The 57,671-nt window shown below is 36.3% G+C and carries 59 protein-coding genes, 1 tRNA gene and 2 pseudogenes (1 of these 62 running past the window's edge); 26 read left to right on the top strand and 36 right to left on the bottom strand.

Going from position 1 to position 57,671, the window contains the following annotated elements; all coding sequences use genetic code 11:
• Positions 1–141: 141 nt before the first annotated feature.
• From RM539_RS15715 to RM539_RS15770, 12 genes and pseudogenes are all read right to left on the bottom strand, one after another.
• Positions 142–570, bottom strand: a complete 429-nt coding sequence (locus tag RM539_RS15715) for a DUF1801 domain-containing protein (RefSeq protein WP_311504371.1) — start codon at positions 568–570, stop codon at positions 142–144.
• Positions 563–931: pseudogene (locus RM539_RS15720) on the bottom strand (GyrI-like domain-containing protein); the annotation flags it as partial. The gene RM539_RS15715 and the pseudogene RM539_RS15720, both read right to left, overlap by 8 nt.
• A gap of 109 nt (positions 932–1,040) precedes the next feature.
• Positions 1,041–1,801 (bottom strand): annotated as a pseudogene (locus RM539_RS15725) (helix-turn-helix transcriptional regulator).
• A 145-nt stretch (positions 1,802–1,946) separates the two neighbouring features.
• Positions 1,947–2,651: a hypothetical protein gene (locus RM539_RS15730; protein ID WP_311504372.1), complete on the bottom strand. Its 705-nt coding sequence runs from the start codon at positions 2,649–2,651 to the stop codon at positions 1,947–1,949.
• Between the two features lie 661 nt (positions 2,652–3,312).
• Positions 3,313–3,681 (bottom strand): helix-turn-helix domain-containing protein, encoded by a 369-nt coding sequence (locus RM539_RS15735; protein WP_311504373.1) that lies wholly within the window; start codon positions 3,679–3,681, stop codon positions 3,313–3,315.
• An 11-nt stretch (positions 3,682–3,692) separates the two neighbouring features.
• The gene (locus RM539_RS15740; protein ID WP_311504374.1) at positions 3,693–3,989 is read right to left on the bottom strand and encodes a type II toxin-antitoxin system HigB family toxin; all 297 of its coding nucleotides are present in this window, start codon (positions 3,987–3,989) and stop codon (positions 3,693–3,695) included.
• 212 nt (positions 3,990–4,201) lie between these two features.
• Positions 4,202–5,029: a hypothetical protein gene (locus RM539_RS15745; RefSeq protein ID WP_311504375.1), complete on the bottom strand. Its 828-nt coding sequence runs from the start codon at positions 5,027–5,029 to the stop codon at positions 4,202–4,204.
• 147 nt (positions 5,030–5,176) lie between these two features.
• Positions 5,177–5,971, bottom strand: coding sequence for a cation efflux transmembrane domain-containing protein (locus RM539_RS15750; RefSeq protein WP_311504376.1), 795 nt, complete (start codon positions 5,969–5,971; stop codon positions 5,177–5,179).
• Between the two features lie 250 nt (positions 5,972–6,221).
• Complete coding sequence (locus tag RM539_RS15755; RefSeq protein WP_311504373.1) at positions 6,222–6,590, bottom strand: helix-turn-helix domain-containing protein; 369 nt, start codon at positions 6,588–6,590, stop codon at positions 6,222–6,224.
• An 11-nt stretch (positions 6,591–6,601) separates the two neighbouring features.
• Positions 6,602–6,898 carry a type II toxin-antitoxin system HigB family toxin gene (locus tag RM539_RS15760; protein ID WP_311504374.1) on the bottom strand — a complete coding sequence of 99 codons (297 nt, stop codon included), beginning with the start codon at positions 6,896–6,898 and terminating at the stop codon, positions 6,602–6,604.
• Between the two features lie 122 nt (positions 6,899–7,020).
• Entirely contained in the window at positions 7,021–8,181 is a 1,161-nt protein-coding gene (gene xerA, locus RM539_RS15765) for a site-specific tyrosine recombinase/integron integrase (protein ID WP_311504377.1), read from the bottom strand.
• A 136-nt stretch (positions 8,182–8,317) separates the two neighbouring features.
• Complete coding sequence (locus tag RM539_RS15770; RefSeq protein ID WP_311504378.1) at positions 8,318–9,754, bottom strand: GFO_1087 family putative carboxy terminal peptidase; 1,437 nt, start codon at positions 9,752–9,754, stop codon at positions 8,318–8,320.
• Between the two features lie 124 nt (positions 9,755–9,878).
• Between RM539_RS15770 and RM539_RS15775 the strand changes: the two genes are divergently transcribed.
• From RM539_RS15775 to RM539_RS15790, 4 genes are read left to right on the top strand one after another with little or no spacing between them, the layout of a single operon-like run.
• Positions 9,879–10,394, top strand: coding sequence for an RNA polymerase sigma factor (locus RM539_RS15775; RefSeq protein ID WP_311504379.1), 516 nt, complete (start codon positions 9,879–9,881; stop codon positions 10,392–10,394).
• A complete protein-coding gene (locus RM539_RS15780; protein ID WP_311504380.1) occupies positions 10,375–10,827 on the top strand; it encodes a PG0215 family putative anti-sigma factor in 453 nt (150 codons plus the stop codon). The genes RM539_RS15775 and RM539_RS15780 overlap by 20 nt, the downstream gene beginning before the upstream one ends.
• A 7-nt stretch (positions 10,828–10,834) precedes the next feature.
• Positions 10,835–11,359: a DUF4252 domain-containing protein gene (locus tag RM539_RS15785; RefSeq protein ID WP_311504381.1), complete on the top strand. Its 525-nt coding sequence runs from the start codon at positions 10,835–10,837 to the stop codon at positions 11,357–11,359.
• A gap of 6 nt (positions 11,360–11,365) precedes the next feature.
• Positions 11,366–11,956, top strand: coding sequence for a GFO_1091 family lipoprotein (locus tag RM539_RS15790; protein WP_311504382.1), 591 nt, complete (start codon positions 11,366–11,368; stop codon positions 11,954–11,956).
• Between the two features lie 53 nt (positions 11,957–12,009).
• On the opposite strand, the gene purB is transcribed toward RM539_RS15790, so the two are convergent.
• Together purB and RM539_RS15800 are read right to left on the bottom strand one after the other, a co-directional pair.
• Entirely contained in the window at positions 12,010–13,347 is a 1,338-nt protein-coding gene (gene purB, locus RM539_RS15795) for an adenylosuccinate lyase (protein WP_311504383.1), read from the bottom strand.
• A 201-nt stretch (positions 13,348–13,548) separates the two neighbouring features.
• Entirely contained in the window at positions 13,549–14,229 is a 681-nt protein-coding gene (locus RM539_RS15800; RefSeq protein ID WP_311504384.1) for an SIR2 family NAD-dependent protein deacylase, read from the bottom strand.
• A 98-nt stretch (positions 14,230–14,327) separates the two neighbouring features.
• On the opposite strand from RM539_RS15800, the gene RM539_RS15805 reads away from it, so the two are divergent.
• Together RM539_RS15805 and RM539_RS15810 are read left to right on the top strand one after the other, a co-directional pair.
• Positions 14,328–15,014, top strand: a complete 687-nt coding sequence (locus RM539_RS15805; protein ID WP_311504385.1) for a TrmH family RNA methyltransferase — start codon at positions 14,328–14,330, stop codon at positions 15,012–15,014.
• A gap of 9 nt (positions 15,015–15,023) precedes the next feature.
• Positions 15,024–15,551: an SRPBCC family protein gene (locus RM539_RS15810; RefSeq protein WP_311504386.1), complete on the top strand. Its 528-nt coding sequence runs from the start codon at positions 15,024–15,026 to the stop codon at positions 15,549–15,551.
• On the opposite strand, the gene RM539_RS15815 is transcribed toward RM539_RS15810, so the two are convergent.
• The 4 genes from RM539_RS15815 to rlmH all read right to left on the bottom strand — a co-directional run bounded on the left by RM539_RS15815 (position 15,552) and on the right by rlmH (position 19,362).
• Positions 15,552–16,307, bottom strand: a complete 756-nt coding sequence (locus RM539_RS15815) for a carboxypeptidase-like regulatory domain-containing protein (protein WP_311504387.1) — start codon at positions 16,305–16,307, stop codon at positions 15,552–15,554.
• A gap of 78 nt (positions 16,308–16,385) precedes the next feature.
• Positions 16,386–18,173 carry a DEAD/DEAH box helicase gene (locus tag RM539_RS15820; protein ID WP_311504388.1) on the bottom strand — a complete coding sequence of 596 codons (1,788 nt, stop codon included), beginning with the start codon at positions 18,171–18,173 and terminating at the stop codon, positions 16,386–16,388.
• A 140-nt stretch (positions 18,174–18,313) separates the two neighbouring features.
• Entirely contained in the window at positions 18,314–18,886 is a 573-nt protein-coding gene (locus RM539_RS15825; RefSeq protein ID WP_311504389.1) for a non-canonical purine NTP diphosphatase, read from the bottom strand.
• 2 nt (positions 18,887–18,888) lie between these two features.
• Positions 18,889–19,362 carry a 23S rRNA (pseudouridine(1915)-N(3))-methyltransferase RlmH gene (gene rlmH, locus RM539_RS15830; protein WP_311504390.1) on the bottom strand — a complete coding sequence of 158 codons (474 nt, stop codon included), beginning with the start codon at positions 19,360–19,362 and terminating at the stop codon, positions 18,889–18,891.
• A 51-nt stretch (positions 19,363–19,413) separates the two neighbouring features.
• On the opposite strand from rlmH, the gene nadC reads away from it, so the two are divergent.
• From nadC to priA, 5 genes are all read left to right on the top strand, one after another.
• A complete protein-coding gene (gene nadC / locus RM539_RS15835; RefSeq protein ID WP_311504391.1) occupies positions 19,414–20,271 on the top strand; it encodes a carboxylating nicotinate-nucleotide diphosphorylase in 858 nt (285 codons plus the stop codon).
• A 1-nt stretch (position 20,272) separates the two neighbouring features.
• The gene (locus tag RM539_RS15840) at positions 20,273–21,196 is read left to right on the top strand and encodes a YihY/virulence factor BrkB family protein (protein ID WP_311504392.1); all 924 of its coding nucleotides are present in this window, start codon (positions 20,273–20,275) and stop codon (positions 21,194–21,196) included.
• Positions 21,197–21,222: 26 nt separating this feature from the next.
• Complete coding sequence (locus RM539_RS15845) at positions 21,223–21,786, top strand: chalcone isomerase family protein (RefSeq protein ID WP_311504393.1); 564 nt, start codon at positions 21,223–21,225, stop codon at positions 21,784–21,786.
• Positions 21,787–21,799: 13 nt separating this feature from the next.
• Positions 21,800–22,231, top strand: a complete 432-nt coding sequence (locus RM539_RS15850) for a DUF2147 domain-containing protein (protein ID WP_311504394.1) — start codon at positions 21,800–21,802, stop codon at positions 22,229–22,231.
• A 92-nt stretch (positions 22,232–22,323) separates the two neighbouring features.
• Positions 22,324–24,777 (top strand): replication restart helicase PriA, encoded by a 2,454-nt coding sequence (gene priA, locus RM539_RS15855; protein WP_311504395.1) that lies wholly within the window; start codon positions 22,324–22,326, stop codon positions 24,775–24,777.
• A 136-nt stretch (positions 24,778–24,913) separates the two neighbouring features.
• Here priA and RM539_RS15860 read toward each other — a convergent pair whose 3' ends face one another.
• Entirely contained in the window at positions 24,914–25,624 is a 711-nt protein-coding gene (locus tag RM539_RS15860) for a LytR/AlgR family response regulator transcription factor (protein ID WP_311504396.1), read from the bottom strand.
• Between the two features lie 182 nt (positions 25,625–25,806).
• Here RM539_RS15860 and rpsF point away from each other — a divergent pair, with 182 nt between their 5' ends.
• From rpsF to RM539_RS15880, 4 genes are all read left to right on the top strand, one after another.
• Positions 25,807–26,145 carry a 30S ribosomal protein S6 gene (gene rpsF, locus RM539_RS15865; RefSeq protein ID WP_311504397.1) on the top strand — a complete coding sequence of 113 codons (339 nt, stop codon included), beginning with the start codon at positions 25,807–25,809 and terminating at the stop codon, positions 26,143–26,145.
• Between the two features lie 2 nt (positions 26,146–26,147).
• Entirely contained in the window at positions 26,148–26,447 is a 300-nt protein-coding gene (gene rpsR, locus RM539_RS15870) for a 30S ribosomal protein S18 (RefSeq protein WP_311484368.1), read from the top strand.
• A gap of 13 nt (positions 26,448–26,460) precedes the next feature.
• A complete protein-coding gene (gene rplI, locus RM539_RS15875; protein ID WP_311504398.1) occupies positions 26,461–26,910 on the top strand; it encodes a 50S ribosomal protein L9 in 450 nt (149 codons plus the stop codon).
• A gap of 69 nt (positions 26,911–26,979) precedes the next feature.
• Positions 26,980–27,453: a DUF6495 family protein gene (locus RM539_RS15880; protein ID WP_311504399.1), complete on the top strand. Its 474-nt coding sequence runs from the start codon at positions 26,980–26,982 to the stop codon at positions 27,451–27,453.
• A gap of 129 nt (positions 27,454–27,582) precedes the next feature.
• Here the strand turns inward: RM539_RS15880 and RM539_RS15885 are convergent, their stop codons facing one another.
• Positions 27,583–28,830 (bottom strand): ABC transporter permease, encoded by a 1,248-nt coding sequence (locus RM539_RS15885; protein ID WP_311504400.1) that lies wholly within the window; start codon positions 28,828–28,830, stop codon positions 27,583–27,585.
• A gap of 162 nt (positions 28,831–28,992) precedes the next feature.
• Between RM539_RS15885 and hisS the strand changes: the two genes are divergently transcribed.
• A complete protein-coding gene (hisS, locus tag RM539_RS15890) occupies positions 28,993–30,363 on the top strand; it encodes a histidine--tRNA ligase (protein WP_311504401.1) in 1,371 nt (456 codons plus the stop codon).
• Positions 30,364–30,379: 16 nt separating this feature from the next.
• Here hisS and RM539_RS15895 read toward each other — a convergent pair whose 3' ends face one another.
• Positions 30,380–31,348 carry an aldo/keto reductase gene (locus RM539_RS15895; protein WP_311504402.1) on the bottom strand — a complete coding sequence of 323 codons (969 nt, stop codon included), beginning with the start codon at positions 31,346–31,348 and terminating at the stop codon, positions 30,380–30,382.
• Between the two features lie 169 nt (positions 31,349–31,517).
• On the opposite strand from RM539_RS15895, the gene RM539_RS15900 reads away from it, so the two are divergent.
• The gene (locus tag RM539_RS15900) at positions 31,518–32,087 is read left to right on the top strand and encodes a hypothetical protein (RefSeq protein ID WP_311504403.1); all 570 of its coding nucleotides are present in this window, start codon (positions 31,518–31,520) and stop codon (positions 32,085–32,087) included.
• Between the two features lie 133 nt (positions 32,088–32,220).
• On the opposite strand, the gene RM539_RS15905 is transcribed toward RM539_RS15900, so the two are convergent.
• The 8 genes from RM539_RS15905 to RM539_RS15940 all read right to left on the bottom strand — a co-directional run bounded on the left by RM539_RS15905 (position 32,221) and on the right by RM539_RS15940 (position 38,568).
• Positions 32,221–32,622 (bottom strand): GlcG/HbpS family heme-binding protein, encoded by a 402-nt coding sequence (locus RM539_RS15905; RefSeq protein WP_311504404.1) that lies wholly within the window; start codon positions 32,620–32,622, stop codon positions 32,221–32,223.
• An 88-nt stretch (positions 32,623–32,710) separates the two neighbouring features.
• On the bottom strand, positions 32,711–33,565 hold the full coding sequence (locus RM539_RS15910) for a pirin family protein (RefSeq protein ID WP_311504405.1): 855 nt from the start codon (positions 33,563–33,565) through the stop codon (positions 32,711–32,713).
• 2 nt (positions 33,566–33,567) lie between these two features.
• Entirely contained in the window at positions 33,568–34,308 is a 741-nt protein-coding gene (locus RM539_RS15915) for an NYN domain-containing protein (protein ID WP_311504406.1), read from the bottom strand.
• Between the two features lie 90 nt (positions 34,309–34,398).
• Positions 34,399–35,553 (bottom strand): baeRF7 domain-containing protein, encoded by a 1,155-nt coding sequence (locus RM539_RS15920; RefSeq protein ID WP_311504407.1) that lies wholly within the window; start codon positions 35,551–35,553, stop codon positions 34,399–34,401.
• A 198-nt stretch (positions 35,554–35,751) separates the two neighbouring features.
• Complete coding sequence (locus RM539_RS15925) at positions 35,752–36,573, bottom strand: DUF1853 family protein (protein WP_311504408.1); 822 nt, start codon at positions 36,571–36,573, stop codon at positions 35,752–35,754.
• Between the two features lie 12 nt (positions 36,574–36,585).
• A complete protein-coding gene (locus RM539_RS15930) occupies positions 36,586–37,398 on the bottom strand; it encodes an SUMF1/EgtB/PvdO family nonheme iron enzyme (RefSeq protein ID WP_311504409.1) in 813 nt (270 codons plus the stop codon).
• 316 nt (positions 37,399–37,714) lie between these two features.
• Positions 37,715–38,176, bottom strand: coding sequence for a DUF6265 family protein (locus tag RM539_RS15935; protein WP_311504410.1), 462 nt, complete (start codon positions 38,174–38,176; stop codon positions 37,715–37,717).
• Positions 38,173–38,568: a hypothetical protein gene (locus tag RM539_RS15940; RefSeq protein ID WP_311504411.1), complete on the bottom strand. Its 396-nt coding sequence runs from the start codon at positions 38,566–38,568 to the stop codon at positions 38,173–38,175. Before RM539_RS15940 ends, RM539_RS15935 begins: the two co-directional genes overlap by 4 nt.
• Before the next feature lie 236 nt (positions 38,569–38,804).
• Between RM539_RS15940 and truA the strand changes: the two genes are divergently transcribed.
• A complete protein-coding gene (truA, locus tag RM539_RS15945; protein ID WP_311504412.1) occupies positions 38,805–39,608 on the top strand; it encodes a tRNA pseudouridine(38-40) synthase TruA in 804 nt (267 codons plus the stop codon).
• A gap of 184 nt (positions 39,609–39,792) precedes the next feature.
• Here the strand turns inward: truA and recQ are convergent, their stop codons facing one another.
• The gene (recQ, locus tag RM539_RS15950; protein ID WP_311504413.1) at positions 39,793–41,895 is read right to left on the bottom strand and encodes a DNA helicase RecQ; all 2,103 of its coding nucleotides are present in this window, start codon (positions 41,893–41,895) and stop codon (positions 39,793–39,795) included.
• Positions 41,896–42,043: 148 nt separating this feature from the next.
• On the opposite strand from recQ, the gene corA reads away from it, so the two are divergent.
• A complete protein-coding gene (gene corA / locus RM539_RS15955) occupies positions 42,044–43,126 on the top strand; it encodes a magnesium/cobalt transporter CorA (RefSeq protein ID WP_311504414.1) in 1,083 nt (360 codons plus the stop codon).
• Between the two features lie 39 nt (positions 43,127–43,165).
• The gene (locus RM539_RS15960) at positions 43,166–44,311 is read left to right on the top strand and encodes a lactonase family protein (protein WP_311504415.1); all 1,146 of its coding nucleotides are present in this window, start codon (positions 43,166–43,168) and stop codon (positions 44,309–44,311) included.
• Positions 44,312–44,382: 71 nt separating this feature from the next.
• On the opposite strand, the gene RM539_RS15965 is transcribed toward RM539_RS15960, so the two are convergent.
• Genes RM539_RS15965 through RM539_RS15975 form a run of 3 tightly spaced genes read right to left on the bottom strand, consistent with a single transcriptional unit; the run spans position 44,383 to position 48,202 of the window.
• Positions 44,383–45,294 carry a succinylglutamate desuccinylase/aspartoacylase domain-containing protein gene (locus RM539_RS15965; RefSeq protein WP_311504416.1) on the bottom strand — a complete coding sequence of 304 codons (912 nt, stop codon included), beginning with the start codon at positions 45,292–45,294 and terminating at the stop codon, positions 44,383–44,385.
• Positions 45,295–45,311: 17 nt separating this feature from the next.
• On the bottom strand, positions 45,312–46,358 hold the full coding sequence (locus RM539_RS15970) for a glutathione synthetase (RefSeq protein WP_311504417.1): 1,047 nt from the start codon (positions 46,356–46,358) through the stop codon (positions 45,312–45,314).
• Positions 46,355–48,202 carry a peptidase MATCAP family protein gene (locus RM539_RS15975; protein WP_311504418.1) on the bottom strand — a complete coding sequence of 616 codons (1,848 nt, stop codon included), beginning with the start codon at positions 48,200–48,202 and terminating at the stop codon, positions 46,355–46,357. The genes RM539_RS15970 and RM539_RS15975 overlap by 4 nt, the downstream gene beginning before the upstream one ends.
• Before the next feature lie 1,039 nt (positions 48,203–49,241).
• Between RM539_RS15975 and RM539_RS15980 the strand changes: the two genes are divergently transcribed.
• The 6 genes from RM539_RS15980 (at position 49,242) to RM539_RS16005 (ending at position 56,231) form a co-directional block, all read left to right on the top strand.
• A complete protein-coding gene (locus RM539_RS15980) occupies positions 49,242–49,970 on the top strand; it encodes a helix-turn-helix domain-containing protein (protein WP_311504445.1) in 729 nt (242 codons plus the stop codon).
• 652 nt (positions 49,971–50,622) lie between these two features.
• On the top strand, positions 50,623–51,834 hold the full coding sequence (locus tag RM539_RS15985) for a molybdopterin molybdotransferase MoeA (protein WP_311504419.1): 1,212 nt from the start codon (positions 50,623–50,625) through the stop codon (positions 51,832–51,834).
• Between the two features lie 263 nt (positions 51,835–52,097).
• Positions 52,098–52,171 (top strand) — tRNA-Arg (locus RM539_RS15990).
• Between the two features lie 446 nt (positions 52,172–52,617).
• Positions 52,618–53,688, top strand: coding sequence for a hypothetical protein (locus RM539_RS15995; protein ID WP_311504420.1), 1,071 nt, complete (start codon positions 52,618–52,620; stop codon positions 53,686–53,688).
• Between the two features lie 50 nt (positions 53,689–53,738).
• Positions 53,739–55,361, top strand: coding sequence for a BCCT family transporter (locus tag RM539_RS16000; RefSeq protein WP_311504421.1), 1,623 nt, complete (start codon positions 53,739–53,741; stop codon positions 55,359–55,361).
• 12 nt (positions 55,362–55,373) lie between these two features.
• On the top strand, positions 55,374–56,231 hold the full coding sequence (locus tag RM539_RS16005) for a universal stress protein (protein ID WP_311504422.1): 858 nt from the start codon (positions 55,374–55,376) through the stop codon (positions 56,229–56,231).
• A gap of 345 nt (positions 56,232–56,576) precedes the next feature.
• Here the strand turns inward: RM539_RS16005 and RM539_RS16010 are convergent, their stop codons facing one another.
• The 3 genes in view from RM539_RS16010 to RM539_RS16020 are tightly spaced (at most 11 nt apart) and all read right to left on the bottom strand, a layout consistent with a single transcriptional unit that may run on beyond the window.
• Positions 56,577–57,209 (bottom strand): Crp/Fnr family transcriptional regulator, encoded by a 633-nt coding sequence (locus RM539_RS16010; RefSeq protein WP_311504423.1) that lies wholly within the window; start codon positions 57,207–57,209, stop codon positions 56,577–56,579.
• Between the two features lie 11 nt (positions 57,210–57,220).
• A complete protein-coding gene (locus tag RM539_RS16015; RefSeq protein ID WP_311504446.1) occupies positions 57,221–57,634 on the bottom strand; it encodes a DUF6691 family protein in 414 nt (137 codons plus the stop codon).
• Positions 57,635–57,637: 3 nt separating this feature from the next.
• Positions 57,638–57,671, bottom strand: the final stretch of a protein-coding gene (locus RM539_RS16020; RefSeq protein ID WP_311504424.1) for a YeeE/YedE family protein. The gene runs 524 nt beyond the window's last position; only the last 34 of its 558 coding nucleotides appear in the window; its start codon lies off the right edge, out of view — the gene reads right to left on this strand; it ends in the stop codon at positions 57,638–57,640.

Below are 57,671 nucleotides of genomic sequence, written 5' to 3' on the forward strand. Positions count from 1 at the left end.
AGTATATGAAAAGTAGGCGATTTTGAAGCACGAAACTTTCGGTCAAGTACAAAGTTTTATTTAAGCCAAAAGCCTTAATTTTACTACTATTTCGCCTATTTTTTATATACATTGTTAGCCACTGGCTTTTTGATTCAATTCTCAAATTCCCAATGTAATCTGTTCCTTTACATTGTGATAAATCAAAGATGCTTTTATGCATTCTTTTAGTTCCAATTCAGGGATTTTTTGAGTTAACTGAAAAACGATTGCTCGTTTTCCCTCGTATTGAAATTTGTGGTCAAAAACGAACCTGAAAGTATCAACCAACCTGCTTGTGCATTGGAAATACATTGCATATTGGTCAGGTGTTTTTTCTTTCCAATCCATTCGTAAAGTGCTTCCGTTTTTGGTAACAAAACTGGGTTCTCCCCATTTCAAAGTTTCTTCCAAAACAGTTACACCTTCGGTTTCTTCTGCTGTTTCTATTACCAATTCCCGAAGTTTTTGCGAATTATCCCGAACAAAGTCGGGATAATTCGCAAAAACTTCACTTACTCTTGGGTCTGTCTTTAAGGTTAGTTTACCCATTCATTTCTTGTTTTATACCTACATAGAAATCTACTTCCGCATCAGAAGGATTTTGTGCTTTTTCCCCGAAAATCTCAAAATCGGCATCATAGGTTCTGTCTAATTCCATTTCAAATATTTTAGACCATTGGTTAACGACCAATCCTTGCATTAAATCTCCTTTTGCAGTTGTCTTGGTGTATGTTCCTCCACTAAATGATTTACCAACCATTCCGTTGGGAATGTTGTCCAAATTTTCAACTTTGCAACCAAGTATTGCCGTATAAGGTTTTGTATGGTCGTCTTCATAGTCCGTATAAAGTGAATAAATTTCATTATCAACTTTGTTAGGGATTTTTGCTAAAATATTCTCGGACATTAAATTTCCCCAAAGTTAGGCTATCTCTTTGCTTGCCTGTCCGTTCTCGTTTGTCGTTCTAATCGAGATTTCAATAATGTTAAATGGTTCAATTTTTACTGTTTGCATTCTTTTAAATTTTATGATTTAATGCAAATTTAGATTGACCTTGTGCCAAAGGTATGTCAGGGGTGTTTTTATATTTTTCACTACATTTTTCGAGGTATTCTTGCAAAGTCATTTTATGAGGTTCAAAATGATTCCCAAGATTTCCATTTTTTGAATGAAATCAAGACGGAACGCTCTAAAATCATTTCTTAATTTGCAAAAGGCGATAAGTACCCAATTGTCCTGTGTAGTGTAAAGTGCAAACGGTTCGATTTCTCTTTGACTTTGCTTATTTTCCAATGACAGGTAATCAATTTTTATCGTTTGATAATTTGATATAGCCGATTGAAGTTGTATCAGATAATTGCTTGTTGTTTCATTCTCACGGTTATTGTGCACCTGTATTCTGTTTGTTAGAAATTCCGCTTTTTCCTTTTGGTCATACTTTAAGACCGATTTGATTTTTGTTATTGCACTTTCGTATTGTTCAGTTAAAGATTGGTCTTTATTTTTTATGATTAGTTGTTCCGCTGTTATCAAGGCGTTAGCTTCTTCTTGGGTAAACATTACTGGTGGAAGTTTATAACCTTCTAAAACGGAATAACCTTTTCCTTCTTCCGTCACGATTGGAATTCCCGACTTCTCAAGAGTTCGGATGTCCCGATAAACCGTTCTGATACTTACATTATGCTTTTCGGCAATATCCTTTGCGGTTACAATCCTTCTCGATTGTAATTGGGTTAGGATTGCTGTCAATCTTGCAAGTCTGGGTTTTTCTTTGTCCATTCGTTTTTTCAGCTTGTGGCTAACGGTCCCGGCTATCGCAAGTTGCGGGATTAAGAACGCGGATTAGTCGGATTAGTTTTTTTAATAATTGGTCTCTAAAATAACAATTTTCAACTAACTACCCGTTATTTGCGATGAGCCGTTGTTATGTGCTGGCGGTTTTTACTCGATTTACTTTAACAAAAAACCAAGGGACTGGTTCAAATCCATTTTCAGATTTGTTCATGTAATTTACCATTTCTTTCCAATTCTTATTTTCCTGAATCAATCCATTATTGTTAATCTCGATTTTAAATTTTGAAATCAGATCATTTTTTAAATCATGACAATGGAATGAGTGAAAATCTCCACCTGGTTCTATTCCAATAAGATCAAACCCAAGTCGTTCTTCTTTAGTATTCTCTTTAATTTCTTTTTTTAAATTTTGATAAATTCCAATTTCACCAGATTTTTCATTAGTCGGTGATAAAATATTTAAAGCTTTATTTTTTTCTGTTTCTGGAAAATTAATACTCAATATTTGTAAATCTTTTTCTTCACTGAAAAATGATTTTTTATAATCTAAAACTGTTTTTAGATCAGAAAATGTATTTATCCAACCAATTTTATTTTTCTCTAATTTATTATCTGTCCAATTGTGAATTTCATTTATCAGCTGTTCTGAAAGTTTAAATTCCTTTCTAATATTATCATTAATATTCTTTCCATCTTCTGCCCACGATATTGACCATGAATCTAAATAAGATCTATTTATACAGTTACTGCATGTAAAAATTTTAGAACCTTTAATTGTTCCATAATTAGCAGGTTCTATTTTATACAAATAATATGATCCTAAGTAGTACTTCATAATGTTGAAATCCGCTTGCACATAACGGTCCCGGTTACCGCAAGTTGCGGGAGTTGGGACGAGTATTTGTCAGATTAATTGTTTTAATAATTGGTCTCTAAAATAACAATTTTCAGCTAACTACCCGTTATTTGCGGTGAACCGTTGTTACCTCCTGTTACGACACGTTTGAGTAAGCTCTAAAACCGACCATTGCTGCGCTACAACATCAAAAATTATGAATGCTAGCAGAATTAAAAGAAAATTTATTCTTTCCTGGGATACTTTTTTGCAGTTTTACCGATTGAGAAAAAGTCGGAGTTAAAATTATGAATAGCAGGTTTTTGTAATTATCTACTTTCTTGATTTTTTCATTTTTTTGAGTGCTCAGATTTTAAATTTAGTTGGAGCAGCGTTTTGTTTTAAATTTTTAAGCTGAATTTTGTTTTGCAGGAAAGTCGGTTAATTCAAATGTTGAATAGAACTTTTTGTTTAAAGTTTTTTGAGTTCAAATTTCGTTTTTTTAGTCGGAGTAATTGGAGGTAACGGTTACGGTTATCGCCAGTTGGCGGAGTAAGGGACGCGTATTTGTCGGCTTAGAATTAGTTTGTTGGTCAAGATAATTATTTTCTTTCTAGCGCTACCGTCTATTGGCGATTAAACGTTGTTCTATGCCGTTTTTTTACTTAGTCAATTGGTAATTAGTTACTAATACAGAAGCAGAAATATGTAATATTCTCTCAAGCTCTCTAATCATATCTACCGTTAATCTTTTCTTTTTATTTAAAATTTCTGAAACTCTACTTTTCCCTCCAATGACACCAACTAAATCCTTTTGTTTTAGATTCATTTCTTCCATCCTAATTTTTATAGCTTCTATTGGATCTGGAGCCTCAATTGGATAGTGCTCATTTTCATAATTATCAATCATCATAGAAAGAATCTCCGCTTCGTCGCCCTCTTTAGAATTAATTGGAGCGTCAAATATCACTTCTAGTCTTTCTAAAGTTTTCTCGTAATCTTTTTCGCTTTTTATAGGTTTAATTTTCATAGCTCTAATTTTCAAATTGTGTTAGCATCTATTTTATCATAATCAGGGTGCGTTCCTACAAATCTTATAAAGGCCCATTGTCTATCGTAGTTAAATTTTACTACTAATCTGTATGAGTTTCCTTTAATGTTGAAAACAACTCTGCTATCTTTTAGAATGCTAGCATTTACATACGTTTTCTTTATATTATTTGGAGAAATCCAATTCGAACTTTTTGCTGTTTCGTACCAGGTTTTCAAATGCTGTTCTGAATCAGAATGTTTTTGCCAGAATTCTCGTAATGTACTTTTTGCAACTATTCTCTTCATTTAATATGAATCTAAAACAAAGATAAGTAAAGTTCTCATAAGTAGAACTTTTTAGTAGAAATCTTTCTGAAAAAATTGCATAGAACGGTCTCGGTTATCGCCAGTTGGCGGAGTAGGGGACGCGGATTTGTCGGCTTAGTATTAGTTTGTTGGTCAAGATAATTATTTTCTTTCTAACGGTGCCGCTTATTGGCGATGAACCGTTGTTAGCCCTAGTATGAGCCTGGTTTTCTAATTTTAAGAATCGAATCTTTATTTACTTCTATTAATATTCCGGTTCTATATTTGACAGGTTCTTTTAAATCTAAAAAATAATATTTTTCACAGGTTTCAATTTTATTGGTAATTTCTACAGCTATTTCTTCAAAATCAGATCTAGGCTTTTGACTTACATTTTTAAACTTATTCATACCGAAAATAGTATCAATTATTTCAAAATTCCTTTTACTTCTCGGGGCCAAATTTGCTCTTTCTAATCTCCCGTTTTCATCAACATCTACTGTTATAAAAGCAAAATTAGACGGATCAAATTTATATTTTTCATATAATTTTTCGAGAGAATCGATATTTGTAATAGGATCACCAGAATGGTTATATCGATAATTTGTAAGGTCTAAATTATTTCCATTATTCAACACTTTTTGTTCTGTTGAAGAAATTTTTAATCTACCTAATGGTTTACTGTTTGAACAATAAAAATTGAATTTTAATTCACCATCTATTTCCTTTGCATAAACTAACCACTTTTCTCCTTTATTTGCAGTCCAGTAACATGAAGAGTATAGCCCAGTTACTTCTGCTTTTGAGTTTAGTTGGAATTTTATCTGTTTTGCATTGTCTCCATTTTTATAATGTCTGCTTATTTCAAATGTTATTGTATTAGTCAATGAATCTGATGCATATACTTTATCAATGACTTCTCCTTCAAAAACGTATTTTGATTCGTAAAATTCAATGGCGGGTTTTGGAGTATCGCAACTACATGCTATACTTTTAATAGTTACTACTAAAAATGATATTAAAATTATTGTTGTTCTCATATTAGGGCTAACGGTTTCGGTTATCGCCAGTTGGCGGAGTAAGGGACGCGGATTTGTCGGCTTAGTATTAGTTTGTTGGTCAAGTTAATTATTTTCTTTTTAACGCCACCGCTTATTGGCGATGAACCGTTGTTGTTGCCAGTGCGGCTACCTACCAATTTTTAAAATTCTTATAGCACCTTGGATTACAATAATGAATACAATTGTTCCAATAATTAGATCAGGCGTACTTGAATTTAACCAGTTGACTAGTAAGGCTGCGATTATTACTCCCGTATTAATTATAATGTCATTTGACGTGAAGATCATACTTGCTTTCATATGAGCTTCTTTTTTACTTTTTGATTTTTGAAGTAGGTATAAACATATACCATTTGCAATCAATGCTAAAATTGAAACAATTATCATTGTTGAAAAATCCGGAAGTTTTTCATTTCCAAAAAATCTTCTTAGAACTTCTGCAAATCCAATTAGCGCTAATAAAATTTGGAAGTAACCAGCTAAATTGGCTATTTTTTTCTTTTTTACTATTGAACCTCCTACAGCGAAAAGACTAATTCCATATACAAAAGAATCTGCCAGCATATCTAAACTATCTGCAACTAATCCCATAGATTTTGAGATTAAGCCACTTGTCATTTCTATGATAAAAAATGCAAAATTTATTATTAGTACAGACCAGAGTAATTTTTTTTGTTGAGAATTTTCTTCGAATTCAGTTTGGTCCGTTTGTTCCGTTTTAATTTTTTTAGTTCCTAATTTTAGTCCGCTTAATGATTCTTCTATAGATTGAATTCCACCCTCATGAAATACCGTTAATTTTCTATTTGGAATATCGAAATCGAGATTTTTAATGTTAGAGATTTCATCTAATTTCATCCTAATCAGATTTTCTTCTGAAGGACAATCCATTTTTGAAATTTCGAAAACTGATTTATTCATTGAATTTAAACTTATCTAGCTGTTGCAAGATAAATTATGAATTTGAACTTGAGAACTTTCTTTTTAAGAAATTTGGTTTTTAACCTGAATGCTCAATGTCCGCATTGGCTACAACGGTTACGGTTATCGCCAGTTGGCGGAGTAAGGGACGCGTATTTGTCGGCTTAGAATTAGTTTGTTGGTCAAGATAATTATTTTCTTTCTAGCGCTACCGTCTATTGGCGATTAAACGTTGTTCTATGCCGTTTTTTTACTTAGTCAATTGGTAATTAGTTACTAATACAGAAGCAGAAATATGTAATATTCTCTCAAGCTCTCTAATCATATCTACCGTTAATCTTTTCTTTTTATTTAAAATTTCTGAAACTCTACTTTTCCCTCCAATGACACCAACTAAATCCTTTTGTTTTAGATTCATTTCTTCCATCCTAATTTTTATAGCTTCTATTGGATCTGGAGCCTCAATTGGATAGTGCTCATTTTCATAATTATCAATCATCATAGAAAGAATCTCCGCTTCGTCGCCCTCTTTAGAATTAATTGGAGCGTCAAATATCACTTCTAGTCTTTCTAAAGTTTTCTCGTAATCTTTTTCGCTTTTTATAGGTTTAATTTTCATAGCTCTAATTTTCAAATTGTGTTAGCATCTATTTTATCATAATCAGGGTGCGTTCCTACAAATCTTATAAAGGCCCATTGTCTATCGTAGTTAAATTTTACTACTAATCTGTATGAGTTTCCTTTAATGTTGAAAACAACTCTGCTATCTTTTAGAATGCTAGCATTTACATACGTTTTCTTTATATTATTTGGAGAAATCCAATTCGAACTTTTTGCTGTTTCGTACCAGGTTTTCAAATGCTGTTCTGAATCAGAATGTTTTTGCCAGAATTCTCGTAATGTACTTTTTGCAACTATTCTCTTCATTTAATATGAATCTAAAACAAAGATAAGTAAAGTTCTCATAAGTAGAACTTTTTAGTAGAAATCTTTCTGAAAAAATTGCATAGAACTCGTTATATCATATCAAATATACACGTTTAGCAGATTTATTTTCGGGATAAACGCAGGTTTTCTTCTTCTTTACCAGATTTTAATAATTGTGATACCGCTGTGTCTAACGGACTGGTGATTTGAAGTAGGTCTTGCTGAGTGACATGGGTATAGATCATAGTAGTTTCCGGTTTGGAATGTCCCAGCAATTCTTGTATATGCCTTAATCCTACTCCATGCTCCAGCATATGAGTTGCATACGAATGACGCAGGGTGTGAGGTGTCACCCGCTTAACAATTCCCGCCCTGCGGCAGGATTCTTTCAGGAAAAATCTTACTGATGAAGCACTGTAAGGCTCTCCTGCCTTACCTTCTACCAAACGTTGTACCGGTTGATAGGTCTTCAGGTAATTAAGAAGAATGGGAATAAAAGTTTCAGCCATTCCCACGTATCGGTCTTTTCTTCCCTTCGCCTGTGAGATAAAAATCTGTCTTCGGTCTATATCTATATCATGTAATCGTAATTTAAGCAGTTCTCCAATTCGCAATCCTGAAGAATAGATAATTGCCAAAACCATGCGATGTTTAAGGTTTCTGGTGGCAATAAGAAGATTAATTACTTCTTTTTGAGAAAGCACACGTGGCAAAATTCTGCTTTTCTTAGGTCGGGAAATCTTTTCGAGGCATATCTCTGTAAAACCAAATAGTTCAACAAAATGTTTAAAAGCGCTTACACATTGCCTGTGGGTGCTGATTGAATAATTTTTTCTGGCAATTACCTGTTCCATGAACATTTCAATATTCCGGTTATTTAATTGCGCAAGGGGAGCATTATGAAACTTCAGGAACTTTAGTAAAAAACTATAATAGGTTTTCACCGTACTTTCACTATATCTTTTTCCCCGCAGATAAGAATCGAATTTTTCTAAAATTGCCTGGTGTTCTGCCTTTAGGTTAGGATGCTTTAAGGTTCTCTTATTGAATTCGTTTTCATCTATAGCCGAGAAATCCACATACCATCCGGTGCCGCGTAAATGTTTCCTTAAAATTGTTATGGCATCTTCACTGTAAGGAAAATAAAAAACTTTCTTTGTGGAACTCCATTTTATTCCCGGAAGAGCCATAAGATGATTTTTCATTTCCAGGTCATAAATGAAAGAAACACCTATTTGAAGGGCAGAACGGTGCTCCAGCGGAAAAAGTTTTATGATTTTCATTTCTGGTATAATTTCATTGAATTTACTAAAAATCAGCTTACTGCAAACGGATGATTGAATTAAAATTTATTCGCAGAAAGACTTATTTCTCCAATGAATTATTTGAAAATAGTATTTTATGCTGTGCTGAAGTTTTTTATTCAGAAACCATGGGAACCTTATCTATGTACATTCTCTGGTAATTTGGTTTTTTGGCCCCAGATTCACTAATCTCCCTTAAGCCTTGATGAATTTCAGCTTTAGTATAAAACCTTCTCATTCCGCTTATTACATCCAAAGCAGCTGAAAGCAATGGTTCTGATGGTTCTCCTAAAACGCCAAGATTAGAAATGTCTTCTTCAATAGCCACATCAGGAATAATACCATTAAAAGGCACGGAAACATCTTCAGCATTAACCGATTCCAGGACAAGTGGTTGAATGGCATAGGTATGGCCCGGGTTGGCGCCGGGTCTGTTATAATTTGGACTATCGTATAGAGTAACAGAGGCCTGTGATTTACCTGTGGTGGTATCGCCTACCTGTACTACATCAATATAAGGTTTAAGCCCGTTTAGTACCAGTTCACTGGCTGAAGCCGAGGAAGAAGAGGTAATTATATAAAGGTCATTTAGATTAAGGCTACTTATGGCTTCTCCATCATTTATTTCATCAGTAAACCTGTTGTATAGGGATTCAGAATCTTCGGTCTCAAAATAAGCCTGATAAGTATCATTCCACTGTTCCTTAGAAAAAATTTCACCATTATACTGGCCGGTAATCATACTGGCCAGCCGTGTAGCTGTTCTTACGCTGCCGCCCCCGTTGTATCTTAGATCAAGAATAAGTTTTGAAATTCCTTCTGCCTTTAGTTGTGAAAAAGCAGCATTCATCTGGCTGTCAAAATCGGCAATAAAGCTATTGTACATTATATAACCTATCATCATTCCGCCTACATCTAAAGTTTTAGAAATAAGAATAGGATTTTCAGTTAGTGTTTCGGTATTAATAGTTACCGTTTCTGAAGTTTCCGAAATGTTATTATTATTTAAGGTAGCAAGGTGAAACGTAATTTCATCGCTGTTTAGCAAAGAAATATAATTATCTCTTGTTAGATCTTCCCCGTTAATTTTTGTAAAAAGATCACCTCTTCGAATATCTTTTCCCTCAGCATTGCTATTGGGAATCACATATCGTACTATCCCGAAAAGTTCGTTAGAATTAGAAAAACTGTAAAGCCGGTAATCTACACCTGTGGTTTTGATTATTCCGCTAAAACTGTTTTCCAGGGCAATATAATCTGAAGTGATATAGCTGAAGCGATCTTCATCTGCCACTAATCCATCATAGAATAGATCTTCAGGACTGCTGTAGTTGTTAAGAAATTCCTCAAAATCACTATTATTGCTGAAGTAAATATCTGCCAGTTGAGGGATTTGATCTTTATATAAATAAATCTCGTTCATACCCCTGTAGACAAATTTCTTGATTTCCAGGACGCTTGCATTTTGGATTTCATCGTCTTGATCTTTGGAGCAGGAAGTAAGCAAGAATCCGCCAAGAATGAAAATCATTAAAAAGTTATATATTCTCATAAAAAGATTTGGTTTGAAGTTGCTAAAAGTAAACAGATTAACGGTATTTAAAAATTTCCTGTAACAAATATAGTTGATAATCGTCGTAAAGATGTAAGAGTGTTTACCACCGACCAAAATTAGTATGACACATCAGGAATTCTTACAGATAATTAATCCTGTGAAGGATAAAATGTATAGGATGGCCCTTAGGATGCTCACCTCAAAGGAAGCAGCCGAGGATGCCACACAGGAAGTAATTCTCAAATTGTGGAACCGCAGGAAAAAGATCAGGCAGTATTCCAATCCTGAAGCTTATACGATGACGGTAACTAAAAATTATTGTCTGGACCAGCTGAAGCTGAAGTATAATAACAATTTGCGAATTGTTCATCAAAATTATGAGAGTGGATCTGTTTCTGTACATAAAGAAACAGAAATAAGGGATGAACTAACCTGGGTTGAAAAAATCATCAGGCAGTTGCCAGAACAACAACAGATGGTCTTTCAGTTAAGAGACGTGGAACAATACGAATTTGAAGAAATTTCTGAAATAATGAATATGGAGCAAACCGCTATAAGAGTAGCATTGTCCCGGGCCAGAAAAAAGATAAGAGAGAGTTTAACTAAGAAGCATGAATATGGAATTAGGAAAAGTTGAAAAATTAATTAAAAAATATGAAGAGGGGAAAACTTCTCTTGCTGAAGAGCAGCAAATAAAGAATTATTTTAGCCATCATGATGTGCCTGCCCACCTGGAGCCTTATGGCTGGATGTTCAACTATACCGCTGCAGCTAAAACCGAAACTTTTCATAGAGAGATACCACCTGTTGGGAAATCCCAAAAGAAAAATTATCTCTGGATGTCTATTGCGGCAACTATAGTTCTTGCCATAGGTATTTTTATTTACCAGGAAAAAGATAATAATTCCGGTCTAAACAAAATGGGAATGACCAGTGAACAGGAAATGGCCTACAATCAGGCGAAACAAACCTTGCTTATGGTTTCCGGTTACATGAATGAAGGAAAAGAAGAGCTTGTATATATAAAAGAATTTAATAAAACCGCAAATAAATACATCAATCTTAAATAAATAAATTATGAAAACAATTGCCTTATTAATAATAATGGCTTTCAGCCCAATGATATTGCCTGCGCAGTCCTTTGATAAATATGACGGGATGAAAGGTGTTGACGGAGTGGTAATGACCAGCAAAATGTTTAAAATGCTTGCAGATCTTGATCTAAGTGATAATGATCCTGAAGCACAGCAATATCTTCGCCTTATAGAAAACCTTAAGGAGATTAGAATGTTCACTACTAAGGATAAAATGGTGCAGACTCAAATGGGCAAAGATGTAAATGCTTATTTGCAGAAAGGTTCTCTGGAGCAGTTAATGAGGGTAACCGAGGATGGGAAAAATATCAAATTTTATTCCAGGCCGGGGAAAAATGATACTTCAGTAAGTGAACTTTTTATGTTTATGGAGGGCATGAATGACGGAGATCCAATTTCGGTTATTCTAAAAATTACCGGGGAAATAGACTTGTCCCAGCTTTCAAAGTTAGCTTCAGACCTTAAAGTTCCGGGAGCAGAGGAATTAAAAAATGTAAATAATAAATAATAGAATATGAAAGCTTTAAAAATAATCTTCGGTTTTGCTGTGTTTTCTTTCATCTTTGCCTGTAATAACGAAACTTCGCTTCAGGAATATTATGTGGAAAATCAGCAAAACAAAGAATTTCTTGCTTTAGATGTACCGGCAAATATGTTCACCAATAGTGGGTCCTTAGATGAAGAACAACGGGCGACTTTACAAACGGTAAAAAAAATAAACCTCTTGGCTTATCCAGTTAAAAAGGGCAACGCTGACATTGAAACTGAAATGGCCAAATTGGAGGAGATTCTCAAGGATGAAAAATACCAGTTATTGATAAAGTACGGATCAGGGGACCGCAAGGCTGAAGTTTACTTCACAGGAGACGAAGATGCTATAGATGAATTGATTGTATATGGCTACGATACTTCTAAAGGAGTGGGTGTGGCCAGGCTTTTAGGAGAAAATATGAATCCCGGCGAACTTCTTAAGCTGATGAAAAGTATGAAAGAAGGAGATTTAAATGTGGAAGGCCTTAGCGCTATTGGAGATGTTTTTATGGACAGTCATCAAAATACGGAACCTGTAGAAATCCCTGCTGATACTATGGAAGTTGCCAGATAATGTTGGGAGAATAATAAAACAAAAAAGGTCCGGCATTTGCCGGACCTTTCTTTTTAGATGCCTGTATAATTCTGCGGAGTGATTTTCCTCATTTCATCTTTAACATTTTCATGTACTTCCAGGGTTTCGATAAAATCTGAGATACTCTTTTTATTAATTCTTTCGTTTGTGCGGGTAAGGCCTTTTAAAGCTTCATATGGGTTTTTATATCCTTCCCTTCTTAAGATAGTTTGAATGGCTTCTGCCACTACGGCCCAATTATTTTCAAGATCGGCATTTAATTTTTCTTCATTCAGCAGTAATTTTTTTAAGCCTTTTAAAGTAGATTTAAATGCAATTAGGCTATGGCCAATTGGTACGCCAACATTTCTTAATACCGTACTGTCGGTAAGGTCCCTCTGTAACCGGCTTACGGGCAATTTGGATGCCAGATGTTCAAAAATGGCATTGGCAATTCCAAGATTTCCCTCACTATTTTCAAAATCTATCGGGTTAACCTTATGGGGCATGGCTGAAGACCCTATTTCTCCCTTTTTGATTTTCTGCTTAAAATAATCCATAGATATATAGGTCCAAATATCTCTGTCTAAATCAATTAGAATGGTATTGATTCTTTTAAGTGCATCAAAAAGTGCCGCCAAATGATCATAATGTTCAATCTGGGTGGTAGGGAAAGAATGGTGGAGGCCCAGCTTTTCCTTTACAAATAGAGAACCGAAGTCCTTCCAGTCAACTTCAGGGTAAGCTACTTTGTGCGCATTAAAATTCCCGGTAGCACCACCAAATTTTGCAGCATGAGGCACACTGTTCAGCATATCCAGCTGGGCTTCCAGTCTTGTAATAAAAACATCAATTTCTTTTCCTAAACGGGTAGGGGAGGCAGGTTGCCCATGTGTTCTTGCCAGCATGGGAATAGCAGACCAGTCCTGTGACAACTGCGTTAGTTTTTGCTGAAGTTCTCTAATGGAAGGTATGTATGCAGCATTAATGGCATCTTTTATGCTCAACGGGATCGCTGTATTATTTATATCCTGGGAAGTAAGACCAAAATGAATAAATTCTTTGGAGTTTTCAAGCCCCAGTTCATCAAATTTCTTTTTCAGAAAATATTCAACCGCCTTTACATCGTGATTGGTGGTTTTTTCAATTTCTTTAATCGCTTCGGCATCTTTTGTGCTGAAGTTTTCATAAAGGCCCCTTAGTTTCGGAAAAATGTCGGAATCAACAGCAGTTAATTGCTCGAGTGGAAGTTCGCATAACGCAATAAAATATTCTACTTCTACCTTTACACGATACTTAATTAAGGCTTCTTCACTAAAAAAAGCCGAAAGTTCTCTGGTTTTGGAATGGTATCGGCCGTCGATTGGGGAAATTGCGGTTAACGCTGTCATTTTTTATATCTTAAAATTATAATACATTTCTGTAAAGCCATCTCATAAATTAATTGTTTGAGTTGCCACCTATGGCGGATTCGAGCTGCTTTTACTAACTCTACAGCTCCGTTCAGGGGCAAAAACAATAATTAGTGTCCAAACAGATTAATTCAAGAGGTAAAGATACAGCTTCCTCTAAAAAAGGAAAGTGGCAGCGCTTTATTTTTCCAATAATTCCGCAACAAGAAAAGGAACTTCCTTCACCGCTTTCTCAGGAATAATTTCCAAATTTCCCGATTCCCGGATATTTGGACTTGGATCAATAAAATACACCGGAATACCTTCAGGAGCTAAACTCACCAGGCCGGCCGCAGGATATATCTGCATAGATGTACCTATTACAATAAGCATCGTTGCCTGGCTTGTAATTTGTACAGCTTTTTCAAACATAGGTACGGCTTCTCCAAACCATACTACGTGTGGTCTTAACTGGTGGTTATATTCACAAAAATCACCTACACAAATATCCTTTTTCCAGTCCATCACCAGGTCTTCATCAAATGTACTTCTGGCTTTAAGCAGCTCCCCGTGCAAATGAGTAACTTTTGTACTTCCGGCCCTTTCATGCAGGTCATCAACATTTTGGGTGATAATCTCCACATCAAACTTTTGCTCAAGTTCCGCCAGGGCAAAATGGGCTTTATTAGGTTGCACTTCCAGCAGTTGTTTTCGGCGCTGATTGTAAAAGTCCAGTACAAGTTCCTGGTTTTTTTGCCAACCTACAGGAGAAGCCACTTCCATAACATCATGTCCTTCCCATAGGCCATCTGCATCCCTAAAAGTTTTAATACCGCTTTCTGCACTTATGCCCGCACCGGTCAATACCACAATTTTTTTCATAAAGAAAGTCCTGAAATTTTCTTCTGAAAATAAGCATTTTTTTAGAAGCCGAAAACATATTCCAAATTCAGCAGATATTCAATGTATAATTTTAGGTAATGTTTAAGATTGATTTTTTACATTTACATGCCATGACCAACCAAAACCTGCTAGATTATTTTTTAGATTTTCTCACCCCAAGAAGGAGAATGCTCTTTGAAAAAGTGATTTCGGAGAGGACAAATTATTTTACCGTAGCAACACAAGATGTCTACCAGCTGCATAATACCAGTGCGGTTCTTCGTAGTTGTGATGTTTTCGGGATCCAGAATATTCATGTAATAGAAGAAAGAAATCCGCGCCGCATTGACAAGGAAATTGCCATGGGAGCACAAAAATGGGTAGATGTTAACCGATATACTTCTACCGCGACCTGTGTGGATAAACTAAAGCAAAATGGTTACAGGATTGTAGCCACCAGTCCGCATGGCAATGCACAGCTGCTTCAGGAATTTGATATTTCCAGTCCTGCCGCTATTTTCTTCGGAACAGAAAAAAATGGATTATCAGAGGATTTTGTGAATAATGCAGATGCTGTCCTGAAAATACCAATGTATGGTTTTACCGAAAGTCTCAATATATCGGTTTCCGCAGCAATTATTCTTCAATCACTTATGCTAAGGCTTAGGGAAAGCAATTACAGTTGGCGGCTAAAAGATGCAGAGAGAGAAGAACTGCACCTGGCCTGGGCAAGAAAAAGTGTTAAAAATTCTGATGACTTAATTAAAAGCTTCCGGAAAATCTAAAATATTGCAATGACTTTATTCTTTTATACTATAATCGCCATAATCACCTTTTTTGCCTTTTTACATGCCTGGGCAAAAAAAGAATACGATTTAAGCAGAACTGTGGTCATAAACAGGCCCAGGGAAGAAGTGTACAGTTTTGTTAGGCAGTTGCGCAGACAGCCTTACTGGATGCCATGGTTTAAAAGAGATACTGATGCCAGCCTGAAGTATAAAGAAACAGACGGTAAAATTGGTAGTTCCTTCTATTGGCGGGGTAATGGAAAAGTAGGGGAAGGGATACAGAAAATTGTAAAAATAAAGCAGGGAAAGGTAATGGAAACCAAGCTTCTCTTTATAAAACCGTTTAAATTAAACGCTCTTACTTATATTGGGGTAAAGGATGTTGAGCCTGAAAAAACCAAGATGGTATGGGGGGTACGGGGACATATCCCTTTTCCGCTTACTATTATTAGCATTTTTTACAGCGTGGATAAGTTACTGGGCAAAGATTTTGAAGAAGGGCTTAAAAACCTGAAAGCAGTTCTTGAAAAATAATCAATTCTTCTGAAGCACTTTATATTCTTCATAACAACCGCTAATGGCGTCTAATATCTGCAGGTCATTTGCAGAGTTCATAAAGTCTTCGGAATAGTTACAGCGGGAAAGAATTTCATTAATTTCTTCTTTATTTACCTGAAGCAAAGCGGTGAGTGTTTCGCGGTCATATTTATTTTGAAGAAGCTGTCTAATTTCCTGTTCTTCTTTCACTTTTCTTAGTTTCCGCATTTGCTGTGGTCTTTTCCCGAAAATATTATGAAGTACATCAGCCGGGTTAAAGATAGAACCTAATACCTTTGTAACAGCGTTGGGTGAATTGTCACCGCCTTCATAACCAGTATTGAGACCGGAGATACTGTAACGGCGATTTTCATATATAGGAATATTTTTGGCATCTATTTCAAGGTAACCGGTAAGAGTTACCGGACTTAGGGTAACTTCTTCAAGAGCAATTCCCACCTCCGTCATTTTTACCTTTACATTGCCGTATTTAAGCCAGTCATTCGTAACCCTTACTTTAATTGACCTAAAGCCAAGGTAAGAAAAGTACAGCGTATCATTAACGGTGGCCTGTAGTTCAAAATTCCCTTCCTCATCTGTAGTAGTTCCTTTTACCTGGTTAAGATTAAGGATATTCACCCTTTCAATTGGGCGGTCATCAGCGGCGTTTAAAACTACGCCGCTAACCACGTCCTGTGTGAATCCACAATATCCTGTAAGTAATATTATTAAAAGTAGTAGGTGCTTCTTCATAATAATTTGAGCCTGAAAATATATAATACGCCTAAAAAATAGTGCCAGAATTTAAATTTTAAAGCTATACAGGTAACATTAGCGCTTAGAACGCCTTCTTTTTAAGGAATTTTCTATATTCTTGCTCCGGCTGCCAGATTTTTTTCCGCCTTTTTTTCCAGCTGAATCAGATCTGCGACGTCTTCCTGAACCTCCGTCAGAATCGGATTTAAAAGAGCGTTTCTTTTTATCTGAAAAATTTCTTTTTCCGCTCCGTCGCTTCCCTTTATTACTACCCGAATCTTTGGTTACTTCAACATTTACAAAACGGCCATCATGTTTAAAATCTGTAAAGGTTTGTAAAACCTTATCGGTTTGGGAGGCATCAGTATTAAAGAATGAAAAACTGTCTTTTACATCAACTTTATATACATCATCTCTTCCTAAATCTAAAGTGGCTTTAAGGAAATCCTTAAGGCTCATCCAGTCAAAATCGTCTTTTGCGCCAACGTTTATAAAGTAACGTGTAGTGTTGGCATCTGAAGCAGGCCTGTCTCCCGCACCTTTAGAAGTTAAATCTGGCGCGTTTTTATAGTAGTTAAAGAACCTTGTAAATTCAACCGAGAACATTTTTTTAATAAGTTCTTCCTTTGAAAAATCCTGTAAAACTTCATTGAGAGAGGGAAGATAAGGATCTATGTCGTGATTGATTTTGGTATTTTTAATATCATTGGCTAAATGAAAAAGCTGAACCCGGCAAATTTCCATTCCGTCAGGAATATCTTTTTCTTCAAAAGACTGCTGAATAATTCTTTCAATACTCTTAATTTTCCGAAGCTCGCTTTTGGAAACAATCACCATTGAGACCCCACTTTTTCCGGCTCTTCCCGTTCTGCCGCTACGGTGGGTGTAGGTTTCAATTTCATCGGGAAGCTGATAATTGATAACATGCGTAATATCATCAACATCAATTCCACGGGCTGCAACATCAGTTGCCACCAACATCTGTATCTGACGGCTTCTAAAGCTTTTCATTACCAGATCCCGCTGGTTCTGGCTTAAATCTCCATGTAACGCTGCAGCACTGTAGCCATCTTCAATCAATTTTTCAGCAACTTTTTGTGTATCTCTTTTGGTACGACAAAAGATCACAGAAAAAATATCAGGATTCGCATCGGCCAGCCTTTTTAATGCATCATATCGCTGGCGCGAATTCACCAGGTAATATTCGTGGGAAACATTGGTTGCCCCCATATTTTTTGATCCAACCGTGATTTCTACCGGAGAACGCATAAATTTTTTAGCAATGGTGGCCACTTCTTTTGGCATGGTAGCCGAAAATAACCAGGTACTTTTCTCCTTTGGAGTATGGGAAAGAATGGCCGTTATATCTTCATAAAAGCCCATATTGAGCATTTCATCTGCCTCATCCAGCACGCAATATTCAATTTTGGAAATATCAACCAGTTTCCTGTTGATCATATCCTGCATCCTTCCGGGTGTGGCTACAATAATCTGGGCACCACGCTCAATTTGCCTTGCCTGGTCAGTAATACTGGCACCGCCATATATAGCTACAGGGTGTAATGATTTTTCGTATTTGGAATAATTTTTAATCTCATTGGTGATCTGAAGGCATAACTCACGGGTTGGTGATAAAATTAGAGCCTGGGTATGTCTTTGATCTGCATTTATCTTTTGGATAAGAGGAAACCCAAATGCAGCTGTTTTACCTGTGCCTGTTTGGGCCAGCGCCACCATATCGGTCTCGTCTTGTAGTAAAATGGGGATAGCTTTTTCCTGTACTTCACTGGGGCTCTCAAAGCCCATATCTTCAACTGCTTTTAAAATAGAGGAATTTAAACCTAATTGTTCGAATTTATTCATGTATTATTTTAATAAGCTGCAAAGGTACGTAAATGTTTGCAGCTTTGAATATTATAAATTTTCCCTCTGGCTTATTTGATCTCAAAGGTTAACAGCGCAGGAAAAATTACTAGAGAGGCTAAACCTGATGAAATCCCGGGTTATTCTGCCAGGTAGGAAATGAGTTGTCTAAAAGCATTTCCTCTGTGGCTTATTTCTGTTTTTTCGCTCATATTCATTTCTGCAAAACTTTTATCTTTTCCTTCAGGTTTAAAAACCGGATCATAACCAAAGCCTTTTTCCCCCTGCTTTTCCTCCAGTATCTCGCCTTTACAAATGCCGGTGAAAAGATTTTCGTTTTCCTTCAGGTTTAATGCAATTACTGTTTTAAACTGTGCCTTCCGGTTATCTTTTCCTTTCAGGTGCTTCAGTAGTTTTTCAATATTTGCTTCATCATTTTTATCATCTCCGGCGAAGCGTGCGGAATATACTCCGGGTGCACCTGCAAGGGCTTCTACTTCCAGTCCGGTATCATCAGCAAAACAATCATATCCATAACGTCTACGCACATATTCGGCTTTTAAAATAGCATTGCCGTCTATAGTATCGGCTGTTTCGGCAATATCTTCTGTACAGCCAATATCATCAAGCGAGAGGAGGTTAATGTGTTTTGGGAGTAACGCCTTTACTTCGGCAAGTTTATTTTTATTATGTGTTGCAAAAACCAGGTTCATAATTATCTGTGGTGGTAAGGTTCGTTTTTTAAAATTGTAAATGCACGGTAAAGCTGTTCAGTAAAAAACAGGCGTACCATCTGGTGCGAAAATGTCATTTTTGAAAGGGAGATTTTAGAATTTGCCCTTTTATAAACTTCTTCTGAAAAACCGTAAGGTCCGCCAATAATAAAAACAAGTTGCTTTAACCCGCTGTTCAGGCGTTTTTGAAGGTATTCTGAAAAGCTTTCCGAAGAAAATTGCTTTCCGTTTTCATCTAGTAATACTACAAAGTCAGAATTTTGGAGTTTAGCCAGTATGGTTTCCCCTTCTTTCGTTTTTTGCTGATTTTCATCCAGATTTTTCACTTTTTTTAGATCGGGGATAACTTCTGTTTCAAATTTGTTATAAAACTGAAGGCGTTTGTTATAAATTTCGGTTAACTGTTGAAGCTGACTTTTATCTGTTTTTCCTATACAAAGTAATTTAATAGTCATTTCTTAGATTTAAAGCAGACTTTGCTACATTTACAAAAATAAGTATTGAAAATGATCTCACCCGCACAATTTGAAAAAGAAATTGAAATGATAATTTCCAATGCCATTAGAGAAGATGTTGGAGATGGTGATCATAGTTCCATGGCCTGCATTCCGGATACCGCAACAGGCAAAGCAAAGCTTTTGGTAAAAGACAATGGGATTATAGCAGGGGTGGCGTTTGCCCAACGTGTTTTTAAGGCTGTAGATGCCAGTCTCCGAATTGAAATAAAAATAAAGGACGGTCAAAAAGTGCAAAAAGGAGATGTTGTTTTTCTGGTTGAAGGTAAATCCCGCTCAATACTTAAAGCGGAAAGACTGGTTTTAAACGCTATGCAACGTATGAGTGCAATTGCCACAAAAACTTCAGAATTTGTAAGACAACTTAAAGGCACAAAAACTAAAATTTTAGATACCCGGAAAACCACTCCCGGCATACGTGCGCTGGAAAAATGGGCAGTAAAAATTGGTGGTGGTGAAAACCACAGGTTTGCCCTTTATGATATGATAATGCTCAAGGATAACCATATTGATTTTGCCGGCGGAATAACAAAAGCTATAGATAAAACGCATAATTATTTAAAGGAGAATCACCTTGACCTGAAGATAATTGTGGAGGCAAGAAATATGGATGAAATTAAGGAGATTTTACAATCTCAAGGAGTTTATCGCATTTTAATAGATAATTTTAATTATGAAGATACCCGCAAGGCAGTAAAATTAATAGGTGATAAGTGCCTTACAGAATCCAGTGGGGGAATTACTCTGGAAACCGTTGCTAAATTTGCCGAATGTGGAGTAGATTATATTTCCAGCGGAGCACTTACACATTCTGTCCACAACATGGATCTTAGTTTAAAAGCCGTATAAAATGGCTCCAAAAAAAGCCCTGAAATCTAACCTGAAAGACTTTTCCAATTGGTGGAAGAGAAAATCAAAAAAGATTATTCTTCCGGGCCTGGAGGGGCTAACGTTATATAACCTATGGGTGATTTTTTGGGGTGGAATTGTAAAAGGAACATTTTCCACCCGTGCCAGTGCTATTGCTTTTAGCTTTTTTATGGCTCTTTTTCCGTTCCTGTTGTTTATTTTAAACCTTATTCCCTACATTAATTTTATAGATGATTTCCAGTTACAGTTCCTTAGTTTTATGCAGGACCTGCTTCCTCCCAACACTGTAGAATTTTTTGATAGTATTTTTTACGATATTGCTGATAATCAACGTGGAGGATTATTGTCCCTGTCTTTTATACTTTCAATTTTTTTAATGACTAATGGTATAAATGCCGTTTTTACCGGATTTGAATTCTCTTATCACACGCGCAGAAACCGATCGATTGTACGCCAGTATATGGTTGCCATACCAGTTTCTCTTATTATGGCATCTTTATTGTTTCTAACTGTTATACTGGCTGTTTATCTCACTTACGCCGTAGACGATTTAAATGCACTTGGGCTGGTGGAGAAAGGTGGATTAGGAGCAAGTTTGGTAAAGTATGCTGCATTTGTATTGCTGAATTATACCGGGGTTGCTACTTTGTATTACTTTGGAACAAAGGAAGCCCGAAAAGCAAGGTTTTTTTCAGTGGGAGCTACATTTACAACGCTTCTCATAATGTTGAATACTTATTTTTTTGGAGTATATATTGAAAATTTTTCTTCATATAATGAACTCTACGGCTCTATTGGGGCTTTGTTAATATTAATGATATATATCTGGCTAAATGCTAATATTTTATTACTTGGATTTGAATTAAATGCATCTTTGTTAAAAATGAAGAGGAAAATTGAATAACTTTAGTAAACCTAAAAATAATCTGCATGAAAAATTTCTTGTTACTGGTGCTTACGGTTTTCAGTTTAAATCTTACCTCGGCACAAACAAAAGTCGGCGGTGTAACTTTGCCTAATTCATTAAATTATCAGAATAAAAAGCTCATTCTGAACGGAGCCGGAGTGCGTGAAAAACTTTGGATAGATCTTTATGCCGGCGGGCTTTATTTAGAAGGTAAAACTTCTGATGCCAATTCCATACTTGTATCTAATAAGCCAATGGCTATTAAACTGCATATTATATCAAAACTTATTACCAGTAACAAAATGCTGGATGCGGTTAATGAAGGCTTTGAGAATTCCACCAGGGGAAACACCGCTCCTATTTCTGCTGAAATAAATCAATTCAAAAGTCTCTTTAAGGAAGAAATTGCTCAAAATGATGTTTTTGACCTGATCTACAGTCCTGGAAAAGGACTGGTTATATTAAAAAATGGAGAAGAAAAAGGAGTGATTAAGGGAGAAGAATTTAAAAAAGCATTATTTGGAATTTGGCTCGCCAACAGGCCTGCCGATGATAGCTTAAAAGAAGCCATGCTGGGGAAATCATAAAACCAGAAAACTTATGAAAATACATATTATTTTAATCTTTTCTGTTTTCACAGGAGCTTTTGGTTTTGCCCAAACTGCACCAACGGTATTAGGACAATGGGAGAATGTAAATGATGAAGGGAAAGTGAATTCCATTATAGAGGTTTATGAAAATAAAGGGGAAGTATTTGGTAAAATAAATCGGATTATGAAAGAGGAAAACCGTGACCGAAAATGTACGGAATGTCCCGGTTCCCTTAAGAATAAGCCTTTGGAAGGCCTTGTGATTATGAGGGGTATGGAAGAAACCAATGAAGGCTATGAAGGTGGAGTAATAATTAATCCGGAATCGGGAAAGGAATATAAATGCAAAATGTGGTTAGATGAGAACAATCCCGATAAGTTACATGTAAGGGGCTATGTGGCATTTTTTTATAAAACAAAAACCTGGACCCGCCGACGGTAGTTTTTTAAAATGAAAAATACCAAAAAACCATTCTTTAACAGGAATGGTTTTTTATTTTTACTATCGCTGCAGTCATAAACAGAAAGCTTTGTATGTCATATTTCATAGATGTTATTTTGCCTCTTCCCCTGGATAAGCGTTTTACTTATTCTGTAGAGAAACAGGAGGCAGAATATCTTAAAAGAGGGATGAGGGTCGCGGTACCATTTGGGAAATCAAAAACCTATACGGGAGTAGTGGCCGATATTCATCAAAATCCACCAGATGTTTACGAAGCCAAACCAATAAGCCAGATTCTGGATGATAATCCTTTAATAACTAACTATCAGTTAAAATTCTGGAAATGGATTGCAGATTATTATATGTGTACTGAGGGTGAGGTACTAAGGGCTGCTTTGCCGGGAGCTTTCCTTTTGGAAAGCGAGAATATTGTACAATTACTGAAGAAATCTGGTCCGGAGGAATATGAACTTACAGATGAGGAATATATGGTGGTGGAAGCGTTGCAACGGCAATCTTCTCTTAAAATTAAGGAAGTAAATCAGGTACTGGAAAAGAAAAAGGTGCTTCCGGTGTTAAATTCACTGGTAGAAAAGAATATTGTTGCGCTCAATCAGGAAATCTATGAACAATACAAACCAAAGAAGATAAGATTTGTTCGTCTTTCTTCTGAATTTTCAGGAGAAGCAGCAATGCATAAGCTGTTGGACGAACTTGAAAAAGCACCCAAACAAAGGGAAATCATCCTTTCATTTTTCAGCTTAAAGGCACAAAGTACTAAACCTGTTAAAGTAAAAACGCTGCTCAAAAAAAGCAATTCTTCGGCATCGGTTTTAAAAAGCCTGCTTGATAAAGGTTTTTTGGAAGAGTATTATCTTGAAACCGACCGCATGTCCTATAGTGGTAATACTGCTGAAGCTTCGTTGAGTTTTAGTGATCACCAGGAACATGCATTAACAGAGATAAGATCACATTTTCAAAAAAATGAGGTTTGCCTGCTCCATGGAATAACTTCTTCCGGTAAAACTGAAATTTACATCAGGCTTATACAGGATGTTCTTGAAAAAGGAAAACAGGCATTGTACCTGCTGCCCGAAATTGCGTTGACCACACAACTTATTCAGCGGCTTCAGAATTATTTTGGAGAACAGGTGCTGATTTATCACAGCAAATATTCCATGAACGAGAGGGTCGAGGTTTACAGGCATGTGCTGAAAGAGGATAAAAAGGGCAGGGTGGTAATTGGTGCAAGATCGGCAATTTTTCTTCCTTTTTCCAGGCTGGGGCTTATAGTTGTTGATGAAGAGCATGAAGGTACTTTTAAGCAGTTTGATCCCGCACCAAGATATCACGCCAGAGATGCGGCTGTGGTCCTGGCCAATTTCTTTAAATCCAATATTATCCTGGGTTCGGCTACTCCTTCTTTAGAATCTTATTTTAATGCAAAACATAATAAATATGCACTTGTTGAACTAAACAGGCGGTATGGAAATGTGCTGCTACCCGAAATAGAAATTGTTGATATTAAGGTAAAGCATAAAAAGAAGCTGATGAAAGGCCATTTCTCAGATAGACTTCTTGAGGAAATAAAAGCCGCTTTGAAAGAAGAGGAGCAGGTAATTCTTTTTCAGAACAGGCGCGGATTTTCACCCATTCTGGAATGTAATACCTGCGGGCATTCACCACAATGTCCTAATTGTGATGTAAGCCTTACCTTTCATCATCATAACAACCAGTTACGTTGCCATTACTGTGGGTATCATATTGCCATGCAGCAAAAGTGTATGGCTTGCGGCAGCCCTGATATTACTACAAAAGGCTTTGGAACAGAACAGATTGAAACAGAACTTAAGTCTCTTTTTCCCGATCATAAAACAGGAAGAATGGACCAGGATACCACCCGTGGCAAATATGGTTATGAAAAAATAATTAATGCTTTTGAACAACAGGAGATCGACATTATGGTAGGAACTCAAATGCTTACGAAGGGATTGGACTTCAGGCATGTAAGTCTTGTAGGAATTATGAATGCCGACAATCTTTTAAATTTTCCCGATTTCAGAGCACATGAACGAAGTTTCCAGTTAATGCTGCAGGTAGCCGGGAGAGCTGGGAGAACAAAAAAACGTGGCAAGGTGCTTATCCAGAGTTATAATCCTTATCACCAGATTATTCAGCAGGTTTCCACCAATGATTATTCAGGGATGTATAAAGATCAGTTGGAAGAAAGGCATAATTATAAATATCCTCCTTATTATCGTCTTATTCGGTTTACACTAAAAAGTCGTGATTTTTCTAAAACAAATGATGCTTCAGAGTGGTTGGCTAAATCCCTTGGCAACATTTTTAAAGAAAATATACTGGGGCCGGAATTCCCTCCAGTAGCGAGGATAAGAAATGAATATTATAAAAATATCCTGCTAAAGATTCCACAGCAACAGTCGCTGGGAAAGACCAAAACGGTTGTGCATAAAATCATGAGCAGCTTTAGGGCAATTGGTACCTTCAGAAGCGTAAAAGTGGTTATAAATGTAGATCCGGTTTAAGCTACTGGTGATTAAACAGAGTAGTAAGGGCATGTCCTGAAATAAGTTCAGGATCTTGAAATTATCGAGATTTTCACAGGAAAAAATCTGAAAATTGTTCAGCTTGATAAAATTAAAAATTCTAAAGCTTTCTTAATTACTGAATAGCGCTTAAGGCTTCCACAAGATCGTTTTTCTTGTGCCGGCTAAGCGGAAGTTTTTCTTTATCTATTTCTATATTCTTACTGTTGTACCGCTCTATCTTATCCAGGTTGACAATATAAGATTTATGAATGCGAAGAAACCGGTCGCTGGGCAGTTGTTTTTCAAAAGATTTCATGGTAGCAAGAACCACAAAATTATCCTTTTCAGTAATAAACTTTACATAATCGCCAAGGGCCTGAATGTATTTGAGTTTGCTCAAAAATACCTTCCGGTTTTTGAGGTTGCTTTTCACAAAAATAAAATCTTCATCTTCGGGAGCTGAAGATTGCTGTTTAAGTTTATAAAGATTAATAGCTTTGTTTACGGCATTATTAAAACGCTCTTTATTCACAGGTTTGTGAATATAATCCACTGCATCATAATCAAAAGCCTTAAAGGCATACTTGGTTTTTCCGGTAACAAATATAATCTGTGGTTTGTTGGGAAGATCATCAAGAAGCTCAAATCCTGACAGTATTGGCATTTCAATGTCTAGAAATATTAAATCGGTTTCGTTATCCAGCAGACCATTCTTGGTTTCGATGGCGTTGTTGTACTCTGCCACCAACTTTAAATTTGGATGATCTTTAATTAGTTTAACGATAGATAATCGCTGCAAACTCGAATCATCTACAACAGCACATTTGAGTAGTATTTCTTCCACGTTAGATTAGATAGGATAGGTTAAGCATAACAATATTAAACAATATTAAACAATATATTTGTGACTTACAAGATAAACTTAACTTTCACCGATTAAAGAAGAATCTTGTCCTTCAGCTTCAGGCTTTGAAAATATAAAAATTAATTCTATTTTTGCAGCCAATTTAATTTAAACGAATTTTTATGAATCATTATGAAACTGTTTTCATCTTGAATCCCGTTTTATCTGATGAACAGATAAAGGAAACAGTTAAGAAATACGAAGAATTTCTTGTTTCTAAAGGTGCCAAGATGATATCCAAGGAAGATTGGGGGCTTAAAAAGCTGGCTTACCCAATTCAACACAAAAAAAGTGGATTTTACCACTTGTTTGAATACACAGCTCCGGGTGAGACTATTGAGCCTTTGGAACTGGCATTTAGAAGAGACGAGCGAATGATGCGTTATTTAACTGTGAGGTTAGATAAGCATGCTATTGCTTGGGCTGAGAAAAGAAGAAAAAGAATCCAGGAAAAAGCGTAAGTATGGCTACATCTATTGAACAACAAGCAAAAGGAAAAAAAGACGGAGAGATTAGATATCTTACTCCTCTTAATATAGAGACTACCAAGGCAAAGAAATACTGCCGTTTCAAAAGATCAGGTATAAAATATATTGATTATAAGGATCCTGATTTTCTTATGGGACTGGTAAACGACCAGGGAAAATTATTGCCTCGTCGATTAACAGGTACCTCTCTAAAATATCAGAGAAAAGTGGCTGTTGCGGTAAAACGTGCCCGTCATTTAGCGTTAATGCCATATGTTGGTGATTTATTAAAATAAAATTTAGGCAATTATGGAATTGATACTAAAGAAGGACGTAGATAATTTAGGTTTTAAAGATGATGTGGTAAACGTTAAAAATGGTTACGGCAGAAATTTCCTGATTCCTCAGGGTTATGCTGAACTGGCCACTTCGTCAACTAAAAAAGTGTTGGCTGAAACTTTGAAGCAACGTGCCTATAAAGAGCAAAAGAATATAGACGAAGCCAAAAAACAGGCTGCAAAATTAAATGATATAGAGATTAAGCTTACTGCAAAATCAGGAGCCGGAGATAAATTATTCGGTTCTAAGACAGATGCAGATTTAGCTGAAGCACTTTCCAAAGAAGGTGTTCAAATAGATAAAAAATATATCAGTATCGCCGGTGGAAACATTAAACGTTTAGGGCAGTATGATGCAACTTTACGTTTTCATCGTGAAGTAGTTTCAAATTTTACCTTTGAGGTGGTAGGCGAAGCTTAATTTATTCCTATTTTTATAATAAAGCCTGCTCATAACTGAGTAGGCTTTTCTATTTAAGAATTTTACTTTATGAAGTATAGCAGATTAACTAAAGAGCAATTTGAGGAAATGCACCAGGAATTTATAAATTTTCTTGCAACGCAATCTATTACTGCCGAAGAGTGGAAAGAAATAAAACAAACCAAACCTGAAGTTGCCGAAAAGGAACTGGATGTTTTTAGTGATCTTATTTGGGAAGGGGTGCTTAATAAAGTTGAATACCTGGAGCATTTTTCACCAAACCAAATGTTCCTGTTTCACATTACCGCCGCTACCATAAATCTTATAGCTGTAAAGGTAGAAAGCCAGGACATTGATATTACTTCCAAAGCAGGTTATAACTGGTTGCGCAATAATCTTATGGACGACGCTGTTACCATATTTACTTCAACAAAAGCTATGAGTGATGACAGGAATAAAGATATTTTTGCTCTAATCCGGCAGGGGGCAAATATTACAAAAGGAGAATTATATCAATATTTTCAGGAAGTGGTGCAGGAGTAGGTAATTTGGAAATTTTATTAATATATTAATGTACCAATACATTAATATTACAATGAACTATTGAAGAGTTTATTCTCCCATTGTCACATTTACATTCCCAAATTTCAAATTGATTCCTTTTCAAATTAATTATTCGTAGCGTAGCGATTCAATAGGATCCTGTTTAGCGGCTTTAAATGCGGGAAAACTTCCTGCAAGAATAGCTACAACAATGGTAATGGCAGTTGCCCATAAAATAGCCACCCAGGGAGTGGTAAAATCAAAATCGGCAAATTTGGCAACTCCATAGCCAATTAATATTCCAAGCAAAATGCCCAATACACCTCCCAATTGACCAATAAGTAGGGTTTCAATAAAAAACTGTCCTGCTATTGTTCCTTTTTTCGCACCCAGTGCTTTGCGAACCCCAATTTCCCGAGTTCTTTCGGTAACACTTACCAGCATAATGTTCATCAGGGCGATAGAAGAACCAAAAATGGTGATAATTGAAATAATCCATGCTGCGATATTTAAATATTCAGTAATGGATAAGATGCGGTTAATAAGGTCATCGCTGCGTTGAATTCCAAAATTGTTTTCTTCCACAGGATTCAAACCCCGTATATTTCTGAAGGTAATAATGGCTTCATCCTGTGCGCCTTCAAGATAATTTTTGTCATCAACTTTTACGCTTAAATTATAATTTATCCTGGGTTGTGTAAAAATAGACCGTGCCTGTTGTATGGGAATAATTACACGTAAATCCTGATTATTTCCAAAGGTAGATCCTTCAGATTCCAGTACCCCAATAACTTTAAATTTGGCACCGCGGATACTTATGGTTCTGTCCACTGGGTTTTGTCCGCGAAATAAACCTTCAGCATCAGCAAAGTCGGAGCCCAGGATAGCAACGTTGTTATTATTCTGAATATCGAAAATATTAAAATCCCTGCCTTCTTCAATTTCCAGTCCCGAATTAGATAGATAATTTTGATTCGCGCCAATTACGGCAACTTCAGGGTCAGTTTTTTCATTTTCGAACTTAACTTCCGCACTGCTCGTTCCGGTAAAAGAAATTGCAGTTTGTGTATATGGAAAGCTATAATTTTGTTCAAATTCTTTTACTTCCCTGAAAGATATAACCGGATTTATTTTCTCTCTTTCTCCGCCACCGCTCCGTTGGAATGTGAGATCGTACTGTTGTATATTAAAAGTATTCGCGCCCATGGAGGCAAAATTATTGCCAATGGTATTCTCAAGTGCCGCCACGGCGCTTAAAATTCCAACTAATGCCGTAATACCAATTGCTATAATTAGCACAGTTAAGATGGTTCTAAGAGACTGACTTCTAATAGATGTCAGTGCAATTCTAAGGTTTTCTTTTAGCAATGAAAACATAAAAAGTATTTACAGGCTCATAAATTAGACTCACAAATGAACGTTATGTTACTTAAAAAGTAAAATTTGTTTATGTTCGGTCAAAATTAAGATATTTGCACTTCCAAAGAAGAACAGCATTTAAATATATAAAAATTCCGGCACTGGCCGTTACGTTTAACTATGGCACAAAAACCTTCTATTCCTAAAGGAACGAGAGATTTTTCACCGGCAGAGGTGGCAAAAAGAAATTTCATTTTCGGCAAAATCCAGGAACAATTTAAAATTTTTGGTTTTCAACCCATAGAAACCCCCAGTTTTGAAAATTCTGATACCCTGATGGGAAAATATGGGGAAGAAGGAGACCGCCTTATCTTTAAGATTTTAAATTCTGGCGATTTTTTACGAAAGGCAGATGCGAAAGCTTATGAGGAAAAGGATAGTTTAAAAATTACTTCTTCCATAAGTGAAAAAGCTTTGCGTTATGATCTAACAGTACCTTTTGCCAGATATGTGGTTCAACACCAAAATGAAACGGAATTCCCATTTAAAAGATACCAGATTCAACCGGTGTGGCGTGCAGACCGGCCACAAAAAGGAAGGTTCAGGGAATTTTATCAGTGTGATGCAGATGTGGTTGGGAGTGACAGCCTTTGGCAGGAAGTGGAATTTGTGCAGCTTTATGATGCAGTGTTCACTGCTTTAAAACTGGACGGGGTAACTATTAAAATCAATAACAGGAAAATCCTTTCCGGTTTTGCTGAAGTTATTGGTGAACAGGATAAAATAATAGATTTTACGGTTGCTCTTGATAAGCTGGATAAAATAGGAGAGGAGGGAGTTAAAAAAGAAATGCTTGAAAAAGGTATTTCTGAAGAAGCGATTGAAAAAATCAAGCCTATTTTTAACCTACAGGGGAGTTTTATGGAAAAAATAAAAAGCCTGAAGCAAATTCTTCAAAATTCTGAAACTGGTCAAAAAGGTATTCAGGAGCTGGAATTTATCCAGAATGTTATTGCTGAAATGCCTCTTCAAACCGCTAAATTAGATTTAGATGTCACGCTTGCCAGAGGTTTAAATTATTATACCGGAGCTATTTTTGAAGTTTCGGCTCCCGAAAATATTAAAATGGGTTCTATAGGCGGCGGTGGCCGGTACGATGATCTTACTGGCATCTTCGGTTTAAAGAATATGAGCGGAGTAGGTATTTCTTTCGGTTTGGACAGAATTTTTCTTGTACTGGAAGAATTGAAATTATTCCCCACAACGGTTACGGAAAATACGAAGGTACTTTTTATCAACTTTGGTGAAAAAGAAGCCTTATATGCCCTTAAGGCGATACAAAAACTCCGCGGTAATAAGATCACCGCAGAGTTATATCCTGAAAGTGCCAAGATGAAGAAACAAATGAATCACGCCAATAAGCGGGAAATTCCATTTGTTGTTCTTGCAGGTGAAGAAGAGATAAAGCAGCAGCAATTCACTTTAAAAAACATGAAGTCTGGTGAACAGCTACAGGTAAGTTCAAATGAGTTACTGCAAAATCTCAGTTAAACCTTAGGCTTTACTGTTACAATAAATCTTCTCTCCAGGCACTCGCTTCATTAAGACGCTTCATTTGCTCTGTGGTAAGGTCAATGTCTATGGCCTCAAAAAATGATTTCAAATGAGAGATTTTTGTAGCGCTGGCAATAGGAGCGGTAATCCCCGGGCGCTGCATGATCCACGCTAGAGAAACAGCCGCTTCAGAAACCATATGCTCATTGGAAACTTCCCAAATGGCGTCTAAGACCCTTTTGCCGCCTTCATTAAAATAATCTTTAAGGAACATTTCCCTGCTGGAGCCTTCAACATCTTCAATTTTTTGATATTTTCCGGTTAAGAAACCACTGGCCAGAGAGAAATAACTTAAAACAGATAAATGGTTTTTATCACAGATCTCCCTTATATTTTCTTCAAATTTTCTCCTTGCCATCAAACTGTACTCAGGTTGAAATACTTCATATTTTGGCAAATTTTCTTTTTTGGCGGCATCAAGGGAAGCCTGTAATCTTTCGGGAGACAAATTTGATGCTCCGATGTATCTTACTTTACCGGCATCAATTAATTTTTGATAAGTTGAAAGTGTTTCTTCCACAGGAGTTTTATCATCGTCCCAATGCGTATAATAGAGGTCTATGTAATCTGTTTGCAGCCGCTTTAAAGAATCTTCTGAGGCTTTTATAATATGCTTACGGGAAATATCTTTATCACCGCCCTGCTGCATACTCGAACCTACTTTTGTGGCCAGGTTAATTTTATCACGTACTCCACGATCTTTCATCCATTTACCAATAATTTTTTCCGATTCCCCTCCATTATTTCCCGGTGCCCATCGGGAATAAACATCTGCCGTGTCTATTGTGGTAAAGCCTTTTTCCAGCAGCTCATCCAGAATTTTAAATGATTTTTTTTCATCAAGAGTCCATCCAAAAACATTACCTCCAAATACGATAGGGGCAGTTTCGAGAGAAGTATTTCCTAATTTTATAGATTTCATAAAGCTAACTTTTTACTGAAAATACGGATAGTCCTGTCCACAACAAATCTCTGAATTGAAATTAGGATTTATTTAACCTGCTGCAGGGGATTTCATTCGATTCTTGACATTCCTTTGTAATATTTCTTTTCGCTTTTTCTTATCTTGAAATAAACAAAAACCCTAAACTATGAGAACTGATGTAATTGCCATATTACTCCTGGCTTTGCCTTTAGGAATGATGGCACAAGTTACCAATACTGCTGAAAAATTTAAAGTTACCCCCGATGGTTTCACGCAATCTGTTATAAGAGATTATCCTGAAAAACCTGATGATGACTTGTATCAATCGGTTATTATGTGGGCCAAATTTACCATAGATAATTATGAATCGGCTATTACACGGGATATTGCTAATCAATATCTGGAATTCCGCATGTTTGTTCCGCAGGGAATCGTACTAAAGGATGATGGCGATGTATATGAGTGGGATGTAATGATGGACGTAAGTTTTAGATTTAAAGATGAAAAGATAAGATTTGATGTGGGCCTGGTTGAAGTAAGCAGTCCTGAGGCTCCTACTTTTGCTTTTGTAGGACCGCCGAATAAATGGTCCTTCTTTGATGACGATGGGGAAACCCGGGAGTTTAACAGAAAAAGTCAGGAACAAATTAATAGCATTGCCAATAATGTTATCAGGTCTGTTTCGGCTTATGTAAATCGAGATGCAGAGATTCCGGAAGAGGAGAATGCCAATTAACTTTTATTACAAACGGGATCAATATTCTTCCATTTTCTCTGATTCCCAACTCACAACATTTCAATTAAAAAAATCCCTGAACTTCTTATTAGAAAGAGAAAGTCCAGGGATTTTAATATGTTATAGTTTTATTCTATTTAACTGCATTCACTCCAAATGAAGCGACCTCATGATCTTGTTCTACCTGTCCTCCGGAGACTCCTATAGCTCCAATAATTTTTCCTTCAACATCTTTGATCGGGATGCCCCCGGGAAAAGTAATCAGGCCGTCGTTTGAATGTTCAATACCATAAAGTGCATTTCCCGGTTGAGAAAGCTTTCCTATTTCCCCGGTCTCCATATCAAAATAACGTGCAGTTTCGGCTTTTTTTATAGCAATATCCACAGAGCCCAGCCAGGCGCCATCCATTCTGGCAAAAGCTTTCAAATTGGCTCCTGAATCTACAATTGCAATATTCATGGGAACATTTATTTCCCGTGCTTTTTGTTCTGCAGCTTTAATTGCTGCCTGTGCCTGTTCTAAAGTAATATCCATAAATTCATTATTTTTATTATAATTTACTAAAAACAGGAGAAAGGGCAGACCGGTTTAAGACTATTATAACGTTGTACACCAGTAAATTCTATTCATTCCATTCACCCATTTTTCCTGCCTGGAAATCACTGTACGCCTGGTCAATTTCATCTAAGCTGTTCATTACAAATGGACCACGGGCTATAACCGGTTCATCAAAAGGTTGGGCATGTCCAAATAATAATGTGCTACCGGCTTTTGCATTAATCTGGAGTTGTTCATCATCATTATTAAATTCTACAAGATTAAGTGCTTTAACCTGGTTTTCATTAACATCAAATTCTCCATTAATTACATAGAAAAATATATTATGCTCTATTGGGACAGAAAGTTCTAATTTTGCTTCTTTCTCAAATTTTAGAGTAGCAAGGTTTATATTGGTAAAAGTGTCAAAAGCCCCGGCTACCTCTTTAAGTTTTCCTGAAACTACCTGCCCTGTTATCTTTCCGTCATCCAAAGAAATAGTAGGAATCTGATCTTTTTGAAAGCCAAGGTACTGCGGCTTTGTCATTTTGTACTTTGCCGGAAGGTTCAGCCATAATTGTAAAATTTCAAGATCGCCGCCTTCTTTTTTAAATTCCTCAGAAGAGACTTCCGCATGAATAAGCCCGCTACCGGCGGTCATCCATTGAACGCCTCCACTTTCAATTACGCTTTTATGTCCACCTGAGTCTTTATGAGCTATGTCCCCCTCAAGAATAAATGTAACAGTTTCCATTCCCCTATGCGGGTGCGGACCAAATGGTAAACCATTATTATTGGGCGGATACTTTTGAGGCCCATGATGATTGAGAAATAAGAATGGATCAATCATTTGAATACTGCCGGTAGGCATGGGAGAATATGTAATTAAATCGGCAATTGGCCTATATTCTGCTTTATGAACTTTTTTAATACTTCTCATCTTTAATTCTGTTTGTTCCTAACGTAAATAAGTTTAAACCTGGAATTTTGATTTTCCCGGGATTCTACTTCAAATTTATTTATGGAGCCTATCATGGGAGTGAGTTTTTGGAACCCATAATTCCTGGAATCAAAATTTGGCTGTTTTTTTTGAAGCAAACTTCCAACATCACCAAGAAACGCCCACCCGTCTTCATCGGCAATATCAGAAATGGTAGTGGAAAGCAGGCGTATAACTTTTGGAGTAATTTTATCAACACTGCTCTTTTTACCAGATTTTTCTTTGCTCGTTTCCTGTTCGCTTTCTTTGTCTTTATTCTTCAGGATTTCAATATATATAAAACGATCACAAGCAACTATAAAAGGCTCGGGAGTTTTCTTTTCTCCTATTCCAATAACTTTTTTTCCCGCTTCACGCAATCTTGTGGCCAGCCTCGTAAAATCACTATCACTGGATACCAGGCAAAAGCCGTCTACTTTATTGGAATATAAAATATCCATGGCATCTATAATCATAGCCGAATCTGTAGCGTTTTTGCCCTGCGTGTAGCCATATTGCTGAATGGGATTAATAGCGTTTTCAAGAAGAACGGCTTTCCATTTTGCAAGATGTGGTTTTGTCCAGTCCCCGTAAATTCTTTTAATGGTTGGATTCCCAAATTTGGCAATTTCCTCCATCATTTCCTTAATGTATGCTGAAGGAATATTGTCCCCGTCTATTAATACAGCAAGATTTATTTCCATTTAATTTATTAATTTTCCCTGTAAAGATAACCTTTTGACTACAAAAGGCGGCCGGAGCCGCCTTCTTTCATGATATAATATTAGGAGCAATTAGCTGTACCTGTAAATTGCGTTAAGCTTAGATTCCTTTTCAGGCATAAATGCGCTTTCAATAAGAAATACCGATCCGCCGTTTTCAATAACCTTGGCCGCAGTCAGGTTCATGAGAGAATAGGTATTATCTGACTGCTCGGTGGAAGTCTCCACCTTTCTGTTTTTTTCATCATATTTACCCCATACTTCAGCCCTGTTTTCAAGAAAAAGTGTATCAATTTTTCCCTCATAGGCCGCGGGAATAATATCATGAATTTCAGTCGAGGTTTTTTCCGGATTAAGCTCTTTAAAATTATTTAGTTTATCTCTTTTTTCTTTCTCCAGATGAGGTTCCATTACCTTTAATGCTTTATCGTGTAGCCCGAACATATCAGTATCGGAAGGATTTCCGGGAACCACCTGATCAAACAGGTTATTATAGGAGTTTGCTTCTTTATATATTGGAAAAAGATAATCCTGGCAGGCTACCACTAACGGTACATTTTCATCATTTAATACTTGATGCAATCCTTTATCTACGGCTCTGAAAAAACGTAAAATCTCGTTTTTTTCATCCCTGTTAGCGGCATCATAACCGTGGGTGGTGGATTGTCCCGAAAGATTATGCTGCGTTTTGTGTTTACTGTGTTTTTCTTCATAATCATAACCAACCCGATCTTCAAGCTGTTCAGGAGTAAGATCTTCAATATAAACAGATCCAATACTATGCTTAGTAGCTTCATAAAATTTGACATTGTCCTGCTGAATGGCAAGCAAATAAAATCTTCCTTCATCTTTTAAAACAGGAACTAAAGGCCTCACATAAAATTCGCCTGAAATATAAGTATAAGCCTCAAAATTTACGGGCAGAGTGAATTTGCTGAAAAAACCATCGGCAGCAAAAATTGCAAGTCCGTCAGATTGGTGCCTCCAGAATTCCGGATCTTCCAGTAAATCTACAATAGGCTTCCCTATACTTTTAATTTTTTCTTCAGAAATACCTTTTTTTTCCAGTTTTCGTTTGGCTTCATCCCAGGAGGATTTCAGGTGTTTTTTATCTTTTTGTTCAAGTACTTCTTTCCCTGCTCTTTGAGTGGGAATAAAAATAGAAACGCAAACGTCTCCTTTATGTTCTGCTATTTTTTGAAATTCTTCCTGACTTATCAATGACATATGTTTAGTTTTTTGGTTAAAAAAGAGCCTGAAAAATACAATTTTCACGCCCTCCTTTTATTAAATTTCTGGTTATTTCAAGATAAGCCGATTTGCAGCAATTTCAAAGGTTGTAAGCCTGATGTAGTGCTAAATCTTTCTTAATTATTGTTTATTTTTTGATAAGGATTAAACATAACTAAAATTAATTGTCTGTGGTTACCACCAAACTACAAAGAAACGTTCATATTCCTCTTTATTTTTTTTCATCCAGATAAGAGGAGCCCTTTTTTTCTTCAGAAAAAAATTAATTTGAGTTCTGATTTCAGAAAAAGAAAACCAGATGTTATTGTACCGTGGATTTAAAGGCCAGTTTTGTTTTTTCGGACTATAGAAAAGAGCATGTTTATATTCTTCAGCCTGAAAATCCTCATTAGAAATCCAGTATCCACAAATACACTCTTTATTAACTAAAGAAATACTTTGGCGGCTCCATTTCTTCGGAAGAAAAAGATTCGCCCTGAAACATGCTTCCTGTTCTACGTAATTGGGATCAAGGGGTATGGATTGGAGAAAATCTTTTGTTTCATTCTTAAAGAGGAGGGGGAATTGTTTCTTCCTTAGCTTTTCAATTTTTTGTAGGAGGGAATCTTTTCTGTTCGGGCCTATCCAGCGCTGTAGCTCTTCTTTAAAAGAAGGGTCATAAACATAAAATTTGTACACAAGTTCAACGTGAAGCAATTTTTTATTGCTTAACTGCTTCAGTAAAAAATCTATTTCTCCAATTGTCAGCTTTTCCCGGTTAATCTGGATGTTTGATGCAAGTAGGTCATAATCCCTAGTTTGATTAATAAAATGTTCAAAAAAGCTTTCCATTCTTTTGCCCAATATGGAATGGGGAGAATAGAGATTTTGCAATGCTTCCGGGAGAAGATAGCCTTCCGGAAGTTTAAACTGTTTTATCCCAAAAAGTTCATCTTTTTTCCAAAGTGGGGGAGTAGAAAGAAAACCTTTGAATTGCTGTTGAATATATTCACCCATAAAAAGAAAAACTTAATTTTCAACTTCACAAATGCATCTGAAACCAGTGTAATCATTTTGGGTTTCGTTGCTTATTTTGTTTCTCCAGTTTGCTCCATAAATTTTATTGTTCAAGGTGTATTCTGAAATATTAAATAAAACCATTGAGTCGAATTCTCTTAGCTCTTCTCGTAAATCATTATCATGATTCATTTTTGAATTCATTACTTCTATTCTAGGGGGATGAAGCGTTTCAACGGCTTTTTTTAGTTCACTTATTGCAGGCAGCCTGTAGTTTACCTTAGAAGGAAATTTTTTTCGCTCAGTTGGATTTTTAGCCTTATAAGCATAACTTAGCATTACCATATCTGTTCTCCACAAACAAAAAAATTGAGCCTGGGCTTTTGTAATTTGTATAACAGGGTGATAGTCATAAAAGGGATCATTTATGTAATCCTCGAAATTGAGATCCTCTCCTATTGTAAGCAAAGAATCATTTTTTATTCCTACCCGTTCTTGGACATTTTTTGATAAAAAATTCTTTATCTCACTCCCGTCAAAACCATATTTTGCCATCTTTTGTATAGAATCATGTTTTTCCAAATTCCAATAACGATCTAAACTTTTTAAGAATTCCATAAACATCAAATTTGTTACCGGAGTCTTATCAATATAAAGATTGTCTTCTAATTGGATAGTGCCAGGTGGTGTATTGTGGTTCAGAGATAAATTTGAAGTAGAATCTTTAGTAGTATTTCCCTGTTTAATTGTATTACAGGAAGAAAGTAAAATTGTAATGCAAATAATTTGTAAAATGTCAGTTTTCTTGCTTAGTGGACAACTCATATATTGGTAAAAGTTTAAATTTTAAAACGCTTTATTACATTTTTTTTCATAACAGACTGGCTTAGTTTTTTGTGTTATTAATAGATACTGATATTTAGAATATGTTGCTGATATTAAACCTGTTTGTGAGTGATTATAAGATCATAGCTTTAAATACATTTTACGCATTATGATGAGAAACATTAAATTTTATTCTGAAGATCTGCCATATTATCAAGATAAACCTTAAGCTCAACTATAATCTGATGCGGGGCTTTTTTAAATTTGGAAATTATCTTCTTTATAGCTTGTGAGCCTGGGCCGATGTTTCTAATTATTATCTGCTTTTTATAAAGTAAAATGGAATTTCTGTATCACCGGCGGAAATTGTAGCTGTTAAACGTCCTTCTTTAAAGCTATAAAATATTTTCTTCGGAAATTCATTTAATTTATTTTCAGCAGTAAAGCTATGGGAATTGAAGTTGATAATGGGAAAGACTACAGGGATTTCATTTTCTCCTGAAACTTCGAGGTTCCATTTATCGTTTTTCTGAACAATTCTAAGGTTCTCCTTAAAAATTGTGTCTCCACTATTTAGAGTATAGCCCACACCGGAATATTCCATAGCAGAATTCTTTTTCCAGCTTTCAAATGTTTGGTTTAAGCCTTCATCATTAGTTCTCTGCCAGTTGCCGGATAGCCAATCAAATGATACTGTAGAGATTTCTTGCCCCCTACCTTCTTCCTGTATTCCAAAAGAAAATACCATAAAAATAACGAAATGAAGTAGAGCTCTCAATTTTCCTTTAGTTTAAGGCCACTGGGTACCTTAATTTCCTTAGGTGCTGGTTCATACATATTTAAATAGAGAATGATTGGTTTTTCCAGCCCCTCGTATTTAATTTCATATTTATCCAACATACCACCACCCATTATACCTTTAGGGGTTGCGAACTCGCAACAGCTGCCAAGGCGGGTGTAGCTGATTACTTCACCATTTGGGCCACTAAGGTTGTTAAGGTAATTCTGTTCATATTCAGGGCCATACCTTAAATCGTTACTGCCCACTAAAATGGGATGGGAAGGATTGTAACCTAATTCTTCATTAGTAATTTCGTTTGCTTCAAGCTGCCGGGAAGAACCGCAGGACATTAATAAGCCCAGGCCAAATAACAGGAAAATCTTTTTCATATTTAATATTTAATTTCTGAGCCGGTACAGGGATTCTCCAAGCACATGTTCAGGGTTAAAAATTTTTGTGTAGGGAATTGCTAATCTATAAAATAAATATGATTTTAAACATTAGTGAAACCGGAGCTTTAACAAGATAATTTCTTCTTCTGAAAATATATGGAGGTTCTTATCCTATGCATTAATTTTTCTTTGCCTGTGGAATATCTTATTATATTTGAGAAAAACACTTCAGTTTGCAGCCAAAACGCTATTACTATATAATCAAAATCCAATTTTTGGGCTATCGGCTGCATGGTTGGCAGAAACAGCCAAATTTGAAAACGGTGGAGGGTTTAATTACAAAAACTCTTCGTTGGGCTATGCCCGACAGGAAATTTAAAATTTTAGGCAGCAGCCGTACCGATGCCATGGTTTCTGCGGAAGAATCGGCTTTTGAGTTGTTTCTTGATCATGAGCCATTGGAAGACCTGGATGAATTTTTAAATGTTTTTAATCTGAATTTGCCGCAGGATATCAGGGCTAGTGGAATACAGCAGGTGGATGCAGCATTCAATATTATTCAGCATCCGAAAATAAAAGAATACGCTTACCTGTTTTCATTCGGGGAGAAAAATCATCCCTTTTGTGCACCCATGATGGCTAACTTTGTAACAGATCTGGACATTAAATCCATGAAAACTGCAGCAAAAATGTTTGAAGGGATGCATAATTTCAGGAACTATTGTGTAAGGGTTTCAGAAAAAAGCAAATTTGAAAGAGAAATAATAAAAGCTGAAATTACTGAAAATAACCTTTTTACCGCGAGTTTTTTCCCGGAGCAGAATTACGTATTCCACGTACATGGGGAAGGTTTCCTTCGGCACCAGGTGCGTCTCATGATGGGGGCTTTGGTACAGGTGGGAAAAGGGGAACTAAGTTTGGACCAGATACAGCAAAGTCTTAGCGGTGATCCTGCGTTGCAGATGGACTACATTGCCCCGGCTTCAGGATTAATTTTAAATAAAGTTGGGTTTAAAGATCTTGAAGATAGAGTTTAGAAACCGGAGGTTTAAGCAATGAATGGTTGACCATGGGAAATGGATTGGAGGTTAAAAAGAAGTTAGAAATAAAATTGCCATTTTTTTCAAGGAGAGGGTTTTAAAGTAGGCTTATTTCCATGATTAAATAGGCTTAAGATCTAATTTTCGCCGGCAGAATATTTCCGGTTACTTATTGCTTACCCTATGCTTCTTTCTCCAAAACCTTAAGTGCTATTTTAATATGCTCGTAATTTATTGCTTCCTGAAAATGTTCAAAATAGGCTTTAAGGGAATTGGGGTTTTCAAGTTCTTTTTTTGCTTTTTTTACCGCTTCAAAATCTGAGTTTGGAATCATCTGTAGCAAATCTATGTCTTCACCATCATCATAAAGCTTAATGAGGTGAGAGTAAATAGTGGTAGCGGCAAGTTTCCTTTTCCCGGCGATTTCTTCCACATTAAGACCTTCTTTGTAGAGATCTCCGGTAAGTTGATATGTCTGCCCTTTTTTAGCCGATTTTCGTTCTTTTTTATCTTTATTAAAAGCAATGATCTCTTTAATAAAGCGATATCCGTAATCCTGCATTTTTCGTCTTCCCACTCCATTTATCTGCATAAACTCCTCATCGCTCATCGGGCGTTCTTTTTCCATTTCTTTTAAAGAGGCATCATTGAAAATTAAATACGCTGGAATTTCTTCTTCTTTGGCAATTTCCAGGCGCAGCTGCCGTAATTTTTCAAATAATGAGTTATCATGCTTTCCATAAGTTTCAGTAGATTCTTTCCGAATAGCTTTCCTGTCTGGAACTTCAGCCAAACGTACTTTTTCGCCTTCAAAAAGAACATTTTTAGCAGCTTTTGTTAGCTGAAGGTGATTGTTTTTATGAAAAGCAACTTCAGCATAGCCAATATTGATTAACTGAATGATATACTGTTGCCAGTGGTGCCATGAAATTTCGCCTCCCGCTCCGTATGTGGGCAGGCTCTGGTAGTTTTTGGAAAGTACGGCCTCATTTTGCGAACCTCTTAAAACATCAATAACAGTGGTGACAGGTTCATTTCCTTTTAACCTGAATATACAGGAAAGTGCTTTTTGGGCAATAATGGTACCGTCGAAAAATTTCGGCGGATTTTTACAAATATCACAGTTGCCGCAATCTTCATGTTTTAGCTCTCCAAAATAATTTAGAAGGATTTTCCTGCGGCAGGTTAGTGCTTCAGAATATTGCTTCATACGCTCCAGCTTTGCCAGCTGCACTTCTTCATTGGCTGCATTTGATGCAAATTTCTGCAGTTGTACCACATCTGCATAGCTATGGAACAGCAGCGTATCTGAGGGCAAACCATCCCTTCCCGCACGACCAATTTCCTGGTAATAGCCTTCCATATTTTTTGGCATATTATAATGTATCACCCACCGGATATTGCTTTTATCTATCCCCATTCCAAAGGCGATGGTGGCACAAATAATTTGTTTTTCATCATTAATGAACGCATCCTGAATGGCTGAACGTTCCTCATGGTTAATCCCCGCATGATAAGCTTCAGCTTTAAAACCTTTAGCCTGTAGTTTTGCGGCCAGTTCTTCAGTAGTTTTTCTGCTTAAACAGTAAATAATTCCGCTTTCTTTACGTCGTTTTTGTACAAAACCGGCAATCTGCTCAAAACGTTTTAATCCAGGGCGAACCTCCAGGCTCAGGTTTTTCCGGTCAAATGAGGCTACATGTTTTTTTGCATCCGGAATATTTAGCTGATTGCAAATATCATTTCGTGTAGCTTTATCTGCAGTTGCTGTAAGGGCGATAACAGGAGTGGAAGGGAAGCGGTTTTTAAGATATCCCAGCTGCGTATATGCCGGTCGGAAATCGTGGCCCCAACTGGAAATACAATGCGCTTCATCTATGGCAATAAGGCTTACTTTTCCGGCTGTTAATATCCGGTCTACAAACTGAAGGCTTTCCGGGGCAACGTAAAGCAGTTTTAATTCATTGTTGTCAATTTTTTGAAAAATTGCCTGCTGATCGGCTTCCTGTTGGCTGCTGTTGAGATATGCTGCTGAAACTCCGTTTGCTATAAGTCCGTCAACCTGGTCCTTCATCAATGCGATTAACGGAGAAATTACTAAAGTTATCTGCGGAAGAAGAATTGCAGGAAGCTGATAGCAAATGGATTTTCCCCCTCCTGTTGGCATAATAACCAGATTGTCCTTTCCATTGAAAACAGCATCGATTATTTTCTTCTGAAGAGGACGAAAACTGTCGTACCCAAAATACTCTTTTAATGTACCTAAAAGCTGTGTTTCATCCATAGCCGCAAAGGTAAAATTTGCTGTTGAATCTTTAAGTTTCCGATGATAAAATAGTTCTTACAATACATTTATTTTTATAGTTTTCTAAGGGTTCACGCCTTCTGCAGCGATAATTTATTATTACTTTTATAAAAATCTTCTGATTGAAATGGCAAAATTCAAAAAATACTCATTGAAACGGCCCCGGACTACCAAATCTTTGAACCAGGTTCCCGGAACAGTCACTTATATAGGACACAAAGAGATGAGTGAGGTTCATCTTGAAGTAATAGATTATAACAAGCAGCATTATAACTGGTACGCATCCAAATCTCCCGAAGATGCTTTTAAATTTGAAGAGCCACTTAATATTACCTGGTTCAACATTAACGGGCTTAACAATACGAAAGAAATTGAAAAAATGGGGGAGTATTATGATTTACACCCGCTTATTCTCGAAGATATCGTAAATACAGGCCAGCGCCCTAAAATTGATGAATACCCTGATTATATATTTATTGTTGCCAAAATGCTCTATTATAATGGTGACGGAACTTTGCGCAATGAGCATATAAGCCTGGTGGTGGGAAAAGATTATGTTCTTACTTTTCAGGAAGCTGATGGGGATGTTTTTGATGGAGTTAGAGAGCGGATTTCCAAAGATAAAGGCCGTATAAGAAACAACGGTGCCGATTACCTGATGTTTGCACTTCTGGATGCTATTATTGATAATTATTTTGCAGTGATAGATGATATTAGTGATAAAATTGAAACTTTTGAATCACAACTTTTTATAGATAATTCAGCAGACGATCTGGTACAGGAAATTCAGGAGCTAAAGAGAACTATTTTAAGAATTAGAAGAGCAGTTTTCCCGCTGAGAGAAGTAGTTGGCCGACTTCAAAAAATGGATAATGATATTATTGAAGAACAGACTGTTAATTATATACGCGATCTTTATGACCATATTATCCAAATTTCAGAAAATATTGATATTTACCGGGAAATGATCTGGAGTCTCATGGATATGTACATGACAACCATAAGCAATAAGATGAATGAAGTAATGAAGGTGTTAACAATTATGGCTTCTATTTTTATTCCTCTTACTTTTATTGCAGGTGTCTATGGGATGAATTTTGAGTATATGCCTGAGCTGGAATGGAAGTATGGCTATTTTGCAATTTGGGGGATTATGATAATTGTATTTCTCGGGATGCTTTACTACTTTAAAAGAAAGAAGTGGCTTTAGTTCCCCTTCATATTTAATAAAAAAATTGTAAAAGTTACTATGAGAAAAATATTAATGGGATCGTTAGTAATAAGTATGGTTTTTACATCCTGTAAAGATGAAAAAGAAGGCAAAAATAATAAACTTGATGATATGAAAGCAGCCTATGTTGGTACTTATACAAGAATAGAAGAACATGTTGAAGGCAAAGCCGAAGGGATATATACAATTTATCAGGAGCCGGAAAGCGGTAGTCTCAGATTTGGAAAAGTTGTAGCCAAAATAACTAATCCTTCCTTTGTTAAAGTTTCAGATGATGGTAAAAATCTTTATGCTGTTAGCGAAACAGGAAGCCGGGAAGGAGAAACCGGTAAGGTTTATGCCTACAGTATTAAAAATAATTTTGAAGTTGAAGAATTAAACAGTTTGTCTACTGAAAGTGCGGCGCCATGCCAGATTGCCATAGACCAGAGCGGAAATTTTGTATTTGTAGCTAATTACATGGGAGGAGTAGTGATGATGTATAAAAGGGAAGAAGACGGCAGCCTCAGGAATCATAAAAAAATTACTCTTGAGAATCCTGAACAATCCCATGCCCATTCGGTAAATATTGATGAAAGTAATGATTATGTTTATATTGCCGATTTGGGGAACGATAAAATCTGGATTTTTAATCTTGACGCCTCTGCGGGAGAAATGATACCAAACGAACAGGCTTTTGTTGAACTGGAAAAAGGAGCGGGCCCAAGACACTTTGCTTTTTCTGAAAATCAGAAGTATGGCTATTCTATAAATGAACTTAACAACACTATTACCGTTTTTGAAAGGAAAGATAACGGAGGACTGAAAATAATACAAACCGTTTCCACTTTACCCCAAAATTTTGAAGGAGATAATTCCGCAGCCGATATTCATCTGCATCCGTCTGGCAATTTTATTTATGGCTCCAACAGGGGGAATAACAGTATTTGCGCTTTTAGGATAGAAGAAGACGGGAGATTATCTAAAATAGGAATCTATCCTACTAATGGGAAGACACCCAGAAATTTTGCTATTGCTCCCGAAGGTGATTTTCTTTACGCTGCCAATCAGGATAGCGGCGGAATTGCGGTATTCAGAATAAATACTGAAACAGGAGAATTAGATCCTGAACTCACTAATGTTGATGCGAAAACACCAGTTTGTATTGATTTTGTGCAGGAATAGAGTCAAAAATTTATAGACATAAAAAGGAGTGATTTTAACCACTCCTTTTTTCATTGCTTATATTCTACAATTTATACTTCCTGGACTACAAAAAATCCGTCATTTCCCTGTGACTGGTACAATGGCATAAAAATATAAGCGTCCCATTCACTTTTTAATTCTTTACCATTTTGTTTTGCCAGAAACTCACCTTTTTCAATTTTCTGAAAATTTTCGTAGCCCGGCTGCATCTCGAAAATATCGTCATCCTCCAATCCGTGGCGGTGAATAATTTCAAAAGTTTTCTGAGTCGGAGCATTTTTTTTAGCAAACCTGTTCACACATTCAGGATAAGTTGAGATCTTTTCCAGATCAAGTTTACAGGCTTCTTTTAAGGCCAGCCATATTACACCTTCGTGATTCTCTACAGAGCGAATATCGGTATGTTGCCCGGCTTCAAAAACAAAACCGGTCATCCCGGTACGGCTTAAATAATGATCAATATCACCAGTAATAATATCGCTAAAACCTCTAATGATGTACGTGGGAAACTTATGGGCCCATTCATCATTATCGTTCACTTCCTGTACAGACACATATGGCAGGCTGGCAGAGGAGGTGGTGTGGCAGTCAAGGAAGTATCTTTTTGAAAAATCCTTTTCCGGATATTTTTCAAGCAGCTCGATAATTTCAAACATCTCTTTTTTCTCATGAGTGTCCTTCTTACCGCTCTTCACATTTTCCTCTGTCCAGGTACGGTTAAGGTCTTCTTCTATATACCTTTTATTCTGGTTGAGGGCCATATGGTTTCCGGAAACACCTATTAAAGTACCTTCAATCTCAGGCTGTGTTTTCTCCAATTCTTTAAATACCCTTTCCAATGCTCTAACGCCACTGGGTTCGTTCCCGTGAATACCACCGGTAACGAAAAGCAATGGCCCTTTATTACCGGAAGTGTATTTTCCAATTATCCTTGGTATTTCTTCATTTAATTCCTCGTTCATAAATCTTAATTTTGAAATTAGTCCATAGTGGCCAGTGTACGATTGGCTAGTGTTCCTTTATAAACATCTTTGTAAGCCACTTTTCGTTCAATTGCTTCAATTACCACATCGGTAAAACTTGGAAGCCCTATATCTTTAAAATGCTCCATGCCTCCCGGGCTCAAAACATTTATTTCAATAAGCTTATCTTTAACAATATCCAGCCCAACGAAGAATAATCCGTCCCTAATTAATTTAGGAGCGGTAAGTTCAATAATACGTTTCATGTCATCGGTTAAATCACTGCTATCTGCCGATGCGCCTAATGCGAAATTACTACGGAATTCACCTTCTCCGGAAACTCTTCTAATAATTGCCTTTTTACCGTCCTGTTCCATTACCCGGCCGTTCATAAGCAATACCCTTACATCTCCGTCTTTTACCGCCGGAAGAAACTCCTGAGCAATTACATATCCCTGGGAACTAATGGTTTCAATTATCTGGTTTACATTTTTTTCATTTTCATCTATAAGAAAAACATCTTTCCCTCCGGAACCTTCCAGGGGTTTTAGCACCATCTTTTTATTCTGTTTTTCCCAAAATTCAAGAAGGTCGTCCTTACTTCGGGTAATTATAGAATCGGGTTTTATAGATTGCGGGAGTTCCTCAAAATAGAGTTTATCAATAAAGGCATGAGAAAGGGCATAGGCATCATTTAATACCAGAACGCCTTCCTGCTGAATCATTCTACCAAAAGCAACACCGGCCTGTTCAGCCCAATCACGTGAATCTTCTTCAGTTGGATTATTCCGAATAAAAAGTACATCCAGGTCTGTAGAAGTAATTCTTTTATTTTTCGCTTTTGATCCCTGAAGTGCTTCCAGGAATTTAGCGGGAGATTTAGTTTTAGTACCCTTTGGCACCTGAGTACTATGAATACTTATAGGCCCGTCATGGTGAAAATTAAAATCACCCACACCCATTGCGTAAACTTCGTGTCCTCTGGAATGGGCCTCTGTCATTAATGCTGTTGATGTTCCATTTTTTTCTGTGGCAACATCGTTTAATACGAAACATATTCTCATTTGGTTATCATTTTTGAGAGAGGGAGTCCCTCTCGGATTAAATTTAATTTTTTTTCTACGTCTTTAGTTAGTAAATAGCTTGGTTTTAAAACTGAAGGTTTTAAAACCTGTCTATCGGTTAATTCTTTAATTACTCTAGTATGTTTTAAGCCGAATTTCCCAGCCAGCAAAGGTTCATATTCGCCGCCGTTTTGTAAATAGGCTCTCAATTCTACAAGACCTTTCAGATAGATAATATCTTTTAAGAATCCGCCTCCCTGCATAATTCTGGAGGTGATATTAAAAGATCTTTCCGGTGAAAACCCATATTCATTTGTGAGTAATCTGAATATTTCCTGAAAATTTCCGCCATTCATCACGGCATTTCCAGCAACAACTCGTCCTGCCAGTGTACGTAATCTGTTTGGTGTTAGTCCATCCACCAGATATTCCGCCATTACGGCAAGACCTTCCTGTAAAGGATCGTAATCTGCCAGTCCTATACTTAATTGCTGAAGGGGCTGGCTTTTACCATTATAATAGGTAAGCACGTGTGTTCCAACCTCATGCTGAATAAGTGCACTCGCTTCCTTTTTATTCATTTTATAATCCTGTGGAATATAAAGCTCGCCATGGGAGACCATCATTACATTTACATCCTTTCTAATATGCACCTTACATTTAAAACTTTCATCCTGTTCTTTGAAATAATCAAATTCGTGCCTGGCCATGCTGCTGAATCCCTTAGAATCAATCAGATCTACTTGTGAAGGTTCCTGTTCAGGAACTTCGTTAAGAAGGGATACAGCTTCCTCATACAATTCATGTTCCACCCCTTTATGAAGTCGCATACTATTGTAAAAGAAATTTCTTGTACCTCTTTCCCCCAACATAGTAATTTGCTGATCTAATTCTTCCCTTTTCTCCCTGAAAATATAAGACATAGCAGGGTCGTCTATATCCTCAATTTTGAGGTTGTAGAGTTTTCTTTTTAGCACATCGGGATCTACCGGGAGCAACCGATAATGATAATCAAGCACCTTTTCAAAATTGCTTTCAAAAAAAGTTTCTTTTATACTGTGAATATTGGCCGGTGATACCAGCCATAGAAATTGATAAGACCTTTCTATAGCAGATAATTTCCGGTCCACCTCAAAAACCTTATCTTTTATTGCCTGCCTTCCCAGGGCATTGTAGCTGGGTACGCCACTGGAGGTTTGTACCCGAAGAAAATCAAACAATGCTATATGCAGGGATTTAATAATATAATCTCTGAAGTTCCGGAAGAAAACAGGATATACTTTTCCAGCTTCATTACGATAAAATGGAGGAATTTCCATTCCTAACAAAACAGCCCCACTTTTTTTGGCATCTTCTACACTAAGTAATGCTTCGTCTCCTTCTTTTTGCCGCTGTTTAGTATCTTTGATTTCTGCCTTCAGGTAAAGGCCGGAATATATTTGATTAATGTTATTTAATTCATCCCTGAGTACCTCTAAGCTGGTAGGCAATTTTTTTGCAGGGCCTCTTAATACAAATGTGTGGCTATCTTCCTCTCCTGCATAAATTTCGAAGAGCATGTAAGATTTAAATTTGCCGGAAAAATGTTCTGCGAGTGCATAGATAAAACGTTGATAATTTTCAAACTCCTTATCTCCAATTATTAGATAAGAAGCTTCACTTATTACCATTCTTTTTGTTCCCGCATCTTTGGACCTGTTACGATATATTACTAGGTATGGTAAATCTTTTTCTATATGAAGTAATCCGCCGCCTGGAAGCTTGCAATTTGTTTCAGACTCTTCTTCCAGGTTTGTTAAAATTTTTTTAATCAATTTTTCAGATAATTCCGATATCTCCAGCATTATTTGAAGTTTCTTTTAATTTTTTTAGGTATCAATAAATTTTTTCAGCCATTAACCCTTTAAAAACGGCGTTTGAAAAGCATTGGCTTTTTCTAAATTAGGAATAAAATCGGGCGTAAATTCCACGTTAAGTTATTTTGGCTTTTATTTAAGATAAGTCCCGTGATCTTCCAAATATCTTAAGGTTTTAGACAAATTTAAATAGAGAAAAAAATTTAAGATATATTACCTTAATTGGATTTGAAGAAAATGAAGTTCTACTAAATTATTAATTCATTTATAATAGCAAATTATAACTTCAATTCCTTATTTGATCACTCCTGTTAAGTTTCTGTTAAAGACTATTTTAACTGCCTTAGGAATACACTTAATATTCTATTTTCGTAGGACTCTCCCCAAGGTTTACAGGAATAATTATCAGCGGAAAAATTTTGCCTCTATTTTGCTGAAATTCCTTTAAACATTTTGACCCAAATCCACTTTTAACCTACAGAAATGGCATTTAAATCATTGTTTAATCCTGCTGTTGACCATAAATATTTTATTATGACATTTCTGCTATTAGTCTACCATTTTTTAACAAGTTTCTGTATTGTTGTTGCTTCCGTTTTTTTGTACAAGACATTAAAGAAAAATAAGACAGAACAAAAATTTATTTCCGAACAGCTACACCAAATAATGCTGCTGCGTAAAAAGAATATGCCTGAAAGTAAAGGTGGGCAGTGATTATTGCCTGTTTTAGGAATAATGGAGTTGTTTTTTCATCAGGCAATATAGAGTCAAAATTTAAAGGTTATAAGATCAGAATGTTTGAATACTGGTCTTTTTAATGATGAGGTATTTCCTTTATTTTATTGGGGTTCTGCCGGAGAAAAACATAAATTTCTGAAGCTAAACTAAGAACATTTCCCAGGTTTTCTACACGAGGTGTTATGCCAGGTTTTTTAAGAATTCCATGCTATCTAACGCCTGCCTAAAAAAGAAAACTATAAGTTTTCACATTCATAAATGATTCCCGTGCCCTAATATCAAACTATTGATGATTCATGTTGAGATTGCAAGAAGGATTAGAAATCTTCGAAAAGAAAGAAATTTTTCCAGACAGTATGTAGCCAATCACCTTCAGATAAATTTAATCGATTACTCAAAACTTGAAAAATCAGATATAGTTATCACAATAGAACAACTGCTTCTGCTGTGTCAGTTATATGGAGTGACCACAGATTTTCTTCTAAGAGGTGATTCTTCTTTATTTCGGATAGCGCCAAGCTCGGGAACAAATTCTGTTGCATTACCTTTAGAGGTAAAGACAAATGTTTATCCTAAAATAAGAATTTTAAACAAGGAAGTACTTACATCAGAAATAAAAAAAGATAAAAGCTTTTACATTGAAATTACAAAAGACTATAATATTAATACCATTTTAAAAGGAGATGTCCTGATTTGTGAAAGAACAACTTCTGCAACTAAATTAAAGACAGGAACTACCGTGGTATTTTTCCTTGAAAATGAAATTATTATTAGAATTTTACTAGAAAATAATTCTGATGATGGATATTTGGTTGTTGAATCTGGGAATTGTAATGAGAGAACAGAGAAAATAGAAATCTCATCACTATCAGGAATATTTACTGTCAAAGGGAAGATAAACCGCCAGGTGTTCAGGAATGATTATAAGAAGTTAATATCTGTTGAAGAAGATTTGGCTTCCTTAAAGGATATTTTGGATGATATAAAGCAAATGGTAAATAAGAAAAAAAAATTTTAGTTCATGGTTTACTTTAGATTGGTGCGGTAAATGCCTGAAAAATCGTTTAAAATTTCTCAATATTTGCTGAAATATTGGTTACGATCTAGGTAATGTTAAGCAGGAAAAACTGGATAAAACATCCTCAAGAAAAACAATGGGGGAGTAATCCTTGAGGATGAGTAGGGTAAGGATACTAAAGTATAGTTATTGAACTAATTAGAAAATTTTTTTCAAGATTTCATTTTTTCCTTGTTGTTATGTCTTAGCTAATGAATTTAAAAGCATTCCTGGAATAGTAGGAATATGGATAAAGACTTAATACATATTATTATAGATTATAATTACTTGAGGTTGTGGTTAAACCTCTGTTAATTCACTTTACATGGTATTCGGGATCTCTCTTACTTCCTATCTTTAATTTCTGAAGCTACCTCTTAATTGGTAGTAGTTCAAAAATGGATATCTGATATGGGGAGAGATATCCATTGCAAAAGGCCTGGGATTCCGGGCCTTTTTCTATTGTAAATTTACCCGTGGGCTTTTACATTACAAATTTTCAACAGATAGTTGATTTAAATCTTCATTATCTAAAACAAAAATCTGCTGTCATATATGAGCATAAACCCCAAAGGTGGTATTTATAAGTAGCAAAAAAATTATACTTTTAAAGATGGGTAAAAATAGAAGCAACACAAAGCGCATGATTTCAGTACATAAAGCCAGAACTCTACTTTCTCAAAATGTTCAAGAGGGAAAGACAGAATATATAGAACTTTCGAATTGTCTTGGTCTCACAACAGCCCAGGATATTTTTTCACCTATAGACGTGCCATCATTTGATAACTCTGCAATGGATGGTTACGCTATGAAATTTACAGGAGAACAAAAAAAATGGAAGAAAGGAGTGGAAATACAGGCAGGCGATACTTCAGAATATATAATGGACGAGGGCTATGCCGCACGAATTTTTACAGGAGCAAAAATTCCAACTGGCGCTGACACAGTTATTCCACAGGAATTAATTGAGAATGATAAACTTACTTATGAAATTTGTTATTTCCAGGATAATATCCGGATGGGTAGCAATGTGAGGCTAAAAGGCTCACAGTGTAAGAAGGGAGACTTAATTTTGAAAAAAGGCACCAGGATAACCCCGGGGATCATTGGATTGCTAGCATCTGTTGGACTTGAAGGTGTTATAGCATATTTGCCGCCAGAAGTAGCTTATGTAATTACAGGTGATGAATTAAAAGATGTAGGAGAACCTTTAAAAACAGGTGAAATTTATAATTCTAACGGACCCATGTTAGAAGCTTTATTAAAAGAGTCGGGTATTAAGAATGTTAAAGCTTTTAAAGCATCCGATAGAAAAGAAGAACTTCAGCAGATAATTAATAAGGCCCTGGAACAATACGAAGTACTTATCTTAAGCGGCGGAATATCTGTTGGAGATTATGATTTTGTGAAAGAATGCCTGCAAAAGGCAGGAGTAGAGGAACTATTTTATAAAATTAAACAACGTCCTGGTAAACCGATGTTTGTGGGAAAAAAAGAAAACAAGTTTGTTTTTGCCCTTCCGGGAAATCCGGGCTCGGTGCTAAATTGTTTTTATCAATATGTAAAACCCTGCCTCAGGATGATGATGGGCGTGAAAAACGCATGGCAACCTAACCGAATGTTGCCTCTGGCAAAAGATCAACAAAAAAAAGCAGGATTAACATTTTTTGTAAAGTCAAAAATATCAGATGAAAAAATTGATGTATTGGGAGCACAGCAATCTTTCAATTTGCAGGCATTTAGTGAGGCCAATTGTGTTGTGGAACTGGATGAAGAAAAGGAAATAGTGCCTGCGGGTACACTTGTTCCGGTGTTTTACTTTTAACGAACACCGGGTTTTAAGAGAAGCGGGAAAGATAGTTGATATTTTCACCCTTATCTTAGTATTAAAAGAATTAAGTGTTGTTGGTAGGGTCAACAGGGATAGCAACTTCATATATAAATACTGGAAGTTAAGAGTTAGTTTTTATACCTTGATTTTTTAGTTAATTGATTTTATCCCATTCCGGGAATAATTTAAATTTTGTTTTTTTATAAAAAAATCATTGTTTTATTTATAAAGAGATATATATTTGCAACCGCAAAAATGGTCTCGTAGCTCAGTTGGATAGAGCATCTGCCTTCTAAGCAGACGGTCACAGGTTCGAATCCTGTCGAGATCACTTTTTTAGCTTTAAATAAACCAGAATATTGATAATTGTTTGATTTTCAGTATTTTGGTTTTTTTAATAAATTTAGGTAGCTACAGAAGTCGGAATTCCGGCGGTCCAGATTTATTCCAAAAGGCTTGATCAAATCGCTTTATCAAACTAAAATTAAGTACTCAATACATTTGTTTATTTTTATCAGGCCACCTAAGGCGGAAAAGGGAAATCCTTGATTACCTGTTTGCAGAAATTTCTGATTTTGAAATCCAAAGTATAATTTTACTACTAGGTTGGAATTATATAATGGTGTCCGGAGCCATTATCAACCTTTAACACAGCATCAGAACGGTTGTTTGGTACCTTTAATATTAATATATCTCAGCTAATTCAGTTCAATGTATTATATCCACTGGAAAATAAAATTAGTTTTTTTTGTAGTTTGTCTCATTCCCTGTAATTATATGGCTCAGGAAAAACCTAAAGTGGATTTTGGTGGGGCTTTGCGGTTCAATTATAACCTTTCATCTTGGAAACCAGAACAGAAAAGAAGAGGTGGTGATTTTGGATACGATATGTTTAGAGTAAATGCAGTTGCCACTTACCAGGATATTTATGTAAATGCGGAATATCGGTTTTACTCGGAATCTTTTGGTGGTGGAATGTTAAAGCAGGGCTGGTTGGGCTATAAATTCAACGAAATGGATGAGATTCAGCTGGGGCTCACTCAGGTTCCTTTCGGGATTCAGCAATATAATTCCCATAACTGGTTTTTCAATTTGGGTTATTATATGGGATTGGAAGATGATCATGATATGGGAGTGAAATTCACACATGCAGGTAAAAAAATTGAATATCATCTGGCCTATTTCAAAAATGCAGAAGAATTACGGTTTGGTAACGATTCGGCAATTTCCCATAGCAGATATTCCTATGATGTGGCAGGAAATAATAAGGAAGTAAATCAGGTAAACGCAAAGTTATCATACAAATTTGGAAATTTTTTGGAGTCCCGTGCCGGATTTTCTGTACAATACGGAGGATTGTATAATATTAATACCGCAGAGATGGGAAATCATAAGGGTTTTGCCCTACATTATGAATTCGACTATAGAAAATGGAACCTGAAATCTGAAGTCATGCTTATTTCAAATAATCCTGAAAATGAAACCGGGGTTTCAGATGAAATAATTAGTATGGCCGCATATGGGGCAGCTTATGATGTGGCTGCAGATTTTAACCTATACACGATAGCAGTTTCACGAGATGTGCCGGTAAACTGGGGACCTGTCTCAAATCTTCAATTTTACAATGATTTTGGATATATGCAAAAGCAAAATGTCTCATTTGAAGATTCTTTTATGAATGTAACGGGAGTAGGAATTAAGGCAGGTAACCTTTATACTTATATTGATTATGCAGCGGGATATAACCATTCCTGGTTAGGGGGTAACTTTGTTGATGATTTCGCAGAAGGTAATCCTGATGCAAAGTGGGAGGCGAGATTTAATATCAATTTTGGTTACTATTTTTAGTACTTAACATTGAATACACTGAAAAATTATAACAGATAAAATAAATAGCTATGGCTAAAAAAATTGTAAGAAGTGATGAACGAAAATCAATAATGGGGCTGGATGTGAATGGTCCGGTGTTTTTCACTTCTTCGATCTTTATAATTATTAGCATTACCCTTACATTGATTTATGAAGAACGTGCAGAAAAGTATTTTGATGCCATCCAGGATTTTGTCGCTAACAATGCTGGCTGGTTCTTTGTGCTGTGCGTAAATATTTTTCTTGTATTTGTAGTTTACCTGGCTTTTAGTAAATATGGAAATTTACGTATAGGAGGAAAAGGTGCCAAACCGGAATTTAAAACCCTCTCCTGGTTTGCCATGCTCTTTAGTGCAGGCATGGGTATTGGTCTCCTTTTCTGGAGCATAGCTGAACCGGTTACTCATTTTATGAATCCCCCTCTTGCCGAAAGTGGTAGCCCTGAAGCTGCGCAACAGGCAATGAATTTTACATTTCTGCACTGGGGGCTCCACGCCTGGGGAATCTACGCACTCGTTGGGCTTTCGTTGGCTTATTTTACCTATTCACACGGTTTGCCTTTAACCATACGTTCGGTTTTTTACCCTATTCTGGGTGACAAGATTTATGGAAAGAGAGGTGATATTATTGACATATTTGCTGTGCTGGCTACCTTATTTGGACTAGCTACTTCCCTGGGATTGGGCGTACAGCAGATCGCTGCGGGCCTAAATCATGTTTTTGGAGTGGATAGTGGGCTTGTGACTCAGGTTATACTTATTGGGGGAATTACCGCTATCGCCACCACCTCGGTGGTACTGGGAGTTGATAAAGGAGTGAAGTTCCTGAGTGAATGGAATATGAGAGTAGCAGTTGTTTTATTACTATTGGTTGTAATTCTTGGGCCAACCATTTTCATATTTCAATCTTTTGTTCAGAATACAGGAAGTTACTTATACAGTTTTTTAGAAATATCTTCATGGACTGAAAGCTATACAGGCAGAAACTGGCAAAATTCCTGGACGGTTTTCTATTGGGGCTGGTGGATTGCCTGGTCTCCATTTGTAGGGATGTTCATAGCAAGAATCTCCAAAGGACGTACTATTCGGGAATTTATTCTTGGAGTTCTTCTGGTTCCATCGCTAATTACATTTTTTTGGATCTCGGCATTTGGAAGTTCTTCCATTCAGCAGGCACTATTAGGAGATGAAAATATTGTTAATGCAGTTAATGATAATGTGGCAACAGCACTTTTTGTTTTTATGGAAGATTTTCCATTTTCTGTAGCTCTAAATGTGATTGGTGTGATTCTGATTGCCGGTTTCTTTGTGACTTCTTCAGATTCCGGTTCTCTTGTAGTAGACAGCCTTACCTCCGGGGGTAAGATTGACGCTCCTGTAGGGCAAAGAATTTTCTGGGCTGTTGCTGAAGGGGCTGTAGCAGCAGTGCTTTTAATTGGGGGAGGTTTACAGGCTTTGCAGACGGCCTCTATAGTCACAGGGCTTCCTTTCGCATTTATTCTTCTGTTTATGTGCTATTCTCTTTACAATGGTGTGAAGGAGGAATACCAGAAAATAGAGGAGAAGAGGACCCAGAAAGAGAAGGAAAGTTATGAAGAAGTAATCTCTGATATTATTAAAAAAAGAGCCACAAAACATAAAGATAACCAGTAAGAAATTTTAATTATGAAAAGGATAAAAAATATTCTTGTAGCACTTGATCTGTCCGTGATGGATGAAAAAGTAATTAAATATACTTCATTTATTGCCGCAAAGCTGAAGGTTGAAAATGTTTATTTTGTTCATAATATTAAAAAATATGAGATTTCTGATCTTTTTGAAGAGCATCTTAAAGATATAAATCTGGACGAAGTAATAGGAGAGGAGTTAAATGAAAAGGTGAAGGTTAATTTTAAGGCTTCGGTAAACTGGGAGGTTTTAATTTCTGAAGATCCCTATAGTGAAACGCTTATAAAATATATTGCAGAGAAGTATCAGGTTGATCTGGCAATTGTTGGCAACAAAAAGAACGAAAGAGGTACGGGAGTGGTAAGTGGTAAATTACTACGCCTGCTCCGCTGTGACGTACTTGCAGTTCCCGCCTCTGCAAATGAAAAAATTGATGTTATCTGGGCAGCGATAGATTTATCGCAGGAATCCAGGAAAATTTTTACCCGCACAAGAGAAATTCAGGAAGATAATGGCAGTATTTTGAAGGCGGTTCATGTTTATAGTGTGCCTGTTCAATTTTCACCTTACATATCTCCCGAGGCTATGGAGCCCAAGGTAGAAAAGCATGTGAATGAAAAAATAAACAAATTCTTAAACAAACTGGAATATCCACATTCTGTAGAACCAATAATATTTTTAGGGAGAGAGTCTGGCGCAGCCCGAAAGATTCAAACCAAGATGTTATCTGGCGGAATAGACCTTCTTATGGTCTCTGACAAAGGAGGGAATAATTTTTCACCATTTGCTGTTGGAACAGTAACTGAAGAATTGTTTAATGCAGATCTTGATGTACCGCTTTGGGTTGTGAAATAGGATCTAAAAAGAATATCTTATTAATTCTGAACCTATCTTCCTTATCTTTTAAAGATAGTTCTGCCAAAGATGACTGTTTTCAGCATTTTTGCTGCCTTTCCAGAAGTATTAATTTTATATTCTTCCCACCCATGGAGCAGGCAAAAAACTGTCCTGACTCTTGAAATACGTTTAAGTGGCATAACCGGATAAATGCAGGAAGCATTTTTGATACAGCCTTCAGATAAAATCTTGCTAATATTTAGGATAAAAAAACACATAAATAAGAGATTATCCTGAAGAATAAGATATTTCATCTCTCTGCATAATCTAATTTTTCTTAGAAGGTTTGAATTGAGTTAAGTATTATAGATCAAATACTTCCAAGCTGTTTCTCCTGAGAGCAATCCTGCCTTCTTTTTCCAGGTTTTTCAGTAATCTGGAAATCACAACTCTTGAAGTATGCAAATCATAAGCAATTTCCTGATGCGTAATCTCCAGAATTTCATTTTGATTTACTTTCGCCTTATCCCGTAAATACTGAAGCAACCTTTTATCCATCTTAAGAAACGCGATTGAATCTATTGAATCCAGCATCTCTTTAAGCCTGGTATTATAACTTTGAAAAATAAAGGATCTCCATGATTTATAATTTATAATCCATTCCTCCATTTTTTCAACAGGAATCATAACCAAAACAGTATCTTTTTCAGCTACGGCTTTAATTTCGCTTTTACTTCTGTTTAAACAGCAGTTTAATGTAAGTGCGCAGGTATCTCCCCTTTCCAAAAAATATAGGAGCAGTTCATCTCCATCATCATCCAGCCGGGAAATTTTAATTGCACCTTCTATTAACAATGGTATGGAAGTAACAAAATCTTCTGCTCCAAGAATAATTTCTCCTGATGGTATATTTCTTAATACTCCAATTTGAGCAATTTCATCTAACAAATCTTCTTCAAAAACAATTGAAAAAGCATCGTACAGAGATTTATCCATTATATTTATTTTTAATGAGGTAGCTTGGCACGGATAAGTCCGTATACAAAAGTACCCAGTAGCGCCGCAGCTATAACTACAAGAATTGAAATATAACCAGAACCGGCAAGTACATACATAGGTCCCGGACAGGCACCTGTTAGAGCCCAACCCAATCCAAAAATAATTCCACCAAAAAGGTAACGAGGTATACTTTTCTTTTTTGGTTTTAACTGCATTTCGCGCCCGCCCAGGGCTTTTATATTATTTTTTTTAATGAACTGCACACCAAGAATACCAAGAAGTAAGGCAGAACCAATTATGCCGTACATATGGAACGATCCAAATTCGAACATTTCATATATCCTAAACCATGAAGCCGCTTCCGATTTATACATGATAATCCCAAAAAAGAATCCTATTATTAAATAAGTTAAATATTTCATCATTTAAAATATTAATGGGTAAATAAAATGAATCATA

The sequence above is a fragment of the Autumnicola musiva genome, assembly GCF_031846585.1.
GTDB classification, from domain to species: Bacteria; Bacteroidota; Bacteroidia; order Flavobacteriales; family Flavobacteriaceae; genus Autumnicola; species Autumnicola musiva.

Coding starts and splice junctions, on each gene's coding strand:
- RM539_RS15755 (WP_311504373.1), bottom strand. CDS start 6,590: ATGAAAATTAAACCTATAAAAAGCGAAAAAGATTACGAGAAAACTTTA.
- RM539_RS15895 (WP_311504402.1), bottom strand. CDS start 31,348: ATGAAATCTATAAAATTAGGAAATACTTCTCTCGAAACTGCCCCTATC.
- RM539_RS15770 (WP_311504378.1), bottom strand. CDS start 9,754: ATGAGAATATATAACTTTTTAATGATTTTCATTCTTGGCGGATTCTTG.
- RM539_RS15760 (WP_311504374.1), bottom strand. CDS start 6,898: ATGAAGAGAATAGTTGCAAAAAGTACATTACGAGAATTCTGGCAAAAA.
- RM539_RS15880 (WP_311504399.1), top strand. CDS start 26,980: ATGAAGTATAGCAGATTAACTAAAGAGCAATTTGAGGAAATGCACCAG.
- RM539_RS15805 (WP_311504385.1), top strand. CDS start 14,328: ATGTTTAAGATTGATTTTTTACATTTACATGCCATGACCAACCAAAAC.
- RM539_RS15735 (WP_311504373.1), bottom strand. CDS start 3,681: ATGAAAATTAAACCTATAAAAAGCGAAAAAGATTACGAGAAAACTTTA.
- RM539_RS15740 (WP_311504374.1), bottom strand. CDS start 3,989: ATGAAGAGAATAGTTGCAAAAAGTACATTACGAGAATTCTGGCAAAAA.
- priA (WP_311504395.1), top strand. CDS start 22,324: ATGTCATATTTCATAGATGTTATTTTGCCTCTTCCCCTGGATAAGCGT.
- RM539_RS15965 (WP_311504416.1), bottom strand. CDS start 45,294: ATGAACGAGGAATTAAATGAAGAAATACCAAGGATAATTGGAAAATAC.
- RM539_RS15775 (WP_311504379.1), top strand. CDS start 9,879: ATGACACATCAGGAATTCTTACAGATAATTAATCCTGTGAAGGATAAA.
- RM539_RS15850 (WP_311504394.1), top strand. CDS start 21,800: ATGAAAATACATATTATTTTAATCTTTTCTGTTTTCACAGGAGCTTTT.
- corA (WP_311504414.1), top strand. CDS start 42,044: ATGGCAAAATTCAAAAAATACTCATTGAAACGGCCCCGGACTACCAAA.
- RM539_RS15995 (WP_311504420.1), top strand. CDS start 52,618: ATGGCTCAGGAAAAACCTAAAGTGGATTTTGGTGGGGCTTTGCGGTTC.
- RM539_RS15730 (WP_311504372.1), bottom strand. CDS start 2,651: ATGAAGTACTACTTAGGATCATATTATTTGTATAAAATAGAACCTGCT.
- RM539_RS16000 (WP_311504421.1), top strand. CDS start 53,739: ATGGCTAAAAAAATTGTAAGAAGTGATGAACGAAAATCAATAATGGGG.
- RM539_RS15920 (WP_311504407.1), bottom strand. CDS start 35,553: ATGTCATTGATAAGTCAGGAAGAATTTCAAAAAATAGCAGAACATAAA.
- RM539_RS15780 (WP_311504380.1), top strand. CDS start 10,375: ATGGAATTAGGAAAAGTTGAAAAATTAATTAAAAAATATGAAGAGGGG.
- RM539_RS15960 (WP_311504415.1), top strand. CDS start 43,166: ATGAGAAAAATATTAATGGGATCGTTAGTAATAAGTATGGTTTTTACA.
- RM539_RS15910 (WP_311504405.1), bottom strand. CDS start 33,565: ATGAGAAGTATTAAAAAAGTTCATAAAGCAGAATATAGGCCAATTGCC.
- RM539_RS15925 (WP_311504408.1), bottom strand. CDS start 36,573: ATGGGTGAATATATTCAACAGCAATTCAAAGGTTTTCTTTCTACTCCC.
- RM539_RS15785 (WP_311504381.1), top strand. CDS start 10,835: ATGAAAACAATTGCCTTATTAATAATAATGGCTTTCAGCCCAATGATA.
- RM539_RS15930 (WP_311504409.1), bottom strand. CDS start 37,398: ATGAGTTGTCCACTAAGCAAGAAAACTGACATTTTACAAATTATTTGC.
- hisS (WP_311504401.1), top strand. CDS start 28,993: ATGGCACAAAAACCTTCTATTCCTAAAGGAACGAGAGATTTTTCACCG.
- RM539_RS16015 (WP_311504446.1), bottom strand. CDS start 57,634: ATGAAATATTTAACTTATTTAATAATAGGATTCTTTTTTGGGATTATC.
- RM539_RS15800 (WP_311504384.1), bottom strand. CDS start 14,229: ATGAAAAAAATTGTGGTATTGACCGGTGCGGGCATAAGTGCAGAAAGC.
- RM539_RS15905 (WP_311504404.1), bottom strand. CDS start 32,622: ATGGATATTACTTTAGAACAGGCACAGGCAGCAATTAAAGCTGCAGAA.
- RM539_RS15745 (WP_311504375.1), bottom strand. CDS start 5,029: ATGAGAACAACAATAATTTTAATATCATTTTTAGTAGTAACTATTAAA.
- recQ (WP_311504413.1), bottom strand. CDS start 41,895: ATGGATGAAACACAGCTTTTAGGTACATTAAAAGAGTATTTTGGGTAC.
- RM539_RS15900 (WP_311504403.1), top strand. CDS start 31,518: ATGAGAACTGATGTAATTGCCATATTACTCCTGGCTTTGCCTTTAGGA.
- RM539_RS15815 (WP_311504387.1), bottom strand. CDS start 16,307: ATGAAGAAGCACCTACTACTTTTAATAATATTACTTACAGGATATTGT.
- RM539_RS15820 (WP_311504388.1), bottom strand. CDS start 18,173: ATGAATAAATTCGAACAATTAGGTTTAAATTCCTCTATTTTAAAAGCA.
- rpsR (WP_311484368.1), top strand. CDS start 26,148: ATGGCTACATCTATTGAACAACAAGCAAAAGGAAAAAAAGACGGAGAG.
- RM539_RS15845 (WP_311504393.1), top strand. CDS start 21,223: ATGAAAAATTTCTTGTTACTGGTGCTTACGGTTTTCAGTTTAAATCTT.
- RM539_RS15985 (WP_311504419.1), top strand. CDS start 50,623: ATGGGTAAAAATAGAAGCAACACAAAGCGCATGATTTCAGTACATAAA.
- xerA (WP_311504377.1), bottom strand. CDS start 8,181: ATGAAAATCATAAAACTTTTTCCGCTGGAGCACCGTTCTGCCCTTCAA.
- RM539_RS15810 (WP_311504386.1), top strand. CDS start 15,024: ATGACTTTATTCTTTTATACTATAATCGCCATAATCACCTTTTTTGCC.
- purB (WP_311504383.1), bottom strand. CDS start 13,347: ATGACAGCGTTAACCGCAATTTCCCCAATCGACGGCCGATACCATTCC.
- RM539_RS16005 (WP_311504422.1), top strand. CDS start 55,374: ATGAAAAGGATAAAAAATATTCTTGTAGCACTTGATCTGTCCGTGATG.
- RM539_RS15750 (WP_311504376.1), bottom strand. CDS start 5,971: ATGAATAAATCAGTTTTCGAAATTTCAAAAATGGATTGTCCTTCAGAA.
- rlmH (WP_311504390.1), bottom strand. CDS start 19,362: ATGACTATTAAATTACTTTGTATAGGAAAAACAGATAAAAGTCAGCTT.
- RM539_RS15980 (WP_311504445.1), top strand. CDS start 49,242: ATGATTCATGTTGAGATTGCAAGAAGGATTAGAAATCTTCGAAAAGAA.
- RM539_RS15825 (WP_311504389.1), bottom strand. CDS start 18,886: ATGAACCTGGTTTTTGCAACACATAATAAAAATAAACTTGCCGAAGTA.
- nadC (WP_311504391.1), top strand. CDS start 19,414: ATGATCTCACCCGCACAATTTGAAAAAGAAATTGAAATGATAATTTCC.
- rpsF (WP_311504397.1), top strand. CDS start 25,807: ATGAATCATTATGAAACTGTTTTCATCTTGAATCCCGTTTTATCTGAT.
- RM539_RS16010 (WP_311504423.1), bottom strand. CDS start 57,209: ATGGATAAATCTCTGTACGATGCTTTTTCAATTGTTTTTGAAGAAGAT.
- RM539_RS15885 (WP_311504400.1), bottom strand. CDS start 28,830: ATGTTTTCATTGCTAAAAGAAAACCTTAGAATTGCACTGACATCTATT.
- RM539_RS15915 (WP_311504406.1), bottom strand. CDS start 34,308: ATGGAAATAAATCTTGCTGTATTAATAGACGGGGACAATATTCCTTCA.
- RM539_RS15975 (WP_311504418.1), bottom strand. CDS start 48,202: ATGCTGGAGATATCGGAATTATCTGAAAAATTGATTAAAAAAATTTTA.
- RM539_RS15970 (WP_311504417.1), bottom strand. CDS start 46,358: ATGAGAATATGTTTCGTATTAAACGATGTTGCCACAGAAAAAAATGGA.
- RM539_RS15790 (WP_311504382.1), top strand. CDS start 11,366: ATGAAAGCTTTAAAAATAATCTTCGGTTTTGCTGTGTTTTCTTTCATC.
- RM539_RS15840 (WP_311504392.1), top strand. CDS start 20,273: ATGGCTCCAAAAAAAGCCCTGAAATCTAACCTGAAAGACTTTTCCAAT.
- RM539_RS15940 (WP_311504411.1), bottom strand. CDS start 38,568: ATGAAAAAGATTTTCCTGTTATTTGGCCTGGGCTTATTAATGTCCTGC.
- RM539_RS15715 (WP_311504371.1), bottom strand. CDS start 570: ATGGGTAAACTAACCTTAAAGACAGACCCAAGAGTAAGTGAAGTTTTT.
- rplI (WP_311504398.1), top strand. CDS start 26,461: ATGGAATTGATACTAAAGAAGGACGTAGATAATTTAGGTTTTAAAGAT.